We start from the raw sequence: 57671 nt of genomic DNA, 5'->3' as shown, positions 1-57671 counted from the left end.
TGGAAAATCAAATGCCGCATCCTTTCGTCCTACGCAGAATGCAGATGGTGTATCAGAAAATCATCATACAGGTATCAACCGTTTGGTAAAGCTTTTCCTCGTTATTGAAGGGAAGATTATCAAATACTATAAACACTTTAAGCTTAAACAAAGTACAGGACATCACCACGAATTTACCCTTACTCTGGCCCATGATACCTTAGGTGAAAGACAAACCCATTCTCTGCAGGATGCCAATAAATTCCTGGGAAAACGTCTTACGGCAATTATTTCATACAAAGATATTGACAACAGCCCTGAAAGAACCTTTGTGGGAGTAATCACAGGAGTAGGTTTCAGTCAGGAGAGAATGAGCCTTGGAAATATAGTATTGACCGGCAGCAGCCCAACAATCTTACTTGACGGTGCACCTCATATTCAAAGTTTTGGAGGTACTCAGTCTGTAAATATGGGAATCATTGCGGAAGAAGTCATCAAGCAGGGAATTGATAAAAGTCGTTTTGATATCAGAGTAGATGCTAATAATTTCTCTCAGATCATTTACAGCAGTCAATATGATGAAACCCATTATAATTACTTGGCAAGAATGGCTGAAGCCTACGGAGAACAGTTCTTTTACGATGGTGAAGTCCTGCATTTCGGGAAACTTCCGCCTCAGAATAAGCCAATTGTTTTAACCTATGGAAGCAGCGCACATGATATTAAGGTTGAATTAAAAGCAGTTCATACCAAACCCCAATTCTATGGCTATAATAGTAATAAACATGAAAGACTGACTTCAGGATCTACTCCTATTAAACATGTAGGAGACCTTGCGAAAACAGCATACAGCCATAACGACTCTATCTATAAAACACCGGCATTGCAGATGGCTCCCATCAAGGCAACAACGCACCTTGATGTAGAATATTCTCAGAAAAGTGCATCCGGAAGTGAAGCCGTGAATGTTTTTACCATTTCCGGAAACACAACCGTTCCGTTTCTGCATCCGGGTTGTGTAGCAGATGTACAAATGCGTAAACCAGATTCTAACGAGACGTCTTACTTTACGAAGATTATGATCACAGAAGCTGAGCATGAAATTGATACCATTGGTCATTATAAAGGAAGTTTTGTAGGAATAGCAGCAGATACAGGATTTCTTCCAAGGCCGCAATATAATATTCCAAAGGCAGAACCACAGATAGCCACCGTAATTTCCAATACAGATCCGGATGGGCAAGGAAGAGTGCAGGTGAGATTCGACTGGCAAACTAATGATACAACTCATTTTATCCGTATGATGAGTCCGGATGCCGGAGGAACAGATCAGGTATCTCAAAACAGAGGTTATGTGGCAATTCCGGAAGTAGGAGATCAGGTGATGATTAATTTTGTTCACAGTCATCCGGACAGACCTTTCGTAATGGGCGGGATGTTCCATGGTGGAGTAGCGCTGGGCGGAGGAATCGATAATCATTTGAAATCCATACAAACCAGAAGCGGTATCAGAATATTACTGAATGATAATGAGGGAAGTGTAACCATTCTGGATCCAAGTGGAAACAGCTACTTTATGGATGGTAAAGGAAACATCAATATGAAGGCTCCTAAAAACTTTACCTTAAATGCGGGTGAAAACATCAATATTACGGCAGGAAAAGAAATTAGCATAGATGCAGGAGCAAGTATTAGCCATACAGCAAATGAAGATATAAGCTCTACAGCGGGTAAGGATATTATGCAAACTGCTTCCGGAGATATCAGAGAGTCTTCCGATAACAGAACTGAATTGGTAGATAAAGAGTTTAAAAGACATTCTGAAACGTCCAATGAAATAGCAGGAGAAATTTCCATGTTCAGCGAAGTGGAAAATATGACCATGCAAAGTGGGAAAATAGTAGAATTCAACAGTGCTGAAAAATCAAAACTTTTCTAATATGGCGATTATTAAGAAAGCAAGCAATATACTGATAACAGTAAAAGATACTTATCAGCTGAATGTAGGAAAAAAGGCAGAAAAGAGGGCGCAAAAGATTAATGTAGAAGCCCAAAAGCAAAACCTTGTTTTAGCGAGTAACAAAAAGATTATGTCTCATGGCCATCAATAAAATAAAGGCTCTTATTCTTTGTGTAGTATGTTGTTTTTCAACAATAAATTGTCAGAATAAAAAAATGGAAGAAAAATATCAATGGTTGGGGACGGTTTCTGCACCGCAGGAATATCCTATGGAAGTTTATAAAGGAACTATTGTTGCAGATGATTTTACTTATGGCTTTGATGCTATCTGGGGAACACAAAATACAGGCTGGGGAAATGAAGGAGGAACGATGAGCGTAGAGACCGAAAAAATGAATCTTCCACACCAACTGGAGTTTACATGGTATTCTCTGGTAGAAAAAAAATTCTATACCGGAAAATGGGACCTTAATAAAGATAAAATTACAAAGCTTTTTGAAGAAGGCTTTGTAGACCAGGATACCCGTAAAAGGACAACCTACAACACATTTATCGTAGGATTGGCGCCTAAAGGAAAAGTGGTTATCTGGGCAAAAGGTCCGGGAAACCAAAAAGAAATAGGTGCTTTCCAGGCTCATGATACCATTATTACTAAAGAAAAAGCATATAAAAATGCACAATATATGTTTAATGAGGGCTTTGCAGACAGAATGCTGAATGATCCATCCTACAAGACATTCAAACCTAAAGTGTTGGAAAAAATCAAAAAAGAAGGTTATCCGGCTGAAGATATTTATGAGGTGTACAGAGAAAGATACCTTTGGAAACCTGTAGTCGTTCTTCCTGAAGGAGGTGTATGGCTGGATTTTGGGTTTACCAATTATAATGGCGAGCAGGAAAATCTTTTTGCAAAAAGTCTAAAGGATGATACCTATAAAGAAAGAGCAATTCCGAAATTCTGTGGTTTCTACTGGAGAGATAAGGATAAAAACAGATATGGTGTATGGATAGATTCCTTTGATGAAAAGGAGATCTTTGAGCTATTTCAAAAAATAGGCAAGGATGAAGAAATTGATTTTAGCATTAAAGTAAATGATGACAATACAAAGGTATTTCTGTCTTTAATTACCGAACAGGGTGAAGTTTTCATTACCAAGGCAAATATCAGGTTATCCAAAAAAATAGAATAAGACTTCCTGTGAACCCATTTAAAAACGAGAACTATGCACAATAATCAATTTGGAGGATATTCACCGACAATAACCAAAGAGGAAGTATTGGATATTACCATTGGGATATTTTTTGACGGAACTCTGAATAATAAAACCAATACCATAGAAAGGGTAAATAAAACTGCAGACTACAAAAAACATGGCGGTGTACCCGGTGATAACAACAGCTATAATAACGATTGGAGCAATGTAGCCCGAATGTGGGATAACTATGATAAAGACTACGGTATTTATATAGAAGGAATCGGAACAGAAGATGCTAAAGGAGATGAAACCCTTGGGTATGCTTTTGGTACAGGAGCTACAGGGATCAGATCCAAAGTGAGAAAAGGCTGCGAGGAGATTGTAAAAAAAGTGAAAAACATCAAAAGCTCAAAGAAAGTAGATAAAATTGCTGTGCTTACCTTTGATGTATTTGGTTTTAGCCGTGGAGCCGCTGCCGCCCGAAATTTTGTCTACGAAATATCAAAAGCAAAATATAAAGCCTCTTCCCATACAGTCTCGAATGACGGGATGACAACAACGACGTATTCCGATGATGACGGAAAGGAGGTGACTGCAGAGGAACTTCCTAAGTGGGGACATTTAGGCTTGAAATTACAAGAAGCCGGAATTACCATTGATGTTTTAAAAGTCAGATTTCTGGGGATTTACGATACCGTTTCCTCTTATTCAAAATATTTGTCACCTGTACCCAATTTCAGTAATGATGTAGAAGAACTGAGCCTTAATGATATTGGAAAAGCGCAAACAGTGATTCATTTTATTGCAGAAAACGAACATAGAGAGAACTTTGACCTTACAAAAGTACGTACAGGAATAGAGAAAACATTTCCAGGAGTACACTGCGATGTAGGAGGAGCCTATGAAGACGGAGAGGAAATATGGGAAGAACTTGAAACAGCATGGGGCATCAGTACCTCTAAACTAGAGGCTTTGAAAAAAGAACTAGAGGAAGAAGGCTGGTTTGCAGAGGGTGAACTTACCATTACTTCCGGATTCTATTGGTCTTTAAGAAGTCAACGTGATCTGGTAAAGACATTTAGCTACATTCCACTACACTTTATGGCCGATTATGGTATTCAGAAGGACCTTCCCATTAAAGATAAAAAAATGATGAATGAAACCTATTCCATCGCTTCGGATGAACTGCTGGTAAGGGTGAAAAATCGTTTAGAGCCTTATGTAATGGGAGATGGAAAACCCTATACCTTTAAAAGGAAAGAAGACCTTGAAAAGGCTTATCTGGGGGCATCTATTCCACAGAAAAAATATGCCGAGTACCAGAAAGAAGCTCAGGAGCAAAAAGACCTGGGAGAACTGAGACATAAATACCTTCATTGGTCTGCAAGAAGAGAAGGAATCGGAATGGACCCAAGACCCAATAGAGTAAGAGTTATTCATTAAAATTAAAACTGAATTACAGAAAGAGTTCTGAAGTAGGATTATCATATGCAGAAGTTTAATACCCATGTCATTCAAAAAAATGAAACCTTAAAAAGTATCGCCGCACTTTATGGTTTGGATGCAGACGCCTTAAAGTTATTTCATAACAACCACTGTCAGGTAAAAGACATGATCCTCATTGGAATTACCGGACAAAAAGAGCTTTTTATTCCAAGAATTGCTGTTGCAGATGAAAATAAGAAAGTGAAATTTGGAAGAGGGAACAGCATTGTTTTTCAACCGGAGCGTTCATTGGAAAAATATGGAGTGGTCATCAATATAGAAACAGGAGATCATAAAAATGAACTGAAATACGAAACATCTGTACGTTGGCTGAAATACGAAAGCAACCTGCATTTTTTTGATATCGACAGAACTTCCAACCTGTACCTGAATGAGGAAGAAGTTAATGAAATAGCAGATATGCTGGCGTACAAGACTTCCAAGGTTTTATACCCTTTGCAGGTGAGTGTAGATAAGCATGGGAAATTTAACAACATTGAGAACCTCTCAGTATTTAAAGAAAGATGGACTAGCGTTAAAGATGAGGTTTATAAAGAATTTGAGGGTGCTGTAGTAGATCAGTACTGTGATAAGATTGAAAAAATAATTGAGGAACCAGATACCCTGAAGCTTTATCTGAAAAATGATTATTTTATCAGAACCTTATTCTTCGGAATGTATCAAAGCTTTGGACAAAATTACCAGATAGAGGGAAAAGAAAGCTTTCCGGTTGTCAATAATCCCATAGAACCTGAGTACAAAATCCGGATAGAAGTAGATCCATTAAAAGATGAATATGATCTGGTTAATATAGCAGGAGAAGGAAAATTAAATGATGAAAGAACAACATCTGATTTTATAAATAACTATCCTTTTTCAATGATTATTTCAGATAATCCGATGATGAATAACAAAGGAGATTTCAGGATGCAATATTATCTGAACGGAGAAACATTCCTCCCGGAAACACTGTATCTGGAATGCAGCATTATGCTAGTAGAAGAAAAGAAAATATCGGTAGTAGTTACTGCGATAACAGAATAAATAAAAAAACGAACAAAATGAATCTTAAATCAAATCATAAAATACTTACGCTGATCTTTATAATATATTTCAGCATGACTTTCGGACAAAAAGTAGAATTTACAGTACCCAAGAATATAGAAGTCCTGGAAAATATCATTTTTGATTTCGAAAATGATTTTACAAAAAATGACGGGATGACGGCTGCGGCAGCTGCTTCTGATGGCGGTTTCTCAACAAGTATTGATCTCCATAACCTAAAATATGATGCAGGTTACAAAAATCCTTATCTGGAACTTGCAGTAAACAAAGGAGCAAAACCTAAGCAATTTATTCAACGAGCAAGTTGGAATGTGACCCTTGCTAAAATTTCCAAAAAAAGTACAAAGGTGAGTATTTTCCTTGAAAATATAACACCTGATAGCTGGTCAAAGAAAGAAGTTGATGTAAAACAAACCAAATCAACAGGCAAGCTGGAAAAAGAAATCAAGGAATTTCTATTGAATCATAAAGGAGCCAAAACTTCATCAGCCCAAGCCGTAGCAGATGCTGCAGCACCTGCACATGATCAGATGGAAGAAGCGGAAGCACAGGCAGAAGCCCAGATAGCAGAGATTGAAAACAGAAGATTGATAGAGAAAACAACCTCCAAAAAACTACAGGGATTATTTAGTAAAAAACAATTTATTTCCCTGCCCGCTACCGCTGATACCTTTACAAAACTTCTCCAGATACAGCCAACCGAACCTGAATGTGAAACCTGCAAAGGCGGAAAATATTCAAGCTGGGATATTGAAGAAGTTTTCAATATGATCTACGCCAAAATGAATGATGGAGAAGAATACTATGCTTTACAGTATTACGGAGATAAAAAAGTATCAGGATTACCCTATGGTTTAATTTTCAATGAAAGTTCACCTACAGAATGTCAAACAAAATTTGCAAGATATAATGCACAGCTTTACCAGACAACGGTAGACACTGATGAAAACTCATCAAAGGCATTAACGGTAGTTACTTTCAAGATGAATACTAATTTTGTTCGCCTTGAATTCGGAAATCAGTACCTCACAAGACTTGTAGTATCCAATAAAGAACAATAGTTATGGCAGAAAAACATATTGTAGTACAGGGAGCGATGTGCAAGTGCCAGTTCGGGCAGGCTCCGGATAAGCTTAAGGTACTTTCTCATCAGAAAGAATATGCGAACGATAAAAATGCCTCTAAAAAACTAATCGTTACCACAAAGGAAATTGGAGGAGCAACCTTTGAGAAAAATACATTCGGAAACTGCACAAAAAATGGAGGTCCGCCGCCACCATGCAAAATCATGGTCACCGAATGGCAAAAATTCTATGAAAAGGTACAGCTAAGCAATGGCGGATACATTATTCTGGAAGACAGCAAGGCAATTTGTGCCGTTGCCGGAACACCTTGTATAGAAATCATAGATCATGGTCAAAAGGCAGAAGCCAGTCAACAGAACTTTAAAAATGCCGATAAGGATGTACAACAGCAGATCAATCCTTTGGTAGATACAGAATCAATGTATAAGGATCAGCCTTCTGGTGAGGGTGATGAGGTAATTTAAAATAACAGAAATGGCAAAAGGAGTTAAAACAATAAAATTTAAAGGTCCTTATCATCCTGATATGACAGTGCTGGGAAAAAGAGTGACACTTTTAGCCGATAAGGAGGTAACTTTTGAGGTGAATGATTGGCTGCCGGGTACTACTGCTGAGGAAAAGAAAAAACCGGTAGTATGGATAAAGCAAACGGCAGACAGACAAGGGGTTATTGAGAAAAAAGCATCTGCAGTTGGGTATAAGTTTAAGATTCCAAAAAAATATTGTGGAAGCTATTATTACTATATAGAAGCAAGTCTTTCGGGAAAAAGAGACTCCAATACCACAGGATTGTATGTAAAAGGCTGGACTGAACCCAGAATTATAGATAGTGCCTGGTGCAAGCAAAGAGGAGGTGAAGATTCAAGAAAAAGCTATGTGTTTTCCTACGGACATCTTATCTATCTTCGTTTAGATACAGAGGGATTGAATGGGGAAAAAGTGTTTGTAGACGTTTACAAAGTTGTAGAAGGAGGAAAAGGTCTTAAGGATGATAAACTGATTTTCACCTATTATGACGTAGACGTTGTGGATGGACAGATTAATCTTAAAATAGGAAATACATATCAATGGTACGGTATAATAGGTAAACCTAAAGCTAAGGAGGAATTTTACGTAAGAGTAAAAACAGCCTCAGGGCTTGAAGTAACTGATGGTAAAGACAAGACCCACGCACGTTTTCTTAGGATTCAGAATAATGTAGTAAGTAAAGGCATAGAAAGTTCCGTAACCAATACCCCAACCAAAGTAGGGCTACCCGATAAAAATACAAAGAATACCCATAAATGCACATTTAGACAAATTAATGTAGATGATAATGGAGAACATTTTGTGGTCTTTAAAGAGGGCAGCACAAAATTTAAAAAAGTAACTTCCGAAACTCAGCTGGTGACCAGCAGGATTCATTTTGCTTTTGATAGAGCAGAAATACGCCCCAATGAAAGAGACGTTTTACAAACGATATTAGACTTTCTATTATATAATCAACATCTGGATATGACCCTTTCCGGGCATGCAGATGATAGAGGTACCCTGGATTATAATCAGGGCCTTTCTGAAAGAAGAGCACAGGCAGTAAAAGACTTTTTTGTAAAAGGAGGACTTCTTAAAAACAGAATAAAAACGAGAGGATATGGTGAAGTAAACCCTGCCGTATCAGGAAAAACCGAAGAAGCATACAAAAAGAACCGTAGAGTAGAGATTGATTTCAGCTATTTAGAGTACAATCAAGCCGCATTGATCTATGAAACCATCGGTCCGGATGCAAAAAAGAATAAAGAAATTACTGTATCTGTAATTGATCGTGAAAATAAAGGATGCTTCAGAAAAGAAAAGCATGATAAAACCACCATCTATATTAATGAAACAGGAGGCAAAGACTTACTCCCTAAAAAAGGAGAAAAAGTAAAGCAAACCGTATTCTCACAACAGGCTCAGTTTCCCAAGAACTACGTATTAATGTTGGCGAAATTTCTCAATCCTTTTTCAGTGATTGATTATAAATTTGCCTTTTACATCAATAGCTGTGCTTATTATGCCAGTAAGAAAAACGCTACTCTGGAAGTAAGGGTATATCCGGATATTATCTGGATTGGTCATTTTCAGTACAATAGCGAAGATAAAGTAATGCCTTACTATTTTCATGAGAAAAATTTTACTCTGGAACAAGGAATTTCTGATGTTCTTAATGAATTGAAGAATACAACATTCTATAAAATATACAGGCTGTTCCCTGCCAACTTTATCATGGAGCAGACCCTGTTGAAATATATTGAAAGCCAGGCAAAAAGCTATTTCTACGGAATCCACACCATTCATAACCGTACTGTAGAGAAATCAGGGCAGGAACTTTCCCTTGTAGGTACCCAAACCAACCTTATTAAGCAAACCGACTATACGAGATTTGCTGCTGCAGCCGTTATCTATGGTTTTGTAGTGATAGGAATTCTTGTCGAACTTTTAATGATCTATCTAACAAGAGGTCGAAATATTGCTACCAAGCTTCAGAAATTTGCTAAAATGGCCAGAAGAGCAGACGCTGTTCTGAAAAGAATGGAAGATGCAGGAGTAGAGCTTATTCCACCGGCAATAGCAATAAATGCAGGAATGTATTATCAAAAGCAAAAAGACGGTAAGTTAGGAGTAGTATACGAAGTGAATATAAAAGCGGATCCTTTAATTGCGTTGAGTTTCAAAAAAGAGTTTGATCTGTTACAGCTGATTACAAAAACGATACAGGATATAAAAGGGGCAATGTATCCTAAAGATAAGGTAGCTAAGAAAAAATTAGACCTCAATAAAGAGAACAATAACAATATTGCAGAATATTTCAAAAATAAAGGAGTACCTGAGATAAAAGGAATTATAGAGGTAAAAGGCGATATAATGTTTGAACATAATGTGAAATATAGTCTTCTTACCAATACATACTCCATAATTGATAAGCTAAAGAATGGTATTTTTACAGCAAAAGACGAAGTTCTGCTTAAAGACCAGATAAAATTCACTGCAACGGTGTTAGGATCATACAAATATGAGTTTGAATTTGATCCATTACAGACCTCAATACAAGGAAAACTTAATATAACAATTCAAGGTTCATGCGGATCCCGATTGAGATATGGAGTTGATAATAAAGGCGGAAAAGGCCTCTTTGTTAAAAAAACATTATATTGTTCTGGTATTGAAGGAACGTACCTGGGAGAGCTTAAAATTAAAAATAGATTTACGGATGTTTTTGATACATCTACCAATAAAGGAAAGCCGGCTCCGTTTACATTAATAGAACCTTTTGAAATGCCAATGTATGAGATTCAATTATTTAAACCTTAAATAAAATGAAAAGAATTATTCCAATACTTTTAACATTAATCAGCTTACAAAGTTGTTCACAAGAAAAAAATAAGACTATGCAAAATCCCAATATTACAGCCGATAATATTGTTACAGAAATATCAAAGCAGGTGAAAAATTATCCTATCGAACCCAATTATGGCTTCAGATATGAGAATAATCAATGTTATTTTGAAGTATTTATTAATGATTTTCCCGCTTTTAAACAATTTAAAAAACCAACGAGTTCTGCTTTTGAGATAAACCCTTTTATTTTTAAAAACGGTACTCAAAGAATAACCTATAAATTATATCCGGTCAATTCAGCTGCTTTATCTGAAGAGACTTCTTTAACGTTGAATCTGGAATCTTTTGATATGAAAAATGAAAGCCAGGGAGATGTTGTAGTACAAGAATTTAAAACTCCTTCAACAGAAGTGAAAATAGCTGACAATTATTCTAATCAAAAATTTGTAGGAGCAGGAAAGAACTATTACGAAGGAAGTTTTGATGTCAAAGTAGACGTTCCCTATCAATTACATTCAGCCTTTGAGAATGCACAGGATCTTCAAAAAATGGATAAAAAAGAGTTGGAAGCAAAACTACTGAAGAAATATAAAGAGATCTGGAGTATTTATCAGAACAAAGAACTCGATAATATTGCAAAGCTTGAGTATGATAGTTTCAAAGATTTGTTTGTGTCCGGATACAGTAACAAAAACGAAATTGAACATAATTGGAAAGAGCTTAATCAAGCATATACATCTTCTACTTTCAAGATGCAGCCTATAGAAAAATATAAGCTGCAGTTTTTTGCAGGAGGTAAATTGGCGGCATTAATGCTTGATACAACAGACAATCAATTAAGAGGAAACACTGCCTTGTGGGCAAAAGTTGATTATGATGGAGGGATGAGAGGAATGTTCATCAACCGATATTTTTATATACCACAAGGAGAAAAAGAATTTAAAGTTTACTAAGTGAAATCTTTGATATGGTAAAGAATATAGCATTAATAGGAGCCTGGTGTATATTGCTTCTGTCCTGTTCTCAAAATCAGAAAAAAGAGACAAAAGCAAACGATGAGCTTAGAAATGTAATAGCAAAGTATAAACCTACAGGAGATACCCTGAAGTATGTAAATTCCTTTCTTAAAAAATTGGATGATCAAAATACAGAGGCCGGTATTTTCATCAATAAATATGAATATCAGATAGAAGATTCATGCTTTAAAGCTCAAAAAAAGCTTTGGGATTCTTTGAGTTTCCATCAGAATGAAACAGCGCAAGAAACCTTTGATAGTCTTATTATTACTCCTCAAATAAAAAAGTACAGAGAACATTTCGCCATTAACTTTGATGAATATGCTATAGCCAGAGAATTTTTAGTATCACGCAACAGTACTGTGAAATACCTCAATAAAAAATACAAATTAGGACTTTGGGACCCAACCTTAGATCCGGTCAGAAAAGACCAATAAAAATAATTTGAATAATAAAAAAACAAAGGCCGGTCTTACAAGAGACCGGCCTTTTATAATAAATATACCTGAGTTATTTTACCAAAAACTGTATCGTAGAACCATCCAGCTTCAAAATGTATACACCCTGACCAAGATTTCTGGTCTTGATTGAATTTCCATTTCTAAAAGGGCTGTCAATAGTCTGAAGAACTTTTCCCTGTAACGTATAGATTTCAGCTTTTTTGATATTCTGAACATCACCGCTTACAAAAATTTCCTGATTGGTAACCGGGTTAGGAGAGATCTTATAACTTGGAGCAATACTTTTCGCCTGTCTTCCCGCAGCACCAGAATAACACGTCCATTTAAGATCATCAATAGCCACTCTGTTACTTGCAGAATTATTAACCAAGCTCACCGTTACGTTTCCTGTAATATTAATATCGTTAATAGTAGTTGTAGTAACCGTTGTACTGTAAGGAATAGTTCCTACACTTGTACCGTTTACTTTCACATCAAAAGCTCCATTGGTTCCCGAGAACTTCATTTGTGTAGTTACCGTTAAAGAACCAATACCTCCATTAGATGGACTGCTGGACGTTAAAGAACCGTTTCTAATCGTAATAGCTCTATTGTTGATCGTTTGGTCGGTTCTGGAATCTGTAGCTGTCCAGGAAACCCCATTATTGCTCCATGTTTTAGAGGTGTAAGTAGTGCTGGCTGCCGGAATTGTTTCAAAATTTTCATTTACACAATCCGTAGTTGGAATGGTAGTACCTCCTGAATTCGTTGTTCCGGAAACTGTAGAACTGTTAGAAGAAGAATTTCCTGCAGCATCCTTGGCTACCACATAGAAATTATATGTAGTGGAAGGATTCAATCCTGAAATTGTAGCAGAAGTAGAGCTTACCGTTGTTTTCACATTTCCATCCATATAAATAGTATAACCCGTTACCCCCACATTATCCGTAGAAGCATTCCATGCAAGAGAAATGCTGTTGGCCGTTTTTCCGGAAACATTTAAACCTGTAGCCGTTGTTGGAGCCTGAGTATCACCTGTTGGTTGTTGAGAACCCCAGATAAGATTAACATAGCTTGGATTATCGATAAAAGGGTTTCTGTTCCCCTGATAGCTGTAAGAAGCATTATTTCTTTTAATCTCCGCCTGTGAAACCGGATCCTGATTGTGCCATGCAAGAAGAACATTCAGCTCCCAGGTTTGAAGTCCCGGGAATGTAGAACTTCCCAGCATATTTCCTGAAGAAAAAGAAGAAAGTTTACTCTGGTAACGCGTTACAAAATAAAAGATCATACGCGCTACATCACCCTTAAATTCATCAATCGGTTCAAAAACCGTTCCCGCATATCCTGAAGAAATAGAACTTCCAAGCTTTGATCCGTTTTGAGACGTAAAAGTAGCACTTCCCACCTTTCCGAATGGATAGTTACTTCTCATTCCGTTTACCTTTCCATCTGTAGCCCTGATAAAGTGGATATCTGCTACCATTGGTGAAGCCTGATTAAACAAGCTTTGAGGAACAATATGTTCCCTGTTATAGCAGTTTCCCTCCGTAGAATAAGTTCCGCACTGGTTAGTACCAGGAGTATATTTGTATGGATCAGTTCCTACAGGCTTTTCTGAATAGATATCAAGAATAGAACCGTCATTTTCATAGTCCTTATCAATATCTGTAGTTTTATAAGCAGTCCACAGTCCACCGTAGCCTTTGTCCTGATGCCCACTACTAATGATGCTGCTTAATTCCGTTTTCAAGGCAGCGCCACTGAGTCCGTTGGCAGAGTTATAGTATCCCGAAGGTGCCTGTGCGTTGGCAAGCCCCGCAAATACAGAGAATAAGATAATTTTTTTCATATAATATAATTTTCAACAAGAATACTACATTTTTATGAATAAAAAATTACATTATTGTTAATTTTGAATGTACCTCATTCGGCTTTAAATAGAGGTGCGTTGCCAAAGAATTAAAACAGGATTTATGGATAGTACATGCACAATTTCAGGATATAAATTGTGATTAATAACCATCTGGAAAGACAATGTTTCCCAAAACTATTCCATAAAAAAGCCAGCACAAAAAGTGCTGGCAATATATAATAATAGACTTACATCTTATTTTCTCTGTGGTGGATAGTTTTTCATGATCTCAGCCAGAATTTCAGGAATTTGTCTTTGCTTAGATTTTGGAGAATCTACAGAAATTCCGCTTCCGATACCCTGCCAAACCAATTTATTCGTCTTTGAATCGATGAGGTCAATAATCAGCGCTCCTTCATTATAATTCGTTGTCCATGTTCTGTTCATTCCAACACCCCATCCAAATGGTCCGCCCCATCCCCACATTCCGTAAGGAGAAGAGCTATTAATATCCGTAACTTTCTTATGGTTAGCTTTTACATTGACAATCAGATCTGGATTTTCTCCGGACTGAAGCCCTTTGCTTTGAAGTTGTCTTGAAAGTTCATTCAAAACCCTGTCTTTATCAATATCATTCAATTTTAAATCATCAATTCTTATCTTATACGTTTTAAAAGAATTGAAATTAGCTGTTTCAGCATAATCCGAACGTACCTGAAAAGGACTACATGAAGTTAAACCCAATGTAGCGGATGCCAACAAAATAAAAATATATTTTTTCATTTTATTTATTTTTTTTATCATTTTTAATGAATGTATCAGTCTTTTTATCGTACCCGTAAGGACAGTGTCTGCAGCCGCTTTTACAGCAATGTCCCCTTTTTAAATGGAATTTTTCTGTAAAAACCTTGTATCCCTGTTCATTATAGTAGAAGTCTTCACCTTCTTTGATGTCATAATGGGCCATAAGTTAAAAGCAAGTCAAAAAACTTTTTATATTTGTTACTATGATAATTGTATGCCAAAAGCCACTAAAAAAGTTAAAAATTAATGGCATCGCTCTTTTTCCCTTTATCTTCATTAGGAAACCCGAAGATAAGGAAAATAATGTACTTATCAATCACGAAAAAATCCATCTTAGGCAACAGTTGGAAATGCTCATTATATTCTTCTATATTTTCTATGTCATCGAATATTATTATTGGGTTTTTAAACTAAAAGATGGTTACCAGGCCTATAAAAGAATATCATTCGAAAGAGAAGCCTACGCTAATGAGCACAATTTGAATTATCTTAAAAAGAGAAAATTCTGGAACTTTAGAAAATATCTTTAGAATGAGGATGAATCTTATTACTAAATATCAATAGCTGTCATCATATTCAATAGAGGTGGGTTTTAGCCGGCCTTAACCAATAAATAGATCAGAATTCATCAGGCTTTAGCAAAACTTAATATTTATAGGCATCAATAGCGTTTTTATTTAAAATTAAATCTTTTCCTATTTTTGCAATAATAACCCATGAATAGTACAAAAAACTAAAATGCTATTAAAATTCCAGACAGAGCCCCTTCCCATTCAGGAAATTCCAATTCATAAAAATGTAAGACTTTTCATAAAAAGAGAAGACCTGATTCATCCACAAATTTCAGGAAATAAATACTGGAAACTGTTTTACAATGTCAATCATTATCTGGAAAAAAATCCCGAAAAGCCCTATGTTATTACTTTTGGTGGTGCTTTTTCCAATCATATCGCTGCTGTTTCGGCGGTAGGGAATTTGGCAGGCATTCCTACCCTGGGTATCATAAGAGGAGAAGAATTACAGCATAAATGGCGGGATAATCCAACATTGCTTTTTGCTAAAAGAAACGGGATGAACCTGAAATTTGTCACCCGCGAAGAATATCGTCATAAAGAAAAGCTAACTGAATTTCTGCAACATGAGTTTCCCGAAGCACTGATTGTTCCTGAAGGAGGAACCAATGAAGAGGCTGTGGCAGGCGTAAAAATGATGCTCAATGAGCAAACAAAAGATTTTGACTATCTTTGCACCGCAGTTGGAACCGGAGGAACCATTGCAGGAATTTCAAAATTTTGTGAAGATAATCAGAAAGTTATAGGATGTAAGGTTGTTGACGATGCTTCACTGGAAAATAAAATTTTTGAATTAACTTTGAAACATAATTTTAATCTAATAGATTCAAGTTTTGGAGGTTATGGTAAAATAAGTGATGAAAATATTCGTTTTATCAATGATTTCAAAGAAAAATATGAAATTCCTTTAGAACCGATTTATACAGGAAAGATGATGCAGAAGATATTTGAACTGATTGATGAAGAGTATTTTCCTGAAAACAGCAGAATTTTGTGCTTTCATACAGGTGGATTGCAGGGAATTGAGGGAGCAAATCTGCTTTTAGAAAAACAGAATAGAAATTTAATTATATAAGTAAAATTGAAAAACATGAAAAGACTTTTCCTATCAATAAGCCTTTTAGTTTTATCAAAACTTTCTGCCCAGGGCTGGGCAACCGAAGATCAATACATCCAGAATTTTGCTAAATATGCAGTAGAGGAGATGGAAAAATATAAAATTCCGGCTTCTATTACTCTTGCTCAGGGACTCCTGGAAACCGGAGGCGGGCAAAGCAGATTAGCACAACAGGGTAAAAATCACTTCGGAATAAAATGTAAAGAAGACTGGACAGGTAAAACAATGAAACATACGGATGATGCTCCCAACGAATGTTTCCGTGTGTATGATGATCCAAGACAGTCTTATGAAGACCATTCCATATTTTTATCCACCAGAAAATATTACGCTAATCTTTTCAAGCTTGATATGAAGGATTACAGAGCGTGGGCTACCGGTTTGAAAAAAGCCGGATATGCAACTAATCCAAGATACGCTTCAATCCTTATCAGTAAAATTGAAAAGTATAAATTATACGAATACGACAACACGAACTCTAAAGAAGTGTTGTATGCTGTGCTTAAAATGTATCCGGATCTGAAAGACGACAGAACATTCATGGCTCAGCTGGAACCAGGAAAGGCAACAAAGAAAGCCAAGGAACCGGTTACCGTAGAAGTTCCGTACAAGCAGACTTCCTATGCACAACAGCAAAAAAGAGTAGAAAGAATCAAGACAAAAGCTGAGATTCTTAATTCTATTCTTATCAAAAGTCACCCTAATGACGGCTTGAAATATATCATCATTCCTGAAGATACCAATGTTCAATTCATTGCCAATAAATTTAAAGTAAGCGAAAGCAGACTAATGAAGTGGAATGAACTGGAGAATGAAGAATTGAAGAAAAACGATATTGTTTTCCTTGAATCTAAAAACTCTGCAGGTAATACAGCTACCTATAAGGCAGAATCAGGCGAGGATATGCATGATATCGCCCAAAAATTCGGAATCAAATTACATAAGCTATATGCCAAAAACAGAATGGATGAAGGACAACAACCATCTGCAGGGCAGCTGATTTATTTGATTGATAAAAAACCAAGAAACTAATTTTTGTTGATGGTTTATCATTGACAGTAAAATTTACGCGTCAATCAAGAACCGTCAGCAAGCAACAAATATATGAAGTACCAAAGAAGTTCGGCTTTATTTGATGAAGCCTATAAATACATTCCGGGAGGAGTAAATTCTCCGGTAAGAGCATTCAAATCTGTGGGCGGAGTTCCCGTTTTCATGAAATCAGCAAAGGGAGCTTACCTTACTGATGCAGATGATAATACGTATATTGATTACATCAATTCATGGGGTCCGGCTATTTTAGGGCATACACACCCTGAAGTATTGGAAGAACTGAAAATTCAGGCAGAAAAAGGATTCTCATTCGGTGCTCCTACAGAACTGGAGACAGAAATCGCTAAATTTATCATTGAAAATGTTCCAAATATAGACCAGATCAGAATGGTTTCTTCAGGAACAGAAGCTTGTATGAGTGCCATAAGACTGGCAAGAGGATATACCAAAAGAGATAAGATTGTAAAATTTGAGGGTTGCTATCACGGTCATTCAGATTCATTTCTGATTAAGGCGGGAAGTGGTGCAGCCACTTTTGGAAATCCAAATTCTCCGGGAGTAACAGCGGGTACGGCTAAAGATACATTACTGGCTCGTTACAATGATTTTGAGCAGGTTGAAGATTTATTCCGCCATAATCAGGGAGAAATTGCAGCGGTGATCATTGAACCTGTTGCAGGAAACATGGGATGTGTATTGCCGGAAAATAATTTCCTGCAAAACCTTAGAAAAATTTGTGATGAAAATGGAGCCTTATTGATCTTTGATGAGGTAATGACCGGTTTCAGATTGGCATTTGGAGGAGCGCAGGAGCTTTTCAATGTTAAGGCAGATTTGGTAACCTATGGAAAAGTAATCGGAGGTGGACTTCCAGTGGGAGCCTTTGCAGGAAGAAACGAAATTATGGACCATCTGGCACCGAAAGGAGGTGTATATCAGGCAGGCACATTAAGTGGAAATCCTTTGGCAATGAGAGCCGGGTTAAAAACTCTTCAACTGATTAAAAACGATTCTGAATTTTTCAACAGATTAAATAAAACAACAGAAACTTTAGATTTTGAAATCGGAAAGATTTTAAATGAAAAAGGAATTGCCCATAAAATTAACAGAAAAGGATCAATGATGTCTGTCTTCTTCCATATCAACAGAGTTTCCAACTTTGATGAAGCTCAGGAGGCCAATCATTCATTGTTTAATAACTTCTTCCACCAGATGCTTCAGAATGGAGTGTATCTTCCACCAAGTGGGTATGAAACCTACTTCATCAGTGATGCAATTAAGGATAAAGAAATTGACATGACACTGGAAGCCGTAAGAAAATTTGAATATTCTAATTTATAAATATAAAGAGACTGTCCTCCAAGGCAGTCTCTTTTTGTATTTGTGTACAAGTAATTATATTTTATTATACAACACCATAGCAGAATAAGCACATCCATCGTCCCTCTTTATTGGCAGCCTCGGCATCAAAGATATAGAGTCCTTTACTTTCAATATATTCTCTTTGGCTTAAATTATCTCCTCCGGAAGGATTGGTAATATATATAATGGCACCATCCTGTTCTATTCCATATAAAGTGTTTCCTTTTTCTGTAAGTTCTGCACGTGTTAATCTGGGAGGCAATAGCCCGTCAATGGTTAAGATTTCTTTTTTTGCAGTCACATCAAGGGTAGCCTTGGGATTTTGAGTATTAATCCCTGTTTGTGCAGATACAATTACTGATGCAGATATTGAAATAATACCTAATATTTTTTTCATAGAATTTTTTTTTCAAAAATAAGAAGAAAGTTATGGAAGGATACTTACTTGCGAGAATTCTTATATTAAATCTGTTTAAAATTTTTATTAAACCACAAAGTAGATACAAAAACTTTTTAAACACGTAAGTTATTTAAGTGATATACTTTGTGTATAAGAAGTACACTAAAGTTTTGTTTAAAATCAAAGATTTTCATCTTGTGTGAACTTAATTATGCGGTATTTCCTTATACTTTCTAAAGTGTACTCAAGTGTTTAAAAAATAAAAACTTTTGTGACTTTTATGGTTAAGTTTAAACAGACTTATTAATTATTTCCATCTGCTAATCCAAAAAATATTGCAGGGGTATTAGTATAAAATCAAGAAAGTATAAATCATACAGATTTTGTAATAAACCATACACTTTGTTCAGGACAGTTCTTTTTATTTTTGTAATAAATAGATTGGAAATGAAGACCTCAGACAGTAACATCTCTCGTAAGGATTTTATAAGAAATTCAGCATTAGCAATGGCGGGATTAACCTTAATACCTAATATTATGACGGCATCACCTTTTTTTGATGAGAAGAATATTTCAGCAAAGGGAAAACTGAGCCTTAAAAATGTTCGTTTAGAAACCGGTTTTGAATATGACGAGGGAGAAGTTTCTGCTACCAAGACTGATCTGTTTTACATAGAAGTTGAGAACGGAAAGATCACCAAGATTGCTCCCAATCAACCTAATGCAAAAGCTATAGATGCCAAGGGATTATTAATGCTTCCTGCATTTAAAGATATGCACATTCATTTGGATAAAACTTTTTATGGAGATCACTGGCAGGCTGTAAGAAAGAGAACAGGAGGGGTGAAAGGAATGATTGAACTTGAACAGAAAATGCTTCCTGAGATGCTTAAGAATTCAACATTTAAAGCTGAAAAAATGATTGAATTATTACAATCGAAAGGAACCTCATTCGCGAGAAGCCATGTAAATATTGAACCGACTTCAAAGCTTCAGTCTTTAAAAAATCTGCAAAAAGCTTTAGAGAATAAAAAGAAAGGTTTCGGTGCTGAATTGGTCGCTTTTCCACAGCATGGAGTGTTTTATACAGACTCAGCTCCTTACCTAAAAGAGGCTGCCAAGATGGATATTGATTTTATTGGTGGAGTAGACCCTTTCAATGTAGATGGAAATATTGAAAAAGTGATGGACTTTACGGTTCAATTGGCTTTGGATAATAAAAAGGGAATAGATATTCATTTGCATGAAACAGGAGATTCCGGATTGAAAACGGTTGAATACCTTATTAAAAAAGTGAATGAAAACCCATCTTTAAAGGGAAAAACTTACCTGAGCCACTGTTTTATATTAGCCAAATTAGAAAGTGCCAAACAGGAAGAGGTGGCTGAAAAACTTGCCGAAGCACAAATCGGGGTTGTTTCTACTATTCCTTTTGGAAGAATGATTATGCCTATTCCAACATTATACAAGCATAATGTAACGGTATTAACAGGAAATGACAGTATTGTGGATCACTGGAATACTTTCGGGACCGGAAGCGTGCTTCAGAAAGCCAATCTGATGGCGCAGTTGTATGGATATTCAACCGAGTTTTTATTATCAAGAAGTTTAAAGCTGGCAACAGGAAATGTACTTCCTTTGGATGATAAAGGGACTCAGCAATGGCCTAAAACAGGAGATAAGGCAGATTTTGTTTTGTTGAATGCAAGCTGCTCTGCAGAAGCGGTATCAAGAATTTCGGATGTAGAATCTTTGGTACATCAGGGGAATGTTGTTTTTTAAATTCTTAGTCTAGATAAGATTAAAAAATATTGTTAGCAGCATGTAATAATCTGTTATTTACAAATTTAGATATATAATTTAGTTAGTGTTTTTTGGCCACAAAGGGTACATTGTATCTTTTGTGGCTATTTTAATTTTTTCTCTCATAAATTTTATTAATTTTAAGAGAAATTCAGGTAGCGTGAGTTATCATACAGATCATTTTCCTATTTTAGGAATTCAGGAGTTTAGTGAGAACCAGCTTAAGGGCTGCAATTTGCTGTTTAATGAACTTTACGGCGCACGTTCCATTGATGATCCCCACAAGCATGATTTTTTTATCATTAACCTTTTCGAACATGGAGTTGGCTCACATACTATAGATTTTACGGAATATAAGGTAGGAGATCACCAGATTCATCTTGTTTTTCCTGATCAGGTACATCAATGGGTGATCGAAAAAGAAACAATAGGCTATCAGTTGATGATCAGCAGAGATTGGTTTGAAAGCTTTTTACCTTCATTGCGCTTTTCAGCTTCTTATTATCAGAACCATCCGGTTATTAATCTTTCCAAAGAGGTTTTTGTGACTTTTTTGTATGAATTTCAGGCTATTCAAAAAGAATTATCTGGAGAAAATATTTTTTGGGAACTGATTCAAAAGAGAAGTGAGTTGATAGGTTTATTGGTAAGCCAGTCAATGAAAGATACTTTTAAGGATTTTGAAGTCTATAATTCAAATCCGATCATTTCAAAATTTCTACTTCTTATTGATGAGCATTTCAGGACAGAAAGATCAGTTTCCTTTTACGCAGATAAACTTAATATTTCTGCCAACTATCTCAATATCGTCTGTAAAAAGAATCTCAATGCTTCTGCATCATCTCTTATTCAGGATCGTATTCTACTGGAAGCAAAGCGTCTTTTAAAAGTTTCAGAAATGTCTGTAAAAGATATTGTTTACGACCTTGGTTTTTATGACCATGCCAGTTTTTCTAAGTTTTTTAAGGCTCAGACCGGAATGACTCCGTCTCAATTCAAGGAATAATTTATACAAAACAAGACATAATTGATACACCGGTTTTCAACAAAAGCTGGTGTAATTTTGTATTGTTAAAATATTAAATAATGCAATTTCCCTATCAATTAACTGCAAAAGGAAAATATTCCCTGAAAAATGTCCGCCTGGAAACAGGTTTTGAATATGAAAATGAAGAGGTAATCGGAACGAAAACAGGTCTTTTCAGTATTGATATTGAAGATGGAAAGATTAAGACTGTAAAAGCAAATGATCCCGCTTCTGATGCAATAGACGCCAAGGGATATCTGATGCTCCCTGCTTTTAGGGATATGCACATCCATTTGGATAAAACATTGTATGGTCTTCCGTGGCAGGCCCTTTCTCCGAAAAGAAGAACAGTAAAGGATATGATTGCCTATGAACAGGAAATCATTCCGGAACTGCTAAAGACTTCAGTGGATAGGGCAGAGCAGTTGATTAATCTTCAACAGCACTATGGAACTCATTTTGCGAGAACACACTTTAATATTGATCCTACTTCAGGATTACAATCTCTTGAGCATTTGGAACAGGCTCTCGAAAATAAAAAAGATTCCTTTAAAGCAGAACTGGTTGCCTTTCCACAGCATGGGGCGTATTATACAGCCTCGGCTCCTTTAATGAAAGAAGCTGCCAAGCTAAAAAGTGTTGGCTTTATCGGAGGATTAGATCCATTGAGTATAGATGGAAGTATTGAAAAAGTAATGGACTTTACGGTACAGCTTGCTCTTGATCATAACAAGGGAATTGATATTCACCTGCATGAAGTAGGAGAGTCCGGAATGAAAACAATCAATTATCTGATTGATAAGGCGATTGAAAATCCGGCGCTGCAGGGAAAAACTTTTGTAAGCCATGCGTTTGCACTGGCACATCTTTCTCCAAAAGAAGCTGAGCAGATTGCAGAAAGACTGGCAGCAGGAAAGGTAGGAATAGCTTCTTCTGTGCCTTTTAAAGGAACAATAATGCCGATTCCAACGCTAAAGAAATATGGCGTAAATGTCCTGATTGGAAATGATAATGTTCAAGATTACTGGAGTACATTCGGGTCTGGAAATATGTTGCAGAAAGCCAATCTTATTGCAGAATTATATGGCTATGCTACAGAATATGCATTGTCAAGAGCTTTGCAATTTGCTACTCAAAGTATTCTTCCACTGGATGAAAAAGGAAGCCAGCAATGGCCGAAGACTGGTGATGAAGCTGCCATTGTGCTTACAGATGCTTCATGTTCGGCAGAAGCCGTTTCCAGAATCTCTAAAATAGAAGCCCTGATGCATGACGGGAATCTGTTTTGGAGAAGTTAAATGAAATGTATATATATTTTTTATACACTTGTTTTTTGTGAATGCCATCGGAATTTTCCGGTGGCTTTTTTTATCAATGATATTCCAATATTGTTGTGTTTAATAGGAATGAAATTTAGTTTATGCAGAGAAATAAATACATAGAATTATTACGATTTTAAAAGAAACCATATAAATTAAGTCAAATATGGGAATGTGGAGTTATTGTATTGCTCCGGAATTATGAGAATTTGAATTTTCAATGTTAACACGTTTTAACATTCAATATTCCTGTTGTTGGTCATTTTTGAAAATCCATTAAAAAAAAGCCTTCGGAAAATCTTTCCGAAGGCTTCTGATTGAATAAAATCTAATTACTATATTGTTCTATAAATTGAAGTTTGTCCATCCTGCATACCAAGTATCATTGGCATCTTTTACAGCACCTCTGTAAGTTACCTGAGTAAACCAAGTAGCTACTTTAGGATTTGTGAATGTTCCTCCTGTTAATAGTGGAGAACCGGCAGCTGGAGTAAAGTTTGGTGTAGTTCCTGCAGGAGCCCATGCACCGGCAAGTTTTACATCAGCAGTAGAAGCTAAGATTGTATTTCCTTTAGCGTTAAACCACGTTGTAAGGTCGTTCAATGTATAACTTGTTGGGGTAGAAGTTGAAGCTCCGAATTTTAAAGGAGTTGTACTTCCTGCTATAATGTTGTTTTCGAAAAACAGTTTATTACCTACAATATTATTATCTGTTGGAGTACCTTTAGTTGCATCAATGAATAAACCAACCGGGAATCCTGTGAAAACAGAGTTAAATACTGAGATAGAAGAGTTTCTTCTGATCTGCAAAGCATTCTGGAATAATGAGTTGATTGAACCCGGGCTTGAAGAATTGATTGGCCCAATAATCGTCATATTAGAGAATGTAGCTGATGTTTGAGGTGTTAGAGGAGAACCGTTAGCATCATTATCAGATTCAAAAGCATTAGAACCTGAAACGTCAGCTACCTGAGGATCTCTTACTGCGATACCGAACTGAACATTTCCTGAGAAACCGTTATCAGTATCGAAATCGTCATCAAGACCTTTGTAAGAAATAAGGTGAGAACAGTTTACCGTTCCTCCGAACCACTCAAAACTGTCATCATTAGCATAAGCAACTTCTACGTAATCTACAGTAGTACCGTTACCTACACCTCCGAATGTAAGTCCGTTAACCTCTTTGTCTGGTAAGAAAGCATATCCTGCATATTCAATTCTTACATATTTTAAGATACCACTGTTGTCAGCAGCATTAGTTCCACCATAAAGTCCAAGACCTTCAGAGTTATTGATACCTCCTTCAATTTCTCCCACTCCGTTTACACCTCCGAAAGATGCATTAGTAGGTGCATTTCCTAAGATAACAACACCTGCCCAGTCTCCTCTTTTCGGACTTGGTTTTTCTGAAGTGAAGATAATAGGGTTAGCAGCAGTACCTTCTGCCATTATTTTACTTCCTTTAGTAATAATTAAAGCTCCGTTTTTATCAGCTTCACCTACAATTTTTGTACCTGGCTCGATGGTTAAAGTAGCTCCGTTAGTTACATATACTAATCCTCTTAGCTTATAGATTTTATTAGCTTTAAGGGTAAGACTTGATGTGATTTTTCCTGAAAGAATAAGGTTTTCAGTCTCTCCGTTTCCGCTACCACCACCTTGAACGATGGTAGGTCCATCTTCTTCTATATTTCTACAAGCGGTAGTTGATACTAGAGCGCCAAGCATTAAAGAATATAAAACGAACTTTTTCATGTTATAAAGAATTAAATTATTTTATTAGATTATTTATTGGATATATTAAAATTTGTACCCCAGTGTTAAACTGATATTGGTTCCTGTTACTCTTTCTATAGCAAGAGCATCAGTTTTGTCGTATTTACCATTGTCATTAAGGTCATGGTAGAATTTAGCACGGCGGTTCAGGATGTCTGAAACATTTAGCTTTAGCTCACCTTTATCTTTCCATATTTTTTTAGCAATCTGGAAGTCTAAAAGTGGTCTTGGAGCTTCCCAGATTGGTGGAACCTGATCATTTCCTACATAAAGAATTCTTCTTCCGATCATGTTGAAAAGTACTGTAGATGACCATCCTGATTTCTCGGTATCATACTGAAGACTCGCATTGATCGTGTAAGGAGATTGCCCCTGCATCGGTCTGTCAATTTTCGTAGTTTCATCCGTTACTCTGTTCCAGATTCTGGAAGCATTTCCGCCCAATGTAAAGTTTCTAAGTGCAGAGATGAAATCAAGTTTTTTTCTGAATTCAACCTCTATTCCATACGCATCAGCTTTGTCTACGTTAAGATAGTTGAACGTATTACTCGTTCCTACCCCAGATTGGTTGAAGTATAGCTCAATAGGTTTTTTGAAGTTTTTATAGAAACCTGCCACAGAGAAGATCTCACCATTTCTTGGGTAATATTCCCAACGAAGATCCGCACTGGTAATTTTAGTTCTTTCAATATTTTTACTACCAATTACAGTAGCTCCCAGGTCGAAATCATAATAAGCCAAAGGAGAAACCTCTCTAAACTCAGGTCTTACAACAGTTTGTGAACCGGCAAGACGTACATTCATCTTAGGATTTACCTTGAATGTTAAGTTAACTGCAGGTAAAAAGTCCGTTACACGAGTGTTTACAAAACGGTCATCACTTTTTCTTGTGCTTCCTACTAGCTGATCAAAGTTTTCAACTCTTAATCCCCATACGGCTCTCAACCAAGGTGTGAAGTTGTTGTCAAACTGTAAATATCCAGCATTAAGAATGGTATTAGCAATATATCTGTACTGATTTCCGGCAATTTCATCGAATGTAAATCTACCGTCAGTTCCAAAGTTTTCCTGATTAAAGATAGTCTCAAAAGGTTGAGAAAGTAATCCCTGATTGTATCTTTCAAGCCTTACAGAGAATGGTCTTGAATTGTATATCCTGTCTTTTACCTGGAATAAATATCCTCCTTTGATGGTTTGCTTCTGTCCAAATAAAGTAAATGTCTTAGAAATATCACCACCCGCATTGTATAAATAATCGCTTAGGGTAGAATAGAAAACACTTCCTGATTTTTGAGAAAGACCATTAGAAATAAGTGCCAGATAAGGGCTTCCTTCTATATTGTTATACTGGTTATATTGCAAACGCTGTAGCAATGGAATGTATTGGTCCAGGATCCCGAAGCTTCCGTACCAGTTTACGGTAAATCCGCCAAGAGCATCTATTTTATGCGTTCCGGTAAGAGTAGAGTTGTAGAATGTAGTATTTTTAAATCCTGTTTCTCGGGCTATAATATTAGTTCCGTTGATAGGATCAAATTCAAAGTCCTTTCCAGATCTGAAAGACATGTGATTCACCGAGTTATTGGTGATAATGTTCTTGATGGAAATTTTATTGTTGTTGTTAAGTTTTAAAGTAAAATTCAACATTCCACCCAAGGTAACATCATTGCTGTATTTTTCAGTGAAATAATCAAAGTTGGTATCAGCAAGTTGGTTGTTGATGGTAAAGAAACGGTTAGTAGATTCAGTTCTTCTTTTGTTGTTGCTGTAGTTTAATACCGCAATTACTCCCAGATCCTTTCCGAATAATTTGGTATTGAACCCTCCGTCTAGCTGTAAGCTTATGTTTTCAGGATAACCTACGCTATTATAGCCCATGTTCTTGGTATATCCTTTACCTATTTCTGTTTTCTGAGCTTCCGTTAAGATTGTGAATGCATTTTTTGCAGGCATATTGGTTGGAAGCTTTCTGTAACCGTCATCAATTCCTAAAAAGTCCCATTTTCCACCTTTTTGCATATGGAACTCTTGTCCCATTGTGATGGAGTTTCCTCCCACACCTATTTGTGCATTAAAGAAATTCTTATTAGGAATATCCTTAGTATTTACCTGGATCAATGCACCTCCCCATTCACCTGTATATTCAGGAATAAAAGTTTTGTTAATTACCAGGGTTTCAATAACATTGGCTGGGAAAAGGTCAAAAGAGAATGTCTTTCTGTCAGGCTCCGTACTGGATAACTGAATACCATTTAGCATGGCCTGATTATAACGGTCTGATAAACCTCTTACTACAATATATTTTCCATCAAATAAACTCACACCGGAAACTCTTTTCAGAACCTCTCCTGTGTTTCTATCCGGACTTCTTTTAATAGCTTCAACACCAATAACCTGAGAAACTACCCCTGAATTTTTCTGTAAACCAATGGTAGAGGCTATGGTTTCTTTTCTTGCATTTGATTTTATTACAACTCCCTCAATTTCTTTCTCCTTAGTAGTGGGCTTATCTAAAACAATATCAAGGTGAGTGTTACCATCATTCTTTACAATAACTTCACTGATTTCCTTTCTGTTGTATCCGTTAGAGCTTACCGTTATTATGTAATTGGTACCAGGTGACAGATTGATCGAGTAATAACCGGCTATATCAGTAGTTACTTCCTGATCATTCACCTTTACTTTTACACCCTCTATAGGAGTGTTGTCTTTCTCATCCAATACCCTGCCTTCTAAGACTTGGCTCTGTGCAAAAGCAAAGCCCGCAGAAAACAAAGCAAGTAGCGTAATACTCTTTTGGAGTTGTTTTTTCATTTTACTTCTTTTTCAGGGGCAAAATAAGGGCTAAGTTTTCAGGAAAAGTTTAGGAGAATCTTAATTAATTGTGAAGTTTGTATTAATAGATAATAGCTGTTTTTTATTATTGATGTTTGTTTTTTATAATTATATTTTTTTTGTTTATTCTAATAATAGTTTTGTATATTTGATTTATATGTATTTATTTACTGTTTTTATTATCGATTTTTTAATTCAGAATTGATGATATGTTTTTTAATAATTAGTTAACATAACATAAATAAGGAAGACCACGGAAAATAGTTACTTTTGTGGGAATTCTTAAACTAGAAGATGAGCAAAAAAATTCTTTTAATAGACGATGAACTGGACATTTTAGAGATTCTGTCTTACAATTTGGAAAAGGAAGGTTATGATATCTATACAGCTACCAATGGTAACGAAGGTATAGAAAAGGCAAAAGAAATAATTCCGGATCTAATCCTCCTAGATGTAATGATGCCTGAAAAAGATGGCATTGAGACTTGTCAGGAACTTCGTAAAGTGAAAGAACTTCAAAAAACATTGATTGTTTTCCTTTCTGCGAGAAGCGAAGAATTTTCTCAATTAGCCGGTTTCCAGGCGGGTGCTAACGATTATGTCGTAAAACTAATCAAACCAAAAATCCTTATTTCTAAAGTAAATGCATTACTACAATTAACCTCTCAGGTTTCTGATAATGCAAAATTGATCGAAATTGGTGATCTTATCATTGATAAAGATAATTTCAGGGTTTCCAAAAGCGGACAGCAATTTCTGCTTCCTAAAAAAGAATTTGATCTACTTTATCTTTTGGCTTCCAATACAGAAAAAGTTTTCAAAAGAGAAGAAATTCTGGAAAAGGTTTGGGGTAACGATGTTATTGTAGGAGAAAGAACTATAGACGTTCATATTAGAAGATTAAGAGAAAAGTTAGGAATCAATACCATTCAGACTTTAAAGGGAATTGGATATAAACTGATCGTTTAATCACTTAAAAGCCTTAACTTTACGTTCAATCATTAAAACTTTGTAAAATTGAAATTTTACAGACTTACACTTGTTGCCTCCAGTCTTTTGACTCTGGTAATGCTCTTTTTGGTGGTCATTTTCGATTCACTTAAAGACATCTATTACGAAACACCCTTGTTTAAAACAGGGGTTTTAATTTCTGTTGTCCTGATCTTTATTATCAATTGCGTAGTATTGGAACTTTTGTTCAATTATTACGGCCGAAAACAGGTAAGAGGACTTTCCGGGATTCTTCCCCAGGAGATTGTACACGACCATGATGAAAATATTACCATCAAGGAACTGGGAGAAAGGTTTTCAGACCTTAATCAGCAGAAAGTGACAGAAATTGATATGATGAAGGAAATGGAAAGCTACCGTAAAGAATACATCGGAAACGTTTCCCATGAACTTAAAACCCCACTATTTTCTATTCAGGGCTATGTAGAAACCTTAAGAGACGGAGGAGTGGATAATCTTACCATCCGAGACAAATACCTGGAAAGAATTGATAAATCCGTAGAAAGGCTTATTGCCATTGTTACAGACCTTGATATGATCAACAGGCTTGAAGCCGGAGAGATTAATCTTACCGTTTCAAAATTTGATGTCAATCTTCTTATCAAAGAAATTTTTGATTTACTTGACCTTGAAGCCGAAAAACATAATACGACATTACAAATTCAGACTCTTCATCCACAAATCTTTGTAGAAGCTGATAAACAAAAGATTTCTCAAGTCTTTATTAACCTTATTTCAAATGCCATTCATTATGCAAACAGGCAGGAAGCAAGGGTTATAGTAAAAACAAGCGTCTTGAAAAATAAGGTGCTGATAGAAGTTATAGACAACGGAATGGGAATCAAATCAGAGATTCTGCCAAGAATTTTTGAAAGATTCTACCGCGTAGAAACCAGCAGAAGCAGGAGAGAAGGCGGTTCAGGATTAGGGTTGGCTATTGTAAAGCATATCCTTGAAGCCCACAACGAAAATATTACCGTAGAAAGTGTGTACCTCGAGGGAACAAAGTTCAGTTTTATGCTCGAAAAAAGTAAATAATTTCGTCAAAATGTAAGAAAAAAAAATAATTTAAAAAATCCTGAAATATTTTTTTGTCACATCTCATTTATTATATATTTGCACCAGAGATTTATCATAATTATAAAGGCAAAAAAGTAATTTAAGAAACTGATATGGTTTACAAAATCCGCGTAATATTAGATGCGAAAGAGGATATTTTCCGTGATATTGAAGTTAAGGGAAAACAAACGTTATGGAATTTACATTTAGGAATTAAGAGTGCGTTCAATCTGCAAGGAGAAGAGCTTTCTGCTTTTAATCTCTTAGAGAGTGATGGAACAATCGTAAAAAGTGTCCCACTCGAAGATATGAGTGATGATGGTGATGGCGAGATTATGTCAGATGTGTACATAGATGAGGCTTTTGAAAGTGTTGGAGACAAAGCACAATTCCAATATGGGCTTCTGGATCTTTGGGAGTTCTATTGTGAGCTTGTAGAGATCATTGACGAGAAAAAAGGAGTTGCTTATCCTATTACCGTTTTCAGGTTTGGAAATGTTCCTTTGAAAGCTCCTAGCAAAAGTGGAAATGCAGGAGGATCTAAAAAGAAATCAGCAATGCCTCTTATGGACGATGATTTTAGCTTTGATGACGATTTTGTTGCAGGAGGAAACTTCTCAGATGAAGATGACAGCTTCGACGATGACGAAGAAGAAGACTACAACGATGATGTCTTTGATGATGAGGACGACAATGATGATGAAAGATAGGAGGTAATCATATACAAAATATAGGCCCTGGATTTTTAATCCGGGGCCTTTCTATTGAGTAAGGGCAATTCGATTTTATCTTTTCGCCTTTCTCTGCTTCTTTACCCTTTTCCTGCCCAAAATTCTTACTTTTGTTAAAAATAGATTAATGAAAAAATTAATTTTATTAGCCATAATTGGTCTGGGAATTGTTTCCTGTACCACTCAAAAAAATACACGGAGGATGACAGATTTGCCAAAAGACTGGAAACATAACACGAATATCTACGAGGTAAACATAAGACAATATACTCAGGAAGGAACTTTTAAAGCATTTGCTAAAGAAATGCCCCGACTGAAATCAATGGGAGTAAAGACACTTTGGTTTATGCCAATTACCCCAATTGCACAGCAAAATAAAAAAGGAAGTCTGGGAAGCCCTTATGCAGCTGCAGATTATACTTCTATCAATCCGGAATTCGGGACAATGGAGGATTTCAAGGATATGGTGAATGAGGCACACAGACTGGGCTTCAAGGTGATCATTGACTGGGTAGCCAATCATACCGGATGGGATCATGTCTGGACAAAAACACATCCTGAATTTTATTTAAAAGATCCTGATGGAAAGTTTCACATTGCTTCAGGAATGGATGATATTATTGAGCTGGATTATAAAAATCAGGAAATGCGCCAGGCAATGATTGATGCCATGAAGTTCTGGGTAACAGAAACCCATATTGATGGTTTCAGATGCGATCTTGCTTCATGGGTAGAGGTTGATTTCTGGGAACAGGCGCGCCCTGAAGTAGAAAAGGTAAAGCCTCTTTTTTGGTTAGGAGAATTTGATGAGCTGGAAAGCCCTGAGTACGGAAAGGTATTTGATGCAAGCTATTCCTGGAAGTGGATGCACAAATCCGCTGATTATTACAAGAAAAACGAACCTCTTCAGGAATTAAAGGATCTGTTGATACAGTACTCTAATATTGGCGATAAGTCAATGAGGGCTTGGTTTACAGCCAATCATGATGAAAATTCATGGAACGGAACAGAATACGAGAAATATGCAGTTATTGCAAAGCCTATGGCCGTATTTTCTGCAACATGGAATGGTGTTCCGCTATTATACTCTGGCCAGGAACTTCCCAACATGAAAAGGTTGGAGTTTTTTGAGAAAGATGTCATCAAGTGGAATAAAACATATCAGGTCGCAGATTTCTATAAAATATTATTGGATTTAAAATCATCCAATCCTGCCTTGAGAGGTGGAGATTCAAATGTTGCCACCTATCTACTTAATACAACGGCTAATGATAAGATTTTGGCCTACGTAAGAAAAAACGGAAAAGATGAAGTGCTGGTCGTTCTAAATATGTCAAAAGAACCTGTAAGCTTTACCATTGAAGATGGAAATATATCAGGAACATTCAGAAACGTTTTTGAAAAAACTAAAAGAAACTTTGATGAAAGTAAGGATTTCAATTTCAAGGTTTCAGATTATGCTGTATTTGAAAAATGAAAATTAAGGCCATTGAAATTCTGGCTGAAATTATAAAATCCTAATTACAGAATTTTAAGTGTACCATATTCCCCTCTGTCGGAGGGGAATTAAAATTTATGATTTTGATGAGTGGTTTTTACCGCTCACAACCAAACAATATCATTACAATGAACAAACAGGAAATAATAAACATACTCAAAGCCAAATTAACAGATAAGATTCAGTATTTCGAAAACCTGATCAATGAAACACGTGCCTCTAATAATGACACGAAAAGCTCAATGGGTGACAAGTATGAAACCGGTAGAGAAATGCTTCAGCAGGAAATTAATAACCTGCAACGTCAGCTTAATGAAGTCCTGAATCAACAGGCGGTTTTGCAAAAAATAACAACAGATCTTTCTGAAAAGGTTCAGAACGGAGCTTTGGTAAAAACCAATAAGGGATTGTTTTATGTAGCGGCTTCAATGGGAGAAATCATTTTTGAAAATCAAAAAATTATGACCGTATCAGCAGAATCTCCTTTAGTAAAAGCAATGTTTGGCAAGAAAATGGGAGAAGCATTTACCATCAACAATATCAATCAGAATATTGAAAATATCTGGTAAATCAATCCTTATTATGATGAAATTTAAAAATGTACTTCTCCTTGCTTTTTTCTTGGGTAGCTTTGTGATCAATGCACAGGTTCGCGCAACTGTTTCTGGGAAAACCTATGATCTGGAATCTGTAAAACTTACGATAGATGGTTTTGTTATTACCCTTGATTCTGAGGGGTTAATTTCCGATTTTAATGCTCCGGACTTGAATGGTAAAATTGAATACTATGATGATAAGACTTTCGATAAAATTAAATATGGAAAGCTTAAAAGCATTGGCGGTGTAAAAATAGATTACTGGGATGAGCTGGGCTGGAACAGTGCAAAAAATGGTAAACTGAAAAGTATAGGAAGTATTACTGTAGATTATTGGGATGATTCTGCCTTTACCAGAGAAAAAGCGGGTAAAATAAAGAAAATAGGAGACCTAAATATAGATTATTGGCCCGATGATGTCATCGATAACAGCAGAATGGGTAAGTTGAAAACGATAGGCGATATTTCCATTGATTATGGAACAAAGGATATTATCGACCAGAGTAAATTTCAGAAACTGATAAAATTCGGTCCAGTAAGTCTGGATTATTCAAATGACAAATTTATAAACAAGCAGAGTTATGGACTAATAAAATCCATCAATGGAAACAGTGAAAAAATTAGTGTTTCCGTATTGTAGTCCAATAACATGATATAGATTATTTCAATAACCTGTAGATAGCAGATATACAAATGTTTAATAAAAAACGTTTACATCTATTTTAAAAAGCATTCAAATATTGAGTGCTTTTTTAGTAAATTTGAACCATAAAATTCCTTTCAAAATGCAAAATTACCTGGATCTTTTACAACATATTTTAGACAACGGAACTGATAAAACCGATAGAACAGGTACCGGAACAAGGAGTGTGTTCGGATATCAGCTGAGATATGATCTGTCAAAAGGCTTTCCATTGGTAACCACTAAAAAAGTGCATTTAAAGTCCATCATCTACGAATTGCTTTGGTTTTTAAAAGGAGATACCAATATCAAGTATCTTAAAGATAACGGGGTAAGTATCTGGGATGAATGGGCAAATGAGAATGGTGATCTTGGGCCGGTTTACGGAGCACAATGGAGAAGCTGGAATGGAGCTGATGGTAAAGTTGTAGATCAGATCACTGAGGTTATTGACCAGATTAAAAAGAATCCGGATTCCCGAAGATTAATCGTTTCTGCATGGAATGTAGCAGAAATTCCAAATATGGCATTGGCACCTTGCCATGCATTATTCCAGTTTTATGTAGCAGATGGGAAATTGTCTCTTCAGCTTTATCAGAGAAGTGCAGATGTTTTCCTTGGTGTTCCTTTCAATATCGCAAGTTACGCGCTATTATTAATGATGGTAGCACAGGTTTGTGATTTGGAAGTAGGAGATTATGTTCACAGTTTTGGAGATGTTCACATTTACAACAACCATTTTGAGCAGGTAAACAGACAGCTTTCGAGAGAGACCAGACCACTTCCGACTATGAAGCTGAATCCGGACGTGAAAGACATCTTCGATTTCGATTTTGAAGACTTTACTCTGGAAAACTATGATCCACATCCGGGGATCAAGGCTCCGGTAGCAATTTAATATGTCACTCGATATTTTTAATATCCTTTTGTAATTGGTATATTTCCATTATTTTTGATGCTTGTGAAAATATAGTTTTCACCACAAATTTTGAAAAATAATATGGAAAAAAAATTAAACAATAGTTATCTGATATTTCTGAATATCTTAATAATTGTTTACAATCTTTATATATGCCTGGCTGTTTTTAAAGAGAAAATAGTTGTTTCAGACGACCTGAGTAAACTTTACGAATCAAAGCAAATTTCAAAGTCGTATTTCAGTTACATTTATTCTTTTCTTGACTCCACAACCATGGCTGCAAGACCTGTGTCTGGATTTGTCACGGGAACCTTGATTTTTTTTTCCAAGTCTAATGAATACATCTATCTTTTAGGCGTACTCTTTTTTCCTCTTTCTTTGATTGCCATTTATTGTGTAGCCAAAAATATTCTGTCAAAAGAATTGGCAAGTTTGGTTACCTTACTGTATTCATGTTCTTTAATTGGGACAAGTATTCAGTTTTCGTCCATTATGCTAAACTCCAATCTGGCAACCATCTTTTTCTCCTTAAGCATTTACTTTATCTGCGTTCGTAAAAATATAATACTTAGCGCACTGTTTTTTATTGCCTCCATTTTGAGCTACGAAATTTTTCTTCCGTTGATTCTTTTGAATTTATTTTTAATTAAGAATAATAAAAAAAGAATTGTATTTCTGTTGATTACTTCAGGGATCATTGTTCTTTTCAGAAAGGTTATCCAGCCGGAGATATTTGTTAATTCCTATCAAAGAGATGAAGTAGGGAAGATTTTTGAGTTTAAAAGAGTAGGTCAGATAGCTGTCTATTCCGTTAAACTGTTTTTCAAGGACATTTTTGTGGGAATGTATAAAGGATTATTGAACCTTAGAAATATTCATATTGTAGAAATAATATCCGCATTGATGGTGTCTTCAGTCGTTTATAAGGTATTTTCTGCTTATGATTTTAAAAGTCAACTGCATCGTTTTAAAACATTAGGAATCATTTCCCTGATTTCAATACTGCTGGGATTAAGTATTTTTCTTTTCTCATCCTATATTCCTACTGTTTTCGGGTTTGATAATCGAAACCTTGGAGCCATAAGGCTTTTCTATACGCTATTTGTGATTTCAGGAATTGTATATGTATTGGTTAAGCTGAAATTAGGAAATAAGATAATCAGCGTATGTTTTGCAATCCTTGCCTTTCTTCTCATGATCACGGATATCAGTGTTAAAAATTCATGGATTTATGCAAGCAAGTTTAACAATGAATTATTCAGCAAACTAAACATTGCTCTTAAGGAGAATCATATTGAAAATGGAGAAATCTGCTTGAAATATGATATATCAAATGAATTAAAGACCAATCCTCACTTTACTTTTAGAGAACCTATTTTCTACAATAACTGGGAAAGTCCCATGCTATCTGAAATGAATGGTATAAATTCCAAAAAGATCCATGTTTATAATGTGGAGAGAAAAGCAGATTGTGCAACCGTTTTTCTTTACCAAAACGGAAAAATAAGCAGGGTAAAATGATTTCAGCTTTATTTTTAAATACTTAAAATGCCTAAAACAGGTATATTGTTTCTAAAATAAGTTTTAAATTTGAAAGAAGATCCATAACGGATTATAATTCCTTTTAAAAAGGAGATTAGTAGTATATCTAATTACAAATATAAATCATGAAGTATTTAAAAATAAATATTGAAGAGAATGTAGATCCTGAAATGCTTAAGAATGCAATACTTCAATTGAAGGGAGTTACTTCAGCAGAAGTTGTAGATGACGAAAACCCGGAAAGTGAGCTGAAAAAAGCATTTGCCAAAACAAAGGAACAATTGAAAACAGGGGATTACGAAACTCTAGTCAATGATATTTTTGACATCATAATAAAAAAATAATTCTAAATAATAATAAAGTAGACAGATGAGAAAGGCCATTTTATCGATTGCTATACTCGGGATTTTATTTTCCGCAAACGTATCAGCACAAACTGAAACTTCAGGAAGAGAAAAGGTATACAGAGCTACCCATACCAAGGTAACAGAACTTAAACATACCAAACTGAAAGTAAACTTCGATTATCAGAAAGAACAGATGAATGGAGAGGAGTGGCTTACTGCTTCACCATACTTCTATGCTACCAACGAACTGATACTTGATGCAAAGGCAATGCTGATTCATGAAGTTGCCCTTGATAACAATGGTAAAAAATCTCCTTTAAAATACGAATATAAAGATGATGTCCTGAAAATTACTCTGGATAAAACCTACCAGAAAAATCAGGATTATACAGTTTACATCAAATATACATCCCGTCCAAACGAAGTAAAGCAACAGGGGAGTATGGCTATTAATGATGCAAAAGGACTTTATTTCATTAATGCACAAGGAACAGAACCGGATATGCCTACACAGATCTGGACTCAGGGAGAAACGGAATCTTCTTCAGCATGGTTCCCAACAATTGATAAATCCAACCAAAAGACCACACAGGAAATCTATATGACGGTTCCTGATAAATATGTAACACTTTCAAACGGAGTTTTAAAAAATTCCCAGAAAGAAGCCAATGGACTTAGAACAGATCATTGGGTGATGGATAAAAGACACTCTACCTATCTTTTCTTTATGGGAGTAGGTGAATATGCCATCGTAAAAGATAAATGGAGAAATATTCCCGTAGATTACTATATCGAAAAAGAATATGAACCTTATGCCAAGCAGATTTACGGAAATACCCCTGAGATGATCGAGTTTTTCTCCAAGAAGCTGAACTATGATTATCCTTGGGCAAAATATGCACAGATTTCCGGTAGAAATTATGTAAGCGGCGCCATGGAAAATACTACAGCAACTCTTCATGGAAGTGATATTCTTCAAAAACCGGGGCAGCTTATCGATGAAAATACTTGGGAAGATACTATTGCCCATGAATTATTTCACCATTGGTTTGGAGATCTGGTAACAGCAGAAAGCTGGAGTAACCTTACCGTAAATGAATCTTTTGCCAATTACTCAGAATATCTTTGGAACGAATATAAGTACGGAAAAGATCAGGCTGACTATCACCTGATGACGGACGTGAACAGATATATCCATAATCCATCAGACTTTAAGAAAAATCTTGTGAGATTTAACTATGAATCTCGTGAAGATGTTTTCGATCTGGTGACGTATCAGAAAGGTGGGGGAATCCTAAATATGCTAAGAAGTTATCTTGGAGATGATGCTTTCTTTGCCGGAATGAATGATTACCTGAAAACGTATGAATATCAGAATGCAGAAGCTCATCAATTGAGACTTTCCTTTGAAAAAGTGTCAGGAAAAGACCTGAACTGGTTCTTTAATCAATGGTATTTTGCAAACGGTAACCCGAAGATCAACTCTTCATTTACTTTTGAACCTGTAAAAAAACAGGTGTCAGTTACAATTAACCAGACTCAGGAACCGCTTTTTGAGTTTCCGTTGGCAATTGATGTATATGATAATGGAAAACCGAAGAGATACAATGTTTGGGTAAATGCAGAAGCAAAGAATACATTCAGTTTTGATGTTTCCAAAACTCCGGATCTGGTAAATATCAATGCAGATGGAGTTCTACTGGCAGAGATTACGGATAAAAAGACTCCTGAACAGAACCTGATGCAGTTTACAAACTCCAAGGAGTTTAAAAATAAATATAATGCTTTAACAGGGATAAAAGACCAGTTAGGAAAAAGTCCTGCTGCTATAAAATTATTGTCTGCAGCTCTTAAGGATCCCTTCTTTAGAGTGAGAATTCAGGCTTTACAATTAATGGATCTTTCAAATCCTGAACAAATTAAAGCTTTAGGAGCTGATGTAGAAAAACTAGCTGCTAATGATCCTAAAACATTAACGCAGGCTGCAGCTATTGCTGCCTTGGCAAAAACGAAAGATAAAAAATATCTTCCGATGTTTGAAAAAGGCATGAGTGCCGTTTCAAATGCTGTAAAAGGAAACTCTCTAGGTGCTATTCTTGCCGTAGATCCGTCAAAAGCAAATAATTTTGCAGACAAAATTGATCTTGAAGGGGCCTCAGAGGAATTACAGGCACAATTGCTTCCAATTATTGTAAAGAATAAGGTAACTTCCCAAATGTCAAATATTGCTCGAATTGCAGTATTTTATCCGTTTATTAAGTTCCAGAACCCGGAATTAGGAAAAGCTGCGGAAGATGGCTTCAACTGGATCATGACTTCAGATAACCTAGCGGCAACTGAAAGCATTACTAAAATAGCTGGGTATGCTAAAAATCAGATGACAGATAACCCGCAAGCTAAAATGATGATGGTTCAAATGCTGAAAGATGGTTTGAGTAAAAAGATGGAATTATTAAAACAAAATCCACAGAATGCTGCAAGTATCAATAAGCAGATTGATACCTTGAATAAAGCAATTGAAAATTATAAGTAAAATGTAAAGCCGGCAGAATTTGTTGGCTTTCTTTTTCTTATTAATATTATAAAAAACAGTGGTTTTAACCGCTGTTTTTTGCGTTATCTTTCATAAATTCGTTTAAAATTTAGAAAATTATGAGTTTTGGAATTGAGGCGGCAAGCTATTATGTACCTTCTTTGTATTTGGAAATTAAAGATTTAGCAGAAAAAAGAGGCATAGAACCTGCCAAATTGGAGAAAGGGTTAGGACTTCATAAAATGGGACTTCCCGACGTACATGAAGATGCAGCTACTTTTGCAGCAGAAGCATTATTAAGGTTAATTAAAGATTATAATATCAATCCTAAAGAGATTGCAAGAATTTATCTGGGAACAGAAAGTGCATTAGACGCGGCTAAGCCCACGGCTTCCTATGCAATGCAAATGGTTGAAAAGGTATTGGAGGGCGAATTTGGTGAAAGGGTATTCAGGAACTGTGATGTGGTAGACATGACTTTTGCCTGTGTAGGTGGAGTAGATGCTCTTCACAATGCTTTAGATTTTGTAAGAGTAAACCCTGATAAGAAAGCAGTGGTAATTGCCAGTGACTATGCAAAGTATGAACTGGCTTCTTCCGGAGAATATACACAAGGAGGTGGCGCAGTTTCGCTTTTAGTCTCTGCAAAGCCGGATCTTCTGAAAATTGATAATCATTGGGGAGTTGCTACAGAAAGCGTTTTTGATTTTTTCAAACCAAGAAGACAATATAAAAAGGAAGACCTGATGGGAGCTCCGGATGTTTATCCTGATAAAATTGAAATTTTTACAGATGAGCCGGTTTTTGATGGGCAGTATTCCAACCAGTGTTATCAGGACAGGATAAAAGAAGCATATCAACATTATAAGGATGTTACAGGTAAGGATAAACCTTATCAGGATTGGAAATATATTGTTTTTCATCTTCCTTATGCTTTCCATGGAAAAAGAATATTTACTGAGATTTACAGTCTTGAAAACGGATTGTCTTATGAAACTCCCGAAGAGCAAAAACTTGTTGCAAAGTCTGAAAATTATGTACAATTGATGAATGATGTAATAGAAAAGACTCAAAGAGCTTCTTCCGAAATAGGAAATATGTATACAGCCTCTATTTTTATGGCATTCCTTTCCGGTTTGCAAACTTCTTTTAACGACAATGAAGATTTGTCTGGAAAAGAGATAGGATTCTTTGGTTATGGTAGTGGATCTAAGTCGAAAGTTTTTGCGGGTAAGGTTTCTGAAAACTGGAGAAAAGTTGTGGATAAATGGAATCTTTTCGAAAACCTGAATAATAGAACTGCTATTGATTTTGATACATACGAAAAGCTTCACAGAAAACAATTGAATCAATCTGTAAATACAGGCTACAATGGATTTGGCCTTGTTTCTATTGAAGATGGAAATCCTGTTTTAAATGGAGCTAGATACTATAGTTATAAGAAATAATATTTATACTTATAAAATTATAAAAAGCATCTCAAAAATTGGGATGCTTTAGTTTTTTATATGTTTTATGTGATTTTTGTTATCAATTTATTATGATTTTTGTTAAAATTATGATTATTTATTATTCTAAATATTGAATATTTTTCACATTAATTTATTTATAAGTTAAAAATATTCATTAATTTTTTAATTTTAATTAAATGTTAGATTTTTTTTAAATGTTGTTAATATTTTGTTAAAGTTAAATTGTTTTTAAATATATTTAACAATTATTTAAAATTAACTATAATTATTAATTTAAAATGAATTTTTAATTAATAATTTTCACTTCAATCGATTGTTTGATAGGATATTTTCATTTGAATCTGTTCTTTCTTATTAACATATTTGTCATCGGAATATCTTAAAATTTGTTAATATGAATGGAAAATTATCAGTGCTAAGTGCTGGAGTCCTGTTTTTTATAGGGCAAGGCGTGATGGCACAAAAGGTGAAAAAAGACACGGTTTCCACAAAAGAAATTGAAGAAGTCTTGGTGGTGGGGTATGGAACCCAGAAGAAAAAAGAAGTTACAGGTGCTGTTACATCTATTAAAGCCGCTGATGTAGCCAGTATTGCTGCTCCAAGTTTTGAACAGCAGTTGGCAGGTAAGGCTGCGGGTGTTCAGATTACCAGTACAACCGGTATTTTGGGGGAAGCTCCAAGAGTAAGAATTAGAGGGATTGCATCTATTACCTCGGGAACATCACCGCTGTATATCGTAGATGGTATTCCTATCTTTTCCGGAGATGTAGGAGGTCAAACTGCTACCAATGGTTTGGGGGATATTAACCCAAATGATATTGAATCCTTTGAAGTCTTGAAAGATGGTGCTGCAACAGCAATCTATGGTTCAAGAGCTGCGAATGGGGTGATCCTGATAACTACTAAAAAAGGAAAAGGAGGAAAATTAAGCCTTAACTTTAGCAATTACGCAGGATATGCAATGCCGGTAGGTTTGTATAATTTACTTCAAACTCCTGACTTTATTGCTATTTCTAATGAGAAAAGATCGAATGCAGGTCAAACGGCAATCGCGTTCGGTACAGAATATAACACAGACTGGCAAAAGGCAGTTCTAAGATCCGCCGCATTCCAAACAGATAATACATTATCAGCTTCAGGTTCATTCGGAAAATCAAGCTACTATACTTCCATCGGATATACCAAGCAGGAAGGGGTTGCTATTCCTAACGAAATGCAGAGATTCTCTACAAGAGCTAATGTGGATCATCAGGCATTTGAATGGATGAAGATTGGAACAAACCTAAGTTTTACAAAAACAGATTATATAGGACTGAATACGGGTGCATCATCACTTTCAGGGAATATTTACAATGCTATTAAGCAATTGCCAAATACACCCATCTTTGACCCAAAAAGCCCAACCGGATATAACATCGATGCGACTGATCCAAGGGTAGTCGGTAGATGGCAGAATGCATTGCTTGCCGGAGATAATATTACGAACATCGTATATGCCCTTAATAACAATAAAATGAGATCCAGTGTAAACAGATTGATCGGGTCTCTTTATTCAGATATTAGATTTTTACCTTATTTATCTTACAGATTTCAGGTAAGTGTTGACCAGTCTCAGACCAAAGGGTTTGTATATTGGAATCCTATACATGGTGATGGACGTGGATCCAATGGGTATATCCGAAATGACTTTTCAGATTATCTAAGAGGGAACATCCAAAATATCTTGACATTCAATAAGACTTTTGGAGAAAAGCATAATATTGGTGCTGTAGCAGTGTATGAATACCAAAAGCAGAAGCTGCAAAGCTTCTATGGCGGTGGAACAAACCTGTCGACTCCTTTCTTTAATAATGGAATTATTTCCAACTCCGTAGGAACACCTCAGTCAGGAGGAGGAATTACAGAGCAGGGAATATTATCATATGCTGGAAGATTTAATTATAACTATGCAGGTAAATATTTCTTACAGGCATCCATAAGAAGAGACGGACTTTCTTCATTACCAATGAACAACAAGTGGGGTAATTTCCCAGGAGTATCTGTGGGATGGACGATAAGTAAGGAAAACTTCATGGAAAAGATCAGTAAGGTAGTTTCTGATTTTAAAGTAAGAGCTTCTTATGCTAAAGTTGGAAATACAGATATTGGTAATTATCCATATTTAGGATTGTTCAGCAATTACAAATATGCGGATTACACTGGGGTTGCTTATTCACAAATTTATAACCCAGATCTAAAATGGGAAACAAGTAACAAATATGATTTAGGGGTTGACCTTGCCTTGTTCAGTAATAGATTGAAATTTACTTTTGATTATTTTGAGAACAAAGTTACGGACATGATTATTGAAGCTCCATTGGCTCCATCATTGGGAGTTCCTAACAATAGTATTTTCAAGAATATTGGAGATATGAAGAACAAAGGATTCGAATTTTCAGTGGACTACAATGTTCTTAATACTGAGAGATTCGGATTGGATGTGAATGCGAACTTGACATTGATGAGCAACAAGGTATTGGCTCTTGCTAATAATAATGCTGATATTTTCTCCAGTGCAAACAATATTATCCGTGTAGGAGAGTCTTTGAGATCAATCTACGGATTTGATTATTGGGGAGTGAATGCAGCTAATGGTAACCCAGTGTATTATAAAGCTGATGGAAGCTTGGTTCAAGGACTTGTAGGACAAGGTTCCTATGCAGTTTTCGACCCTTCTAATCCTAACGATGTGAGCAAATCTTCTACACTAGGCTTGTCGGATAAGAAAGTATTGGGGAATACATTACCGAAATATTTTGGAGCAGTTGGTATTAAATTCAGATTCTATGACTTTGACTTAGGTACAACGGTTAGATTCAGTGGTGGTAACAAGATATTCAATGCTACTAGAAGAGATTTAATGACCTTGAACTTCAACAATAATTCAACGGAAATTCTAGGAAGATGGCAGAGTCCTTCAAATCCGGGGGATGGGTTGACACCTAGATTGATCTTTGGAGATAATACATTGAGTAACCAGACCAGTAATGCTACTTCAAGATTCTTGGAAGATGGAAGCTTTGTTAAGTTTGATGTAATCAGCTTAGGATATACTTTCCCTAAGGATGTTCTTAAGTCTATTGGGGTGAGAAATCTAAGGATTTACTTCCAGGCTCAGAACGCATTCATCATTACTAAATATAAAGGCCTTGATCCTGAAATGGAGAATGCTGGGGTAGATTTTAATGGAACTCCTCGTCAAAGAGTATTCAGTATGGGCTTTAATGTTTCACTATAAAATAAAATAACAATGAAAAATAATAATATAATAAGAAGGGGGTTGTCTGTTTTATCGGTATCATTATTAATGGCGATGGTGAGTTCTTGCTCAGACAGGGAGACCTTAGATTTACAACCTTATAATAACCTCTATGAAGATATTGCCTTTACTTCTGCAGTGAATGTAGATTTGGCTGTGATGGGGGTGTATAATGCGGCACAGAATGGTATTTATAAAACGGCACCGGATGCTGCCAATACTCCTAGAGGATATGTATTTGGAGCCGCTTATGTTGAGCAAAATGATGTACGCGGTGAAGATATGGTTAATACAGCTACTTTTTACCAGTTAACATATACGGCAACTTATGATGGTGGTTCTCCTAATAATTCACATTATTGGATGAATGGCTATGGGTTGGTTAATAAAGCAAATATTACAATAGATGGTCTGAAAAAAGCAGGTGAAACAGGAGTGATTACCCCTGCGGTACGTGATAATTATTTAGGTGAAATGTACTTCTTAAGAGCATTAGCTCACTTGGAATTATTAAAGCATTTCTCCCGTCCATATAATTTTACAGCCAATGCAAGTCATCCGGGAATCCCTTACCGTACTACCGCAATTACCAGCCCTGCTGCTATTGAAGAGGCTCTTAAGGTAGGAAGAGGAACTGTGGCGGAAACCTATGCTAAGATCCTTGCTGATTTGGACCAGGCGGAATTACTTACGGCAAGTAAATCTACAAGATCAGGTAATGCAAGAATTACCAGAGCTACTAAAGAAGCTGCAATTGCTTTGAAAGTGAGAGCTTACCTAAATATGAGAGATTGGACAAAAGTACTTACAGAAGGAGCAAAACTAAGTTCTGCTTATACGCTTACTGCTACTCCTGATGTACCATTCATTTTGGCTAATAATTACAACAATTCTGAATCTGTCTTCTCCATTGAGAATTCAGCTAATACCAATCCTGGGACTAATGCTGGATTAGCGTCTATGTATAGAGATCGATCATTGGTATGTATCAGCCCTATTATCTGGAGAAATCCAAGATGGTTATTGGATGATAAGAGAAGAGCTGAAACGGCAATGGTAAGAACTTCTTCTGCAGGAGTGAAGTATGTGAATAAATATAAGGATGTTACTAACCTATCGGATGGATCTCCAATCATGAGATATGCCGAAGTAATCTTGTCTATGGCGGAAGCTTATGCAAGACAGGGAAATACTGCTTCAGCTATTACATATCTGAATATGGTGAGAAACAGATCATTGGCAACTCCGGCTACTCAACAATATACTGCTGCTTCATTTGCGAATGCAACAGATCTTGTAGATGCCATTATTACAGAAAGAAGAATAGAGTTCCTAGGAGAAGGAATGAGATGGGGTGATATTCATAGATTGCTTTATGATGACTTGGTACCTACGCCTGGTATTCCTGCTAAGGTAGGTAATTCTACGCCTCCGGGATCTGCCTTTACATTGGGTACTCCGTATACAGGACCATTAGGTGTCGCTATGATTCCAAAAACAGATTTCAGAATATTATGGCCTATTCCAAATGATGAAATTGTGAATAACCCAACGCTTGCGGCCCAGCAAAATCCGCAATGGTAAAATAAGGATATATTGAAAAATATAATTTAAATGGCAAAAAAGAAGAATGAAAAGAATTCTGGAAAGCCCATCAATTTGAACCGATTTTTTAAATCGTATATATTAACAAATTTTTAATTTTAACTGTAGGGAGACTGCCTTTTAAGGTGGTCTCTCTGTTTTTTATAGGGTTGTTTTTAATGTTAATTAATGGAATTTAGCGCTTGTTTTTCCCTATTTTGCTTAAAATTAAGAAAAAATGTATTTAATTTTTTTCTCTAATATCAATGTTTTGTGTTTATATTTTTCACTTTATCGAATAAAATAATGTATGCTGATTTTTATTTTACTTTTTGTTAAAATTCCCTCATTGTTTAAAATGGTTTGTTTTTCGTTAAAATTTTAAAAGCAATTAAATTTTTTCTTTAGCATTATTTAGAGATTGATGCGGATAATCCTGTTCTGGTAGCGGGTTTTCGAGGTTTGATAAATTGATGTTGTTAATATTTATTAACATATTTGTCCCCTTGAATATATTAAAATCTGTTAATATGAATATGAAATTGCGTGTTTTGACAGCAGGAGTCCTGTTTTTCACAGGCCAAGCTGTACTTGCTCAAGAAAAAGAATCTAAGAACAGTAAGGACAAAGAAACTAAGATTGAGGAAGTAGTTGTTTTAGGGTATAGCAAAACTGCTACCAAAGCTAAAACTACAACCTCTTCGGTAACCGTAGGTGCCGAAACCTTAGAAAACAGACCTAACATCTCAGTATTAAGCTCAATTCAGGGGACTGCTCCCGGTATTGTAGTTAACTCGGCTTCTGGTTCTCCAGGTTCTGGGAAATTCAATATTCTGATCAGAGGAACAAGCTCACTTAATGGTTCTACGGATCCTTTATATGTGGTAGATGGGGTAATTACCTCTGGTTCTCAGTTCAGAAACCTGAACTCTTATGATATTGAAACATTCAGTATCCTGAAAGATGCCCAGGCAACAGCAATCTATGGTAACAGAGCTGCGAATGGAGTTGTTGTTATTACTACAAAAGGAGGGAAATTTAACTCAGGATTAAAGGTTTCCTATGATGCATTAACATCTTTCAGCCAGCTGCCTGAAGCAAACTATAATATGGCAAATGCTCAGCAGTTGTTATATATTCAGAAAAATTTACAAACAGGTAAAGGAAAATCTTTAACGAACGACCAGATCAATAACTGGGGAACAGATACAGATTGGAATAAGCAATTTACCCGTGTTGGTATCTCTCAACAACATAACTTGTCTATTACCGGAGGTGGAGAAAATATCAATAACTTCTTCTCCCTTGGATATTTAGAAAGTGAAGGAACTGTAAGATCTACAGACTTCAAGAGATTTACAATGAGAAATAACCTTAACGGTAAATCTAAAAATGGAAAGTTAACTTTCGGTTCTATCATTGGTTTAGGATATTCCAAAAGAAACCAGTTGGATGATGAAACGAATTCTAAAATCTCCAGCAATACTCTTCAAAACCCTTTATTTGGTGGAATACTTTCAAGACCTTACATAGGACCATCTCCATATGCTAATGGTAGTGAGCTATTCAACGCTATTAAATCTGATGCTACTAATAACCGTCAATGGGTTCTTCAGGATAACATTAATGGAGGAATCAGAAACAGATTTACAGAATTAAGTATTTCTGCAAATGCAAATGTGAACTATAAGATCACAGATTTCCTTAGCATTGGAAACAGAACAGGTATTGAATACAAGGAATACGAAAGAACTTTCGCAAGATCACCACTAGGATACCTTTCCATTAGCGTAGCCAATGGAGATCAGTCTAAATATGGAGGTAGTGAAGAATTTTCTACAACAAGAGACTTAACTTTCAACAGTATTACGAATATTTCATTCAATAAGTCTTTTGGAGATCATACGATTAGTGCTGGTGCTTATATGGATTATATCAAGGCACATGTTAATTCAACTACTCAGAGACAAAATGGTCTAAATCCATTACAATGGGAATTTGGTGCAGGAACAGGTTATATTCCTTTTAACCCTGATACACCCAATCTTTACAGACCTTCTGTAAGTGCTACAAAAGTAACCGCTGGTACCTTAGCTTATTTTGGAACAGTAGATTATGATTTCAAAGATAAATATGGGGTAAGTGGAGTTATAAGAAGAGATGGTTCTTACCGTTTCCTTCCTACGAACAGATGGGAGACTTTCTGGTCAGTTGCAGCAAGATGGAATATCGACAAAGAAGATTTCATGGCTAATTCAGGATTCAGATTATTGAAATTAAGAGCTTCAATCGGTACTACTGGTAACCAGAATTTAGGTATTGCGACTGATAACTCTAACCCATTGGCATTACTTCCAAATAACTTCCTTGATCTATATGATGGTATTTCAGGATATCAGAATATTTTAGGATACAACTTTGTTAACTTGTCAAACCCGTATTTAAAATGGGAGCAGGTAAAACAAACGAATATCGGTATAGATTATAACTTTAAAGGTTTAATTGAAGGTAGTGTAGATTATTACCAGAAGAGAACATCCAGAATGTTCAATGATCTTCAAGTATCTGCAACTACAGGATATTATTCAATTAGAGGAAATGACGGTATTCTTGATAACAAAGGTATCGAGGGGTTAATTAAATATAACGTGATCAGAAACGAAAATACGAAATTATCTATTTTCGCAAACGCGGCATATAACTCTAATAAAATCGTTTCCATGGATAGCGAAAACCTTGCAGGAGATGTGGTAAATGCTATTGGAGGTCCTGCAGGTCAGTTCCAGTTATACCCATACCTTGGAGTAAATCGTGAAAACGGAAACCTACAGTTCTTAGATAAAAACGGAAACATTACTGAAGCTCCAACAGCTGCAGACAGAAGACTGACAGGAAAGTCAAGATATGCAAAATTTACAGGAGGTTTTGGATTTAACTTCCAACACAAAGGCTGGTTCTTTGATACATTATTCTCTTTCCAACAAGGAGGGTGGATCTATGATAACTTACAGTCTTGGGTATTTGATCCAAGTGCTGCTGCCAACAGAAACCTTTCTTCAGACTTGTTAAATGCATGGACTCCTCAAAATAGAGATACAGATGTTCCTGCTTTGAAAGCAACCAACTTAAGCTTAGGTGCTTCAGACAGATTTTTACACAGATCAGATTTTATCAGACTTAAGAATGTTACTTTAGGATATAACTTTAGCAAAAGTCAACTAGGTAAATTACCGGTAAGAGGTATTAAGGTATTTGTTCAGGCAGAAAACCTTCTTACTTGGACAGATTGGAAAGGATTTGATCCGGAGCCAATTACTTCGTATTCACTAAACGTCTATCCAAACCCAAAAACCGTATCGGTAGGTTTAAATGTTGATTTTTAATAGAGAAAAATTATGAAAAGAATTATCAATACAATATTAGTTGTAGCAACTTTATCATCTGCAGCATTTACATTAAACAGCTGCCAGGATGCACTTGATATCAAACAACCTGGAGAATTACAGGAGAATGAATTATATACAAGTGTTGCTAATCTAAACGAAGTTTTAAACGGATCTATATACGCTCAGTTGGATCCAATTGAGGAGATTTATTTTACAGCCGTATTTACAGATGAAGTAAAGCCGGGTTCAGGAAGTGGAGGTCAGGAGTACTCTTTACACAGACATTTTCTTGATGCAGCAAGCCCTGTAGTAACGGGAGGAACTGTAAACAGTGTAGCAAGTGACGGGATCTGGTTAAATAATTATAAAGTTATTAACAGAGTGAACAGATTGCTTGAAGGAGCGAAGAAAGTGACACCAGCTAATGCAGATGAACAGAAAGCATATAATGAGATCCTTGCTCAAGCCAGAGCAATCAGAGCTTATTGCTATGTACAGCTAGAGGCATACTTCTCTGCTGATATGAAAAACCCTAACGAACTAGGAGTAATTCTTCTAAAAGATGTTCCGGCTACAGATGCTAAATTACCTAGATCTAAGAATCAGGATGTATATGATTTCATTAATGCTGACTTAGATTACGCAAGAGGGATTTTAGAATATTCTTCTACAGCAGGAGGAAGATATGCTACTGATAAAGGATTTGTAAATGCTGTTACGGCTCGTTTTAACCTTTACAGAGGAAATACAGTTTTAGCAAAACAATATGCAAACGAAGTAATTTCAAACTCAGGTTTGAAGCTTACCATCGCAGATCCATCGAAGCCTGCAGGGGATAATGCTCCTGAAATAGGTTCAAAAGAATGGAATGCTGCCTTTTATGGAATTGCATCTTCTTTCAACCCATATAGAAATCTATGGAATGATTCAGCAAGAGGTGAAGTTATCTTCTCATTAAACAGACTTCCATTAGGAGCCGGAGGAACTATCGGTTCAAGATGGAATACCAACCAATCTAATATTGATGGTACACCAATGTGGTTCTGGGGAAGAAACTTATACAACTTGTTTCAGAATATTCCTGGAGATATCAGAAAGTATGCTTATGTAGATCCAACGTCAGCTCCAAAGGCTAATTATGCAAGTGCAACAGCTGGAACTACGAGAGAAGACGCTTTGGTTATTGACAAATATCCTGGTAAAACAAATACACCTACAAGAAATGATGTTAAAGTTTTCAGATTATCTGAAATGTATTTCATTGTAGCTGAAGCTGAAGTAGCGGCAGGTAATCTTTCAGCAGCTCATGACTTAATTCAGAAAGTAAGGGAGGCTAGAAATTATCTTGGTGCTGCTGTAACACCTACTTATACAGGTGCACAGTTTGCTTATGCTGACATTTTGAAAGAGCGTAGAATTGAATTGGCGCTTGAAGGACACCGTTATGTCGATCTGAAGAGACTTGCAGTATTGGCAAATGTAGAAATGGACAGGAACCCTACAGATGACATCATTCCGGTTAAGAATCTTCCTAATGGTGATTACAGGTATACTTTACCTATTCCTATCAAGGAAACTTCGGCAAACCCGAATGCTTTACAAAATGATAAATATTAATCATTATAAAAATACCCCTGAAGTTTTTACTTCAGGGGCTTTTTTATCAATAGGCTTCAGGAATTATAAACAATTATCTGGAGAATATTTTTCCATTCTGATAACTTTTTGGGGTAACTCCTACAAGCTGCTTAAATACTCTTGTGAAATAATTGGTGTCGGAAAACCCTGTCTGAAAAGCAGTTTCCTTAATACTGTTTTGTCCAGCCAATAATTCTTTTGCCTTGCTGATTCTTTCCTGTAGAATAAAATCATTCGGGGAAATTCCAAGTTCATCCCTAAACATCTTAAAGAAGTTGGATTTACTCACATACGCCAGTTTTGCAATGCTGTCAATAGACAATTTCTGATGTAGGTTTCTTTTAATATAATCTACCACAAACCCCATTCTTGATCTGTTTTTTACAAGATTTTTTTCTACCAGACTTCTTGCCTGTGTTTGCATAAGTCTTATCAGAAGCTCTTTCAGTGCAAAATCTGCCATAATATCTTTTTGAGAATTATCATCCATGGCAATCCTCATAATATTATTGGTTGCAGAAGCCAATGCCTGATTATTAAAAAGAAAATATTCATCCAGTTGAATATTCCATTGTGAAGACTCATCTACCTTTGGAAGGTGATAATTTAAATAATTGAGAGAATCCTCTATAAAATCAGGATTTAAACTTAAGGAAATACATTGTGTAGCCGTTTCATCAGCCTCAGGAAAATCAATGACCATGGTTTCCCCAGGAGCAACCAGAATGCTTTCTCCCGGAAAATAATCAAAATAATTGGTCTTATTATCCAGTTTCATATGCTTTTTTCCTCTTAACATGGCTGTAAATGCAATGTTTTCAAAGTGAAGCTTTACCCCAAATGCGGCCTTATGGGTTTCATAAATACTGAATTCACAATTGTTTAGATTGAATGTGGTCTGGTTTTCAACAAGACTCAATAGATGCCTCTCCTGAGTTAATTTAGGAGTGTTTAATAAAAACTTGCTATTGTTATTCATTTCTAAATATTTTTTGAAAACTGGTATTCCAAATATATAAAATATGAACCTATGTTGTTGTTAATAAAATGATAAAATTAGACTGCTAATACTATTTTGCACCTTTTTTATACGATTGTGCTATGTTTTTTTGGGGTTGTACATGTAATTTGGCATCATCGAAAAAATATAAACAATACTAATATGAGCACAATTACAGAACCAAAATCAACAACTCTTTTACAACGTCCAGAGTTTAAAGACAGATACGATAACTATATTGGTGGTAAATTTACACCCCCGGTTAAAGGACAATATTTTGATGTAGTTTCACCAGTGGATGGTAAAAAGTTCACTCAGGTAGCCCACTCATCCAAGGAAGATTTGGATTTGGCTGTAGATGCAGCAGAAAAAGCATTCCAAACCTGGAAAAATACATCATCTACAGAGCGAAGCATCATTCTCAATAAGATTGCAGACAGAATAGAACAAAACCTTGAATATCTTGCTACAGTAGAAACCATTGATAACGGTAAGGCTGTAAGAGAAACTCTGGCCGCGGATATGCCACTTGCAATAGATCATTTCAGATATTTTGCATCTGTTATTCGGGCAGATGAAGGCTCGCATAACGAATTGGATAAAGACACTGTGTCTTTAATCGTACATGAGCCGCTTGGAGTTATTGCACAGATCATCCCTTGGAATTTCCCAATATTGATGGCTGTTTGGAAGCTAGCTCCGGCCTTAGCCGCTGGAAATTGCGTGGTTTTAAAGCCTGCAGAAAGTACACCGGTATCCATTATGGTTTTAATGGAACTTATCGGAGATTTACTACCGGCAGGAGTCATCAACATTGTTAATGGTTTTGGGGCAGAACTGGGAAGAGCTTTGGTTACTAATCCTAAAGTTGCCAAGGCAGCATTTACAGGGTCTACAGCTACAGGCCGCTTAGTAATGCAGTATGCAACAGAAAATATCATTCCTGTGACATTAGAATTAGGAGGAAAATCGCCCAATGTATTTTTCAATTCTGTAATGGATGCAGACGATGAATTTTTAGATAAAGCTATTGAGGGAGCTGTACTTTTTGCCCTTAACCAAGGAGAGATCTGTACATGTCCGTCAAGATTACTAGTTCAGGAAGGAATTGCAGATGCCTTTATCGAAAGAGTAGTCGAAAGAGTAAAAGCCATCAAGTTAGGAAATCCATTAGACAAAACCGTAATGATGGGAGCGCAGGCTTCTCAGATCCAAAAGGATAAGATATTGTCTTATATTCAGTTAGGAATAGAAGAGGGAGCAGAAGTTTTGGTAGGAGGAAATGTAAATAACCTTGGAGAAGACCTTGAAGACGGATACTACATCCAGCCTACTATTTTCAAAGGAAATAATAAAATGAGAATTTTCCAGGAAGAGATCTTTGGTCCTGTGCTGGCATTTACAACCTTTAAGGATGAGGAAGAAGCCATAAAAATAGCCAATGATACCATCTATGGATTGGGAGCAGGAGTTTGGACTAGAGATGCGCATCAGCTATACAATATTCCACGTCAGATTGAGGCAGGAAGAGTTTGGGTAAACCAATATCATTCATATCCGGCAGGAGCACCTTTCGGAGGCTACAAGCAGTCCGGAATAGGAAGAGAAAATCATAAAATGATGCTTGATCATTACCGTCAGACCAAAAATATGCTGATTTCCTATAACAAAAACAAGTTAGGTTTCTTTTAATATTAATTTTAGGACGTGCCCGATTGCCTTGGCTTTATCCAGGGCAAAACGGTCGGGCTATGCAGGGCTTCATTTCATTTCGGTGCTTCATTGCATTCCGCACCGGCTCGTACCTCACCGCCCTTACTATCCCTCACGCAAATATTACTTTCTTATCCGGAATTTTTCGGATGGGTAGGAAACTATTAACCCATAAAAACTCAATTCAAAAAAATAAAATATGATTCCAAAGACAATGAAAGCTGCCGTAGTTCAAGGTTACGGACAGCCCCTGAAGATAGAAGAAGTACCCGTAAGAGCACCCGGCAGATATGAAGTTCTTGTGAAAGTAATGGCCTGTGGCGTTTGTCATACAGACCTGCATGCTGTGGATGGAGACTGGCCTGCCAAGCCTAAAATGCCCCTTATTCCGGGACATGAGGGGGTAGGTATAGTGGTGGCTTGCGGACCTGAAGCTTTTGTAAAAGAAGGAGATGCAGTAGGAGTTCCCTGGTTATATAGTGCCTGTGGTTGCTGTGATTATTGTATTACAGGATGGGAAACACTTTGTGAGGCTCAAAAAAATGGAGGATACAGTGTAGACGGAGGTTTTGCAGAATATGTTATTGCAGATTCCAGGTATGTGGGACACCTGAAGTCTAATGTTAACTTCCTGGAGATTGCACCTATTTTATGTGCAGGAGTAACCGTTTATAAAGGACTCAAAGAAACCGAAACAAAGCCCGGAGAATGGGTGGCTATTTCAGGAATAGGAGGATTGGGCCACGTAGCGATTCAGTATGCAAAAGCGATGGGAATGCATGTTGCTGCCATTGATGTAGCAGATGATAAATTGGAACTGGCTAAAAAACTGGGTGCAGATCTTGTGGTGAATGCAAAAAATACAGATCCCGGAGAATATTTGCATAAGGAAGTTGGTGGTATGCATGGCGCATTAATTACAGCTGTTTCACCTATTGCCTTTAAACAGGGAATAGATGTTCTGAGAAGAAAAGGAACCATTGCCTTGAATGGATTGCCTCCCGGATCTTTTGAGCTTCCTATTTTTGAAACTGTTTTAAAAAGAATAACCGTTAGAGGTTCTATTGTAGGAACCAGAAAAGATATGCAGGAAGCCCTGGACTTTGCCAATGAAGGACTGGTGAAAGCAACTGTAACTGCAGCCAAACTCGAAGATATTAATGATGTCTTTGATAAAATGAAAAAAGGACAGATTGATGGAAGGATTGTGTTGGATATTGCAAACTCAAATTAAACAATGAGCTGCAGGCTCGGCAAATACTTTTGCCGAGCCTATTTATTCAGATAATAATGTTCAATTTTTTAAATTTGAAAAAATAAAATAATGGAAAGAAAAACAGCAAGGCTTTCTGCAACAGAAAAGGCGCTTGAAGTCATTCATGAACTTGAAGACAAGTATGGGGCACTCATGTTTTATCAGGCAGGGGGGTGCTGTGAAGGAACGCAGCCACAATGCTTTGAAAAAGGAGGATTCTTTCCAAGGATGAATGATGCCATGATAGGAACCATTAAAGGATATGAATTCTGGATAGACCGCGACCTCTTTGAATACTGGAAATATTCCCACTTTACACTCGATGTCACAGATGGTTTCGGACCTGGTGGATTTTCATTGGAAACACCCTTGGGGAAAACATTTAAAGTTCAGTACAGGCTTTTCACTCCTGAAGAATATGAAAACCTTGAACCTGTACAACGCAGTGAATAGTGTAGATTTCTTTTAGAATAGAAGCACTTGTAAATTGTATGAATGGCCAACTTTCAATCAGGTGACTTTTACAAACCGATTCACAAACATAGCCGCAACGATATCTCCTACAGAATTAAGAACTGTTGCTAAAGGATCTACAAGGGTTCCGATAATCATTACAGCAGGAATAGCCTCCTGAGGAAGTTTATACACAGAGATCATCAGCATTTCACCAATATATCCACCATTAGGAATTCCTCCGGCTACAATACTCACAAAAACCGTAATTCCTAAAGCCAGAAGTAAATTGGCAGGATCAAAGAAATCTTTTCCAATAATTAAAAAAGCGACATATATTTTAATAATAGAAGACATTGAGGATCCATTTTTATGTAAGGTAGTACCAATAGGAATCACCAGGTTAGCAATAGAATTGGGAATTCCAATTTTGGAAGCTGCCTGTAGATTTGCTGGCATAGTTGCAAAGCTGCTGCAGGTACTTATTGCTGTAAGAGTAGGATAAATGGCATTGGTCCAGAAACTTTTAACACCATTTTTTCCACTCGCCATGAATGCATAGATTGAAAAGAAGACAAGGAAATAGATAATTCCTGCAACATAATATAAGCCTAAAGGCTTAGCATAAAAACCAAAAAGCTGTGGGCCTAATGTTGCTACCTGATAAGCGAAATAAGCCCCTAATCCAATAGGAGCCAGCTTCATTACCAGTAAAAGAAGCTCTTTCATTACTTCATATCCTGAGGCAATAAAAACCCTGAATGGCTGGCCGCTTTCTCCTGTTTTTCTAGCTGCAAAACCCGTTAAAAATGCAAAAATAAGCAATGCAAGCATATTTTGTCTTGAAAAGAGCGCGGTGAATTCTCCCACAGTGAAAAAGCTTACAATCCTATTTCCCCAACTTTCATCACTAGCCGTTTCAGTTACGATCTCCGAACTTCCGGAAACTCCTGAAACAGGAAAAAGATACACTACACAAATAGTGAAAATAGCCGCTGTCAAAATAAAGAATAGAAAGGTAAGTGCCATCACAAGAATGATTCTTCCGAACCTTGATTGTTGTTCTAAAGAGGCAATGGAGTTCGATACTGCAAAAAACACCAAGGGTACTACACTCACAAAAAGAAGATTAAGAAAAATATCTCCCAATGGTTTTATGTATTCCACAAACCCAGGAGCTACAATTCCTATAATGCTTCCAATAGTGATTCCCAAAAGTAAAAATATGATTCCTGAGTAGTTTTTTAATACCTCTTTCATGTGGTGCTTTTTATCAAAGATAGGTTTATTTTTAACACTCTGCTATGCAATTTTCAAGCCTAAATTTCATAAATTTGGGTAAACATCGTTTCTATGGCTTATATAGATTACTATAAAATTCTAGGCGTAGATAAAAACGCAACACAAGATGACATTAAAAAAGCCTACCGAAAATTGGCTAGAAAACTGCATCCGGATCTTAACCCTGATGATAAGGAGTCTGAAAAAAAATTCAAGGAGCTGAATGAAGCTAATGAAGTCCTCAGTAATCCTGAAAACCGTACAAAATATGATAAATACGGTGAAAACTGGAAGCACGGTGAGGAATATGAAAAAGCTCAACAACAACAGCAAAGACAATATCAGCAGCAGAACTACGGAGGTGGAGGCTTCTCAGGTGCTGATTTTGGAGAGGGAGAGGATTTTTCAGATTTCTTCCAAAGTATGTTTGGAGGTGCAGGAGGTTCTGGCAGAAGTTCGAGAGGAAGAGCATCCGGTAAGTTCAAGGGAAAAGATGTGCAGGCTGAGCTGAATCTAAACTTAAGAGATGCCGCAGTAACACATCCACAAACTTTTGAAATCAATGGGAAAAAGGTAAGAATCACCATTCCGGCCGGAGTTTATGACGGGCAGCAGATTAAGTTGAAAGGACATGGAAATCCGGGAATAAACGGAGGGCCAAACGGAGATTTGTATATTACGTTCAATATTCCTACGGATCCTGATTTTGAAAGAATTGGTGATGATCTTAAAACAAAGGTGACCATCGATCTATACACTGCTATTTTAGGTGGTGATGTAAAGGTAAATACCCTGGATGGAAGTGTAAACCTAAAAGTAAAACCGGAAACGCAAACCGGAATTACCGTAAGACTAAAAGGTAAAGGATTTCCTGTCTACAAAAAAGAGGGGGAACACGGCGATCTTTTTGTAACCTACGAAGTGAAACTGCCTACCAATCTTACAGAGAAGCAGAAAGAACTTTTTGAACAACTTAAAAATTCCTAGGCTATGAGTGAAAGAATATCACGGGAGGAACTCGTAAGAATATACAATATAGAAATCACATTTTTTGATGACCTTGTAGAATATGGTTTATTGAATATACAGGTGGAAGACAATATTCACTATCTGATGTATGAAGACTTGCCTGATCTGGAAAAGTTTACCAACTGGCATTATGACCTTGAAATCAATCTTCCAGGATTGGAAGTTATTCATAATATGCTGAACAAACTGGAAGCTTTAAAGCGTAGAAACAGGGATTTGATGAACAAACTTTCTGCAATAAGTGACCAATATGAAGATATTTAGCTTAGTTTTGTAGCTTTTTAAAACAAACCATGTATTATGAGTGAGGAAAAGGTTATTACATTAAGAACTGAAAGAAAGAATTTTGAGGATATTTATTTTAGTGGTAACCAAGGAAGTCTGCTTTTTTCACCTACAACTAAGAGTAAAACAATAACAACCATTGCATCCGCTGTTATCTTAGTCATTGTATTTTTTTTTAAAGACAGTTTAAGTGAAAATAGTAAAGGAATTTTATACTTTTTGAGTTTTATATTTCTGCTTTGTGCCGTTTTCTTGTCTGTAAGTGTTAACAAGGTTTCAAGATGGAAAAAACAGGTCAGTCATTATTTAAGTGTGCTTGAAAGGTGTAAGGTATTCGAGATCAGATTTGATCAAAATTTTTTTACAGTTAATATTGATGGAGAAAAGGAAACCAGTGAATGGAAAGATTTTGAATATTTTGACAGTAATAATGAATTCATCTCTCTGGAGGGGAAATATAATTATATGTTTCCACAGAAATCCATGAGTGAGAAAGAGTATAATTTGCTAAAGAAAACCTTAAAGGAAAATATCAATAAACAATAAAAAAATCAGAGCATTTGCTCTGATTTTTATTTTATATTAAAAGTAGTAAAAGGGAAGTTACTTATTCTAACCAGCCCATTTCTTTCATCCACTCGTCATTGTAGATTTTTCCTACATATCTTGAACCGTGGTCGTGAAGTAAAACTACAATTACATCATCTTTTGTAAACTGATCTTTCATTTGAATTAATGAAGCAATTGCACTTCCCGCAGAGTATCCGCAGAAAATACCTTCTTCCTTAGCCAGTTTTCTTGCATAGATGGCACCGTCTTTATCCGTTACCTTTTCAAAATGGTCAATTACAGA

General features: G+C 36.2%; 47 protein-coding genes (2 of these 47 only partly in view). 38 read left to right on the top strand and 9 right to left on the bottom strand.

The window, feature by feature from the left end; genetic code table 11:
• The 10 genes from EG359_RS08595 to EG359_RS08555 all read left to right on the top strand — a co-directional run.
• Positions 1 to 1918: the 3' portion of a type VI secretion system Vgr family protein gene (locus EG359_RS08595; RefSeq protein ID WP_076352449.1), read on the top strand. The gene continues 14 nt to the left of window position 1, outside the view; only the last 1918 of its 1932 coding nucleotides appear in the window; its start codon lies off the left edge, out of view; the stop codon is at positions 1916 to 1918.
• 1 nt (position 1919) lies between these two features.
• Entirely contained in the window at positions 1920 to 2090 is a 171-nt protein-coding gene (locus EG359_RS22415) for a hypothetical protein (RefSeq protein ID WP_164463053.1), read from the top strand.
• Positions 2091 to 2154: 64 nt separating this feature from the next.
• Positions 2155 to 3129, top strand: a complete 975-nt coding sequence (locus EG359_RS08590; protein WP_262488025.1) for a DUF2931 family protein — start codon at positions 2155 to 2157, stop codon at positions 3127 to 3129.
• Between the two features lie 33 nt (positions 3130 to 3162).
• Entirely contained in the window at positions 3163 to 4578 is a 1416-nt protein-coding gene (locus EG359_RS08585; protein ID WP_076352447.1) for a T6SS phospholipase effector Tle1-like catalytic domain-containing protein, read from the top strand.
• A 45-nt stretch (positions 4579 to 4623) separates the two neighbouring features.
• Complete coding sequence (locus tag EG359_RS08580; protein ID WP_076352446.1) at positions 4624 to 5664, top strand: hypothetical protein; 1041 nt, start codon at positions 4624 to 4626, stop codon at positions 5662 to 5664.
• A gap of 17 nt (positions 5665 to 5681) precedes the next feature.
• Entirely contained in the window at positions 5682 to 6746 is a 1065-nt protein-coding gene (locus tag EG359_RS08575) for a hypothetical protein (RefSeq protein WP_123867306.1), read from the top strand.
• A gap of 2 nt (positions 6747 to 6748) precedes the next feature.
• Complete coding sequence (locus EG359_RS08570; protein WP_076352444.1) at positions 6749 to 7234, top strand: DUF4280 domain-containing protein; 486 nt, start codon at positions 6749 to 6751, stop codon at positions 7232 to 7234.
• A 10-nt stretch (positions 7235 to 7244) separates the two neighbouring features.
• Positions 7245 to 10100, top strand: a complete 2856-nt coding sequence (locus EG359_RS08565; RefSeq protein WP_084180321.1) for an OmpA family protein — start codon at positions 7245 to 7247, stop codon at positions 10098 to 10100.
• Between the two features lie 77 nt (positions 10101 to 10177).
• A complete protein-coding gene (locus tag EG359_RS08560) occupies positions 10178 to 11080 on the top strand; it encodes a hypothetical protein (RefSeq protein ID WP_228434944.1) in 903 nt (300 codons plus the stop codon).
• 14 nt (positions 11081 to 11094) lie between these two features.
• Positions 11095 to 11580, top strand: a complete 486-nt coding sequence (locus EG359_RS08555) for a hypothetical protein (protein ID WP_076352442.1) — start codon at positions 11095 to 11097, stop codon at positions 11578 to 11580.
• 73 nt (positions 11581 to 11653) lie between these two features.
• Here EG359_RS08555 and EG359_RS08550 read toward each other — a convergent pair whose 3' ends face one another.
• From EG359_RS08550 to EG359_RS08540, 3 genes are all read right to left on the bottom strand, one after another.
• Entirely contained in the window at positions 11654 to 13435 is a 1782-nt protein-coding gene (locus EG359_RS08550; RefSeq protein WP_076352441.1) for an endonuclease, read from the bottom strand.
• A 258-nt stretch (positions 13436 to 13693) separates the two neighbouring features.
• Positions 13694 to 14221, bottom strand: a complete 528-nt coding sequence (locus EG359_RS08545) for a DUF4136 domain-containing protein (RefSeq protein ID WP_076352754.1) — start codon at positions 14219 to 14221, stop codon at positions 13694 to 13696.
• A gap of 1 nt (position 14222) precedes the next feature.
• Positions 14223 to 14405 carry a DUF5522 domain-containing protein gene (locus EG359_RS08540; RefSeq protein WP_034745671.1) on the bottom strand — a complete coding sequence of 61 codons (183 nt, stop codon included), beginning with the start codon at positions 14403 to 14405 and terminating at the stop codon, positions 14223 to 14225.
• A gap of 40 nt (positions 14406 to 14445) precedes the next feature.
• Between EG359_RS08540 and EG359_RS22730 the strand changes: the two genes are divergently transcribed.
• The 4 genes from EG359_RS22730 (at position 14446) to hemL (ending at position 18325) form a co-directional block, all read left to right on the top strand.
• The gene (locus EG359_RS22730) at positions 14446 to 14772 is read left to right on the top strand and encodes a hypothetical protein (RefSeq protein WP_076352440.1); all 327 of its coding nucleotides are present in this window, start codon (positions 14446 to 14448) and stop codon (positions 14770 to 14772) included.
• Between the two features lie 208 nt (positions 14773 to 14980).
• Positions 14981 to 15889, top strand: coding sequence for a 1-aminocyclopropane-1-carboxylate deaminase/D-cysteine desulfhydrase (locus EG359_RS08530; protein ID WP_076352439.1), 909 nt, complete (start codon positions 14981 to 14983; stop codon positions 15887 to 15889).
• Positions 15890 to 15904: 15 nt separating this feature from the next.
• Positions 15905 to 16963 carry a glucosaminidase domain-containing protein gene (locus EG359_RS08525; RefSeq protein ID WP_076352438.1) on the top strand — a complete coding sequence of 353 codons (1059 nt, stop codon included), beginning with the start codon at positions 15905 to 15907 and terminating at the stop codon, positions 16961 to 16963.
• Between the two features lie 72 nt (positions 16964 to 17035).
• Positions 17036 to 18325 carry a glutamate-1-semialdehyde 2,1-aminomutase gene (hemL, locus tag EG359_RS08520; protein ID WP_076352437.1) on the top strand — a complete coding sequence of 430 codons (1290 nt, stop codon included), beginning with the start codon at positions 17036 to 17038 and terminating at the stop codon, positions 18323 to 18325.
• Positions 18326 to 18389: 64 nt separating this feature from the next.
• Here the strand turns inward: hemL and EG359_RS08515 are convergent, their stop codons facing one another.
• Positions 18390 to 18743, bottom strand: a complete 354-nt coding sequence (locus tag EG359_RS08515) for a hypothetical protein (protein ID WP_076352436.1) — start codon at positions 18741 to 18743, stop codon at positions 18390 to 18392.
• A gap of 450 nt (positions 18744 to 19193) precedes the next feature.
• Here EG359_RS08515 and EG359_RS08510 point away from each other — a divergent pair, with 450 nt between their 5' ends.
• From EG359_RS08510 to EG359_RS08500, 3 genes are all read left to right on the top strand, one after another.
• Positions 19194 to 20528, top strand: a complete 1335-nt coding sequence (locus EG359_RS08510; RefSeq protein ID WP_076352435.1) for an amidohydrolase — start codon at positions 19194 to 19196, stop codon at positions 20526 to 20528.
• Positions 20529 to 20709: 181 nt separating this feature from the next.
• Positions 20710 to 21555 (top strand): AraC family transcriptional regulator, encoded by an 846-nt coding sequence (locus EG359_RS08505; RefSeq protein WP_076352753.1) that lies wholly within the window; start codon positions 20710 to 20712, stop codon positions 21553 to 21555.
• 80 nt (positions 21556 to 21635) lie between these two features.
• The gene (locus tag EG359_RS08500; RefSeq protein ID WP_076352434.1) at positions 21636 to 22874 is read left to right on the top strand and encodes an amidohydrolase; all 1239 of its coding nucleotides are present in this window, start codon (positions 21636 to 21638) and stop codon (positions 22872 to 22874) included.
• A gap of 366 nt (positions 22875 to 23240) precedes the next feature.
• Here the strand turns inward: EG359_RS08500 and EG359_RS08495 are convergent, their stop codons facing one another.
• Entirely contained in the window at positions 23241 to 24650 is a 1410-nt protein-coding gene (locus tag EG359_RS08495; RefSeq protein WP_076352433.1) for a hypothetical protein, read from the bottom strand.
• A gap of 45 nt (positions 24651 to 24695) precedes the next feature.
• Positions 24696 to 27485, bottom strand: a complete 2790-nt coding sequence (locus tag EG359_RS08490) for an outer membrane beta-barrel protein (RefSeq protein ID WP_076352432.1) — start codon at positions 27483 to 27485, stop codon at positions 24696 to 24698.
• A 315-nt stretch (positions 27486 to 27800) separates the two neighbouring features.
• Here EG359_RS08490 and EG359_RS08485 point away from each other — a divergent pair, with 315 nt between their 5' ends.
• From EG359_RS08485 to EG359_RS08415, 15 genes are all read left to right on the top strand, one after another.
• A complete protein-coding gene (locus tag EG359_RS08485) occupies positions 27801 to 28475 on the top strand; it encodes a response regulator (protein ID WP_076352431.1) in 675 nt (224 codons plus the stop codon).
• Between the two features lie 48 nt (positions 28476 to 28523).
• A complete protein-coding gene (locus EG359_RS08480) occupies positions 28524 to 29555 on the top strand; it encodes a sensor histidine kinase (RefSeq protein ID WP_076352430.1) in 1032 nt (343 codons plus the stop codon).
• Between the two features lie 134 nt (positions 29556 to 29689).
• Positions 29690 to 30286 (top strand): IS1096 element passenger TnpR family protein, encoded by a 597-nt coding sequence (locus tag EG359_RS08475; protein ID WP_076352429.1) that lies wholly within the window; start codon positions 29690 to 29692, stop codon positions 30284 to 30286.
• A gap of 148 nt (positions 30287 to 30434) precedes the next feature.
• On the top strand, positions 30435 to 31784 hold the full coding sequence (locus EG359_RS08470; RefSeq protein ID WP_076352428.1) for an alpha-amylase family glycosyl hydrolase: 1350 nt from the start codon (positions 30435 to 30437) through the stop codon (positions 31782 to 31784).
• 149 nt (positions 31785 to 31933) lie between these two features.
• Positions 31934 to 32374, top strand: coding sequence for a hypothetical protein (locus tag EG359_RS08465; protein ID WP_076352427.1), 441 nt, complete (start codon positions 31934 to 31936; stop codon positions 32372 to 32374).
• 13 nt (positions 32375 to 32387) lie between these two features.
• The gene (locus tag EG359_RS08460; protein WP_123867305.1) at positions 32388 to 33041 is read left to right on the top strand and encodes a hypothetical protein; all 654 of its coding nucleotides are present in this window, start codon (positions 32388 to 32390) and stop codon (positions 33039 to 33041) included.
• 145 nt (positions 33042 to 33186) lie between these two features.
• On the top strand, positions 33187 to 33981 hold the full coding sequence (locus EG359_RS08455; protein WP_076352425.1) for a thymidylate synthase: 795 nt from the start codon (positions 33187 to 33189) through the stop codon (positions 33979 to 33981).
• Positions 33982 to 34083: 102 nt separating this feature from the next.
• A complete protein-coding gene (locus EG359_RS08450) occupies positions 34084 to 35523 on the top strand; it encodes a hypothetical protein (protein WP_076352424.1) in 1440 nt (479 codons plus the stop codon).
• A gap of 146 nt (positions 35524 to 35669) precedes the next feature.
• Positions 35670 to 35888 carry a hypothetical protein gene (locus EG359_RS08445; RefSeq protein ID WP_076352423.1) on the top strand — a complete coding sequence of 73 codons (219 nt, stop codon included), beginning with the start codon at positions 35670 to 35672 and terminating at the stop codon, positions 35886 to 35888.
• Positions 35889 to 35913: 25 nt separating this feature from the next.
• Positions 35914 to 38424, top strand: a complete 2511-nt coding sequence (locus EG359_RS08440) for a M1 family metallopeptidase (RefSeq protein ID WP_076352422.1) — start codon at positions 35914 to 35916, stop codon at positions 38422 to 38424.
• A 119-nt stretch (positions 38425 to 38543) separates the two neighbouring features.
• Positions 38544 to 39872 carry a hydroxymethylglutaryl-CoA synthase family protein gene (locus tag EG359_RS08435; RefSeq protein ID WP_076352421.1) on the top strand — a complete coding sequence of 443 codons (1329 nt, stop codon included), beginning with the start codon at positions 38544 to 38546 and terminating at the stop codon, positions 39870 to 39872.
• A gap of 418 nt (positions 39873 to 40290) precedes the next feature.
• On the top strand, positions 40291 to 43173 hold the full coding sequence (locus tag EG359_RS08430) for a SusC/RagA family TonB-linked outer membrane protein (protein WP_076352420.1): 2883 nt from the start codon (positions 40291 to 40293) through the stop codon (positions 43171 to 43173).
• 12 nt (positions 43174 to 43185) lie between these two features.
• A complete protein-coding gene (locus tag EG359_RS08425; RefSeq protein ID WP_076352419.1) occupies positions 43186 to 44778 on the top strand; it encodes a RagB/SusD family nutrient uptake outer membrane protein in 1593 nt (530 codons plus the stop codon).
• Between the two features lie 530 nt (positions 44779 to 45308).
• Positions 45309 to 48161 (top strand): SusC/RagA family TonB-linked outer membrane protein, encoded by a 2853-nt coding sequence (locus EG359_RS08420; RefSeq protein ID WP_076352418.1) that lies wholly within the window; start codon positions 45309 to 45311, stop codon positions 48159 to 48161.
• Between the two features lie 12 nt (positions 48162 to 48173).
• The gene (locus tag EG359_RS08415) at positions 48174 to 49781 is read left to right on the top strand and encodes a RagB/SusD family nutrient uptake outer membrane protein (protein WP_076352417.1); all 1608 of its coding nucleotides are present in this window, start codon (positions 48174 to 48176) and stop codon (positions 49779 to 49781) included.
• Between the two features lie 73 nt (positions 49782 to 49854).
• Here the strand turns inward: EG359_RS08415 and EG359_RS08410 are convergent, their stop codons facing one another.
• The gene (locus tag EG359_RS08410; protein ID WP_076352416.1) at positions 49855 to 50781 is read right to left on the bottom strand and encodes a helix-turn-helix transcriptional regulator; all 927 of its coding nucleotides are present in this window, start codon (positions 50779 to 50781) and stop codon (positions 49855 to 49857) included.
• Between the two features lie 183 nt (positions 50782 to 50964).
• On the opposite strand from EG359_RS08410, the gene EG359_RS08405 reads away from it, so the two are divergent.
• The 3 genes from EG359_RS08405 (at position 50965) to EG359_RS08395 (ending at position 54223) form a co-directional block, all read left to right on the top strand.
• Positions 50965 to 52494: an aldehyde dehydrogenase family protein gene (locus tag EG359_RS08405; protein ID WP_076352415.1), complete on the top strand. Its 1530-nt coding sequence runs from the start codon at positions 50965 to 50967 to the stop codon at positions 52492 to 52494.
• 220 nt (positions 52495 to 52714) lie between these two features.
• Positions 52715 to 53749 carry an alcohol dehydrogenase AdhP gene (adhP, locus tag EG359_RS08400; protein WP_076352414.1) on the top strand — a complete coding sequence of 345 codons (1035 nt, stop codon included), beginning with the start codon at positions 52715 to 52717 and terminating at the stop codon, positions 53747 to 53749.
• Positions 53750 to 53839: 90 nt separating this feature from the next.
• Complete coding sequence (locus tag EG359_RS08395; protein ID WP_076352413.1) at positions 53840 to 54223, top strand: DUF779 domain-containing protein; 384 nt, start codon at positions 53840 to 53842, stop codon at positions 54221 to 54223.
• 57 nt (positions 54224 to 54280) lie between these two features.
• Here the strand turns inward: EG359_RS08395 and EG359_RS08390 are convergent, their stop codons facing one another.
• Positions 54281 to 55483: a dicarboxylate/amino acid:cation symporter gene (locus EG359_RS08390; protein WP_076352412.1), complete on the bottom strand. Its 1203-nt coding sequence runs from the start codon at positions 55481 to 55483 to the stop codon at positions 54281 to 54283.
• Positions 55484 to 55576: 93 nt separating this feature from the next.
• On the opposite strand from EG359_RS08390, the gene EG359_RS08385 reads away from it, so the two are divergent.
• From EG359_RS08385 to EG359_RS08375, 3 genes are read left to right on the top strand one after another with little or no spacing between them, the layout of a single operon-like run.
• Positions 55577 to 56491, top strand: coding sequence for a DnaJ C-terminal domain-containing protein (locus tag EG359_RS08385; RefSeq protein WP_076352411.1), 915 nt, complete (start codon positions 55577 to 55579; stop codon positions 56489 to 56491).
• Positions 56492 to 56494: 3 nt separating this feature from the next.
• The gene (locus EG359_RS08380) at positions 56495 to 56797 is read left to right on the top strand and encodes a chaperone modulator CbpM (protein WP_076352410.1); all 303 of its coding nucleotides are present in this window, start codon (positions 56495 to 56497) and stop codon (positions 56795 to 56797) included.
• Positions 56798 to 56833: 36 nt separating this feature from the next.
• On the top strand, positions 56834 to 57364 hold the full coding sequence (locus tag EG359_RS08375; protein ID WP_076352409.1) for a hypothetical protein: 531 nt from the start codon (positions 56834 to 56836) through the stop codon (positions 57362 to 57364).
• A gap of 61 nt (positions 57365 to 57425) precedes the next feature.
• On the opposite strand, the gene EG359_RS08370 is transcribed toward EG359_RS08375, so the two are convergent.
• Positions 57426 to 57671, bottom strand: partial view of a PLP-dependent cysteine synthase family protein gene (locus tag EG359_RS08370; protein WP_076352408.1) — the 3' end only. It continues 738 nt past the right edge of the window; the window shows 246 of its 984 coding nt (coding positions 739-984); its start codon lies beyond the right edge, outside the window; the stop codon is at positions 57426 to 57428.

The organism is Chryseobacterium joostei, from assembly GCF_003815775.1.
Lineage (GTDB): Bacteria > Bacteroidota > Bacteroidia > Flavobacteriales > Weeksellaceae > Chryseobacterium > Chryseobacterium joostei.
The sequence above is the reverse complement of the archived record's forward strand: the minus strand, read 5'-3'. Positions and strand labels throughout refer to the sequence as shown.

Coding starts and splice junctions, on each gene's coding strand:
- EG359_RS22415 (WP_164463053.1), top strand. CDS start 1,920: ATGGCGATTATTAAGAAAGCAAGCAATATACTGATAACAGTAAAAGAT.
- EG359_RS08590 (WP_262488025.1), top strand. CDS start 2,155: ATGGAAGAAAAATATCAATGGTTGGGGACGGTTTCTGCACCGCAGGAA.
- EG359_RS08585 (WP_076352447.1), top strand. CDS start 3,163: ATGCACAATAATCAATTTGGAGGATATTCACCGACAATAACCAAAGAG.
- EG359_RS08580 (WP_076352446.1), top strand. CDS start 4,624: ATGCAGAAGTTTAATACCCATGTCATTCAAAAAAATGAAACCTTAAAA.
- EG359_RS08575 (WP_123867306.1), top strand. CDS start 5,682: ATGAATCTTAAATCAAATCATAAAATACTTACGCTGATCTTTATAATA.
- EG359_RS08570 (WP_076352444.1), top strand. CDS start 6,749: ATGGCAGAAAAACATATTGTAGTACAGGGAGCGATGTGCAAGTGCCAG.
- EG359_RS08565 (WP_084180321.1), top strand. CDS start 7,245: ATGGCAAAAGGAGTTAAAACAATAAAATTTAAAGGTCCTTATCATCCT.
- EG359_RS08560 (WP_228434944.1), top strand. CDS start 10,178: ATGCAAAATCCCAATATTACAGCCGATAATATTGTTACAGAAATATCA.
- EG359_RS08555 (WP_076352442.1), top strand. CDS start 11,095: ATGGTAAAGAATATAGCATTAATAGGAGCCTGGTGTATATTGCTTCTG.
- EG359_RS08550 (WP_076352441.1), bottom strand. CDS start 13,435: ATGAAAAAAATTATCTTATTCTCTGTATTTGCGGGGCTTGCCAACGCA.
- EG359_RS08545 (WP_076352754.1), bottom strand. CDS start 14,221: ATGAAAAAATATATTTTTATTTTGTTGGCATCCGCTACATTGGGTTTA.
- EG359_RS08540 (WP_034745671.1), bottom strand. CDS start 14,405: ATGGCCCATTATGACATCAAAGAAGGTGAAGACTTCTACTATAATGAA.
- EG359_RS22730 (WP_076352440.1), top strand. CDS start 14,446: ATGATAATTGTATGCCAAAAGCCACTAAAAAAGTTAAAAATTAATGGC.
- EG359_RS08530 (WP_076352439.1), top strand. CDS start 14,981: ATGCTATTAAAATTCCAGACAGAGCCCCTTCCCATTCAGGAAATTCCA.
- EG359_RS08525 (WP_076352438.1), top strand. CDS start 15,905: ATGAAAAGACTTTTCCTATCAATAAGCCTTTTAGTTTTATCAAAACTT.
- hemL (WP_076352437.1), top strand. CDS start 17,036: ATGAAGTACCAAAGAAGTTCGGCTTTATTTGATGAAGCCTATAAATAC.
- EG359_RS08515 (WP_076352436.1), bottom strand. CDS start 18,743: ATGAAAAAAATATTAGGTATTATTTCAATATCTGCATCAGTAATTGTA.
- EG359_RS08510 (WP_076352435.1), top strand. CDS start 19,194: ATGAAGACCTCAGACAGTAACATCTCTCGTAAGGATTTTATAAGAAAT.
- EG359_RS08500 (WP_076352434.1), top strand. CDS start 21,636: ATGCAATTTCCCTATCAATTAACTGCAAAAGGAAAATATTCCCTGAAA.
- EG359_RS08495 (WP_076352433.1), bottom strand. CDS start 24,650: ATGAAAAAGTTCGTTTTATATTCTTTAATGCTTGGCGCTCTAGTATCA.
- EG359_RS08490 (WP_076352432.1), bottom strand. CDS start 27,485: ATGAAAAAACAACTCCAAAAGAGTATTACGCTACTTGCTTTGTTTTCT.
- EG359_RS08485 (WP_076352431.1), top strand. CDS start 27,801: ATGAGCAAAAAAATTCTTTTAATAGACGATGAACTGGACATTTTAGAG.
- EG359_RS08475 (WP_076352429.1), top strand. CDS start 29,690: ATGGTTTACAAAATCCGCGTAATATTAGATGCGAAAGAGGATATTTTC.
- EG359_RS08470 (WP_076352428.1), top strand. CDS start 30,435: ATGAAAAAATTAATTTTATTAGCCATAATTGGTCTGGGAATTGTTTCC.
- EG359_RS08465 (WP_076352427.1), top strand. CDS start 31,934: ATGAACAAACAGGAAATAATAAACATACTCAAAGCCAAATTAACAGAT.
- EG359_RS08460 (WP_123867305.1), top strand. CDS start 32,388: ATGATGAAATTTAAAAATGTACTTCTCCTTGCTTTTTTCTTGGGTAGC.
- EG359_RS08455 (WP_076352425.1), top strand. CDS start 33,187: ATGCAAAATTACCTGGATCTTTTACAACATATTTTAGACAACGGAACT.
- EG359_RS08450 (WP_076352424.1), top strand. CDS start 34,084: ATGGAAAAAAAATTAAACAATAGTTATCTGATATTTCTGAATATCTTA.
- EG359_RS08445 (WP_076352423.1), top strand. CDS start 35,670: ATGAAGTATTTAAAAATAAATATTGAAGAGAATGTAGATCCTGAAATG.
- EG359_RS08440 (WP_076352422.1), top strand. CDS start 35,914: ATGAGAAAGGCCATTTTATCGATTGCTATACTCGGGATTTTATTTTCC.
- EG359_RS08435 (WP_076352421.1), top strand. CDS start 38,544: ATGAGTTTTGGAATTGAGGCGGCAAGCTATTATGTACCTTCTTTGTAT.
- EG359_RS08430 (WP_076352420.1), top strand. CDS start 40,291: ATGAATGGAAAATTATCAGTGCTAAGTGCTGGAGTCCTGTTTTTTATA.
- EG359_RS08425 (WP_076352419.1), top strand. CDS start 43,186: ATGAAAAATAATAATATAATAAGAAGGGGGTTGTCTGTTTTATCGGTA.
- EG359_RS08420 (WP_076352418.1), top strand. CDS start 45,309: ATGAATATGAAATTGCGTGTTTTGACAGCAGGAGTCCTGTTTTTCACA.
- EG359_RS08415 (WP_076352417.1), top strand. CDS start 48,174: ATGAAAAGAATTATCAATACAATATTAGTTGTAGCAACTTTATCATCT.
- EG359_RS08410 (WP_076352416.1), bottom strand. CDS start 50,781: ATGAATAACAATAGCAAGTTTTTATTAAACACTCCTAAATTAACTCAG.
- EG359_RS08405 (WP_076352415.1), top strand. CDS start 50,965: ATGAGCACAATTACAGAACCAAAATCAACAACTCTTTTACAACGTCCA.
- adhP (WP_076352414.1), top strand. CDS start 52,715: ATGATTCCAAAGACAATGAAAGCTGCCGTAGTTCAAGGTTACGGACAG.
- EG359_RS08395 (WP_076352413.1), top strand. CDS start 53,840: ATGGAAAGAAAAACAGCAAGGCTTTCTGCAACAGAAAAGGCGCTTGAA.
- EG359_RS08390 (WP_076352412.1), bottom strand. CDS start 55,483: ATGAAAGAGGTATTAAAAAACTACTCAGGAATCATATTTTTACTTTTG.
- EG359_RS08385 (WP_076352411.1), top strand. CDS start 55,577: ATGGCTTATATAGATTACTATAAAATTCTAGGCGTAGATAAAAACGCA.
- EG359_RS08380 (WP_076352410.1), top strand. CDS start 56,495: ATGAGTGAAAGAATATCACGGGAGGAACTCGTAAGAATATACAATATA.
- EG359_RS08375 (WP_076352409.1), top strand. CDS start 56,834: ATGAGTGAGGAAAAGGTTATTACATTAAGAACTGAAAGAAAGAATTTT.